The sequence below is a fragment of the Arminella tubonensis genome, assembly GCF_003240585.1.
Taxonomy (GTDB): Bacteria; Pseudomonadota; Alphaproteobacteria; order Rhizobiales; family Rhizobiaceae; genus Rhizobium; species Rhizobium tubonense.
Window position 1 is genome coordinate 1 of the sequence record NZ_PCDP01000036.1, and the last position, 56,799, is coordinate 56,799.

The following is a 56,799-nucleotide window of genomic DNA, read 5'->3' on the forward strand; positions in this document are numbered from 1 at the left end:
GATAATCCTTCCCTCCCTTCCTCGATTATCACCCCATCAATGGCATGAGAATGTTTTCCGCAGAGCCGGAAGGAGAAGAGTCATGGCCACGCTCCAGATCGTAGCAAACAGCAACCAGACGACCAAACCAGCAGCAGTGGCGGCCATCGCCAAACCGGCAATGAGCCCACTTCGCATGTGGAGTGCCGTGATCGGTTCCACGCTGGGTGCGTTCATGGCTGTGCTCAACATCCAGATCGTCAATGCCTCGCTTGCCGATATCCAGGGCGCGATCGGCGCAGGTACCGACGACGGCGGCTGGATCTCGACATCCTACCTGATCGCCGAGATCGTCGTCATTCCGCTCAGCGGCTGGCTCGCCCGGGTCTTTTCGGTCCGGACTTACCTGCTCGTCAACGCCATCCTCTTCCTGATCTTCTCGGTCGCCTGTGCGTTTGCAGTCAATCTGCAGCAGATGATCGTTCTGCGCGCCATCCAGGGCTTTTCCGGGGGCGTGTTGATCCCGATGGCCTTCACGATCATCATCACCTTGCTGCCCAAGTCGAAGCAGCCGATCGGACTTGCACTCTTCGCGCTCTCGGCCACCTTCGCGCCGGCCATCGGCCCGACCATCGGCGGTTACCTGACCGAGAATTTCGGCTGGCAATATATCTTCTACGTCAACCTCGTTCCGGGTTCGCTGATGATCGGCATGCTGTGGGCGTCGCTTGACCGTTCGCCGATGAACCTCGGTCTGCTCGCCAAGGGCGACTGGCCCGGCATCGCCACCATGTCGATCGGCCTTGCCGCATTGCAGACCGTACTCGAGGAGGGCAACAAGGACGATTGGTTCGGCTCGCCCTTCATCGTTCGCCTTTCGGTCACCGCCGCCGTGTCGCTGACGCTTTTCCTGATCATCGAGCTGAAGACGGCCCATCCCCTGCTCAACCTTCGCCTGCTGGTCCGTCGCAACTTCGGCTTTGGCATTGTCGCAAACTTCCTGCTCGGTGTTGCGCTCTACGGCTCTGTCTTCGTGCTTCCGATCTATCTGACCCGCATCCAGGGCTATAATTCGGAGCAGATCGGCATGGTGCTGGCCTGGACCGGCATCCCGCAGCTTCTGCTCATCCCGCTTGTCCCGCGTTTGATGAAGCGCTTCGATGTCCGGATTCTGATCGTCGTCGGCTTCGCGCTCTTTGCCGCCAGCAATTTCATGAATGTTCACATGAGCGGCGACTATGCCAGTGACCAGCTCTTCTGGCCGAACATCGTGCGCGCCATCGGCCAGGCTCTCGTCTTCACGCCACTGTCGGCGATCGCCGCCGCTGGTATCGAACAGGAAAATGCGGGGTCGGCATCCGCCCTCTTCAACATGATGCGCAACCTCGGTGGTGCGGTGGGCATCGCCTCGCTGCAGACATTCCTGTCGAAGCGCGAGCAGTTCCACTCGAACATCCTGACCAACTCCGTCTCCGTGTTCGAAGAGGCCACTCGCGACCGCGTTGCAAAGCTTGCCGCCTATTTCATGAGCCATGGCGTCAGCGACCAGGCGACGGCCACTCACAAGGCCGTGGTTGCGGTCGCTCTCAATCTGCGCAGGCAGGCAAATATCATGGCCTTCAGCGACACCTTCTTCCTGCTCGGCATGGGACTGGTGGTCGCCCTTCTCGCCTCTCTGCTCCTCAAGAAACCCGGTCAACTGTCCGGCGGCGGGGCTCACTGAACGCCATCTTGGATCCTCGAAAGGCAACGCCATGAACACCCTGCTCAAAGATCCGCTCTCCCGCAGTCAAAGGGCGCCCGGAAGCCGCACTGTCGATCCGAACTCGATCCTGTCGGTGCTGGAATGGTTGTCTGGAGACGAATGCCATGCCATCGACGAAGCCGGCCTGATCTCCGGACTGGGCCGCCGCCTGCAGGCGATCGGCCTTCCGATCGACCGATTGACCCTGCACCTGATGACCCTTCACCCAGAGTTCCTCGGACGGACAATCGCCTGGGCGCCGGGCGAACCTGTCGAAATCCATGATCGAGAGCACGGCGCCAACCTTGCCTTCACCAACAGTCCGCTGCGCAAGGTCATGGATACCCGCGAGACGATGATCGTCGGGCCTGACGAGAGGAGATGGCCGTGGCAGCAGATCGACGTGTTTGCGGACCGCGGATTGCTGCAGCTCTTCGTTGCGCCGCTCTGCAACGTCGACGGCCCGGTCAGCGCGGCCGTCTTCGCGACGCGGCGGGCTGAAGGCTTCTCGCTGTCGGATGTCGGTGTCATCGAGCGAATACTTCCAGCGCTGCGCAACGCCTGCGAACTGCGGGCATTGCGCCAGGTGGAACTGAGCCTGCTCGACATCTACATCGGCCCGATGACCGCGCAGCGCATCCTCGCCGGCCACATCCGGCAGGGTGAAATCGAGACGATGGAGGCAGCGCTGATGCTCTGCGATCTCCGCGGCTTCACCGAGCTTTCGAATAGGCTGCCCGGAGCGCGCGTCCTGGAACTGCTGAATGCATATTTCGACATGGTGGTGCCCGCGATCACAAGGGAGGGTGGCGAGGTCCTGAAGTTCATGGGCGACGCCGTGCTTGCGTTCTTTCCCAGCTCCGACGCAGAGACGGCCAGCAGATCCGCCCTTGCCGCATCGGATGCAATCCTCGACGATCTCGACCGCTTCGAATTCGACGGGTTGACCATCAGGGCCAGCATCGCCCTTCACTACGGCGAGTTCAGCTACGGCAATATCGGATCGGGCCGCCGTCTCGACTTCACGGTGATCGGTTCCGACGTCAACCTGCTCAGTCGCATCCAGGGTGCGTGCGGCGTGCTCGACAAGTCGGTGCTGATGTCGGATGCGTTCCGCCAGAGAACAGGAGCCGAGAATATCCGGTCAACGAGCTTCCATCGGCTAAAGGGCTTCGAGGATCCCATAGAGCTGTTCACGATCGATGCGTGCGAAACGGCTGCGGGTCAATGATGTTGTCGAGGACGATTTGAACGATTTGATCATTGCCGACGTTATGTGGCTATCGATAAACAGCACACCGGTGAGCACGCGTGAAATTCAAAGGCCGGGCGGAATTCCTGACGCTTGAGGAATTCAGCCAGAGATTCATAGAGCGGATGGTGCGCCATCCCGACGCCGTCTACCTGCGCGATGGATTGCCTGTTCGTCGGTACGCCGAGAATGTAGCTCACGCCTATTGGATCGAGGCGCTTAAACAGAGTGTGTCTCCCGAGGATTGCGCCGACACCGATATGAGTGGGTGGGTAAAATAAGTCCTGGCAGGCAGATGAATGCAACGAACTATAATGGCGCCTACGGATTGCTCTTGAGTGTCGTCATTCCCGTCTTGTTCCAAGGGCTTGGCCCGTGAACAAGGCCTCCGTCTCCATCACTCGGGTAGTCCCGCGCGCCGCAGTCCGTCGGCGAACGCGGCAAAATCTTCCGGACGATGGATCGGAAGCCAATCTTTCAGGTTCGACACGCGCAAGGACGGATCAAGTTCGCGCATGCGCCGCATCGCGGCACGGGCCTCTTCCGGTCGCCCCGCGAGCGCATGGCTTGCTGCCGCTAGACTGACCGCGATCAGGAAGCTCGGCAAATTCCGCGTCGCTTTCTCCGCCCATGACGAGGCGGTATCTAAGCGTCCCGCGAAGAAATGTGCGAGCGCTGTTCCTGCTTGCATCCGAAACATTTCGGGATCCAGCGGGCTCAAGCGAACGGCGCGCGCGAAGTGTTCGATTGCGCCTTCCGTTTCACCGTGGAAGGCCCGGAGGAACCCGCCCAGAAACCAGGCGGGCGCGAGATTTGGATTGAGCAACACTGCCCTGTCGAGTAGCGCGATGCCGCCATCGAGTTCGCAGGCGAGATGGGCGAGCGCATGTCCACCGCGGGTGAGGGCGACGGCATCGTCCCTCCCCAGTTCAACCGCCAGGCGCGCCAGACGGATACCCTCGGTGATTTCTCCAGGACGATCCGTCATCCAGCCGTTGGCCTTGCGCCAGAAATAACACCAGGCAGCCATGCCATAAGCGGAAGCGAATTCCGGATCGAGCTCGACCGCCTTGTAGAACAAGGGCAGCGCCGCCTCGATGGCCTCCCTGGTTCCATTGTGCAGTTTCGCCATTCCGCGCAGATAGTAGTCGTACGCATCGAGACTATCGGTCGGCTTCCGCTTGGCCCGTTCGATCTCGGCTCGCTCAAGCTGAGGCGCGATCGCGCCGACGACGCTCTCGGTGATCTGATCCTGCAGTTCGAAAATGTCATCGAGAGCGCCTTCGAAGCGCTCTGCCCAAAGGTTCGTCCCGCTGGTCGCGTCAACGAGCTGTCCCGTCATGCGCACTCTGCTACCCGCCTTGCGGACGCTGCCCTCCAGCACGTAGCGGACGCCCAGCTCGCGGCCGACTTCCTTCACGTCGACGGCTCTCCCCTTGTAGGTGAAGCTGGAATTGCGCGCGACCACGAACAGCCAGCGAATGCGCGACAGCGCCGCGATGATATCTTCCACGACACCATCGGCGAAATATTCCTGTTCTGTATCGTCGCTCAGATTGTGGAACGGCAGCACGGCGATGGACGGCTTTTCGGGGAGTGCAAGGTCTGGTGCGAGCGGATTATTTGGTTCGACATGCACGGCGTTCGGGGATGACGCTTCTTGCGAGGGGAACGCTTCGCTGATTTCGCCGATGAACCGAAAGCCCTTTCGGGCAATTGTCTTCACCAGCCGCTGTTCGTCGCCGTTGTCGCAGATTGCCTTGCGAACCGCATTGATATGGCTTGTCATCGTCGATTCTGAGACGATCCGTCCGCCCCAGACCGCCTGGAGCAGTTCATCCTTGCTCACCACGCGGTTGCGGTTCCGTACCAGATGAAGCAGCAGGTCGAAGACCTGCGGTCCGACCGAAACGACGTCGGACTGCCGGCTGAGTTCCCTGCGCTCCGGGTCGAGCGCGTAATCTTCAAATATGAATTGCACGTCGCCATCCCTATACCAAACGCCTTCGGCTGGGTGCCGAGGCAAACGGACTTCTGCTCGATCCCATCCATCGCATTTGGACCAACAATGAAGGTGCACTCAAGGGAAATTCAAGGTCGGCGCAAGGACTTCCAGCCCGCTTGAACGCAATATCCATCACATCAACCGCAGCGGTTGCGGTCATGGGAACGGAGAAAGATCATGAAAATCGTCGTCATCGGAGGCAGCGGCCTCATTGGTACCAAGCTCGTGACGCGCCTTCGCGAGAGCGGGCATGAGGTCTTCGCAGCGTCGCCGAGCTCAGGGGTGAATACCATCACCCGCGAAGGACTTGCGGAAGCGCTCGACGGGGCTGATGTCGTTGTCGATGTGGCCAATGCACCTGTGTGGGAAGACAAGGCAGTCCTCGATTTCTTCGAAACCTCGGGCCGCAACCTGCTGGCCGCAGAAACCGCCGCCGGTGTTCGCCATCACGTCGCACTGTCGGTTGTCGGCACGGAACGACTACTCGAAAGTGGCTACTTCCGGGCAAAATTGGCCCAAGAGACGCTCATCGTGGAGTCCGGCATTCCATACAGCATCGTTCGCGCTACGCAGTTCTTCGAATTTGTCGGCGGCATCGCGCAGTCGGCCACGTCAGGCGAGGAAATACGCCTCTCGCCCGCGCTGATACAGCCGATATCGTCCGATGACGTGGCTGCAGCGCTGGCCGACGTCGCGGTCGCCAAACCGGTCAACGGAATGGTCGAAATCGCCGGCCCGGAAGCAATGCCCCTCGATGAACTTGTAAGACGTTTTCTGAAGATCACCGCCGATCCGAGAAAGGTCGTTCCTGATGTTCACGCGCGTTATTTTGGTGTTTCCCTGAACGATCAATCGCTGACGCCCGGCAAGAGCCCACGCGTCGGTGCGGTTCATTTCGAGGCTTGGCTCAAACAGTCAACAGCTCGGTAGGCAGCCGAATATACTCAATGCAGTGCGAACTGCGCTACCTCGATAGCGCAGTTCGCGGTTTGGCTTCGAATGACGAGCGCGTCCCCGGGTGGATAGGCTATCGGCCCCAATAGCTCATATCGCTGTCGGCGCATTCCTCCGGTGACAATCCCTCCGGGTGCAGCTCTTCCCAATATGTCAGTGCAATGTCCTCCGCATATTTGCGAAGGGACCGGCCTTCATGCAGCGGTTCGAAGTCGGGGTGGCGGAGCATATGTCCGACAAAGCGCTGACTGAACTCTTCCAGGGCCATCGTTGCGGCGGTCTTTTCCTCTGGAACCGGGTTCTCGAGCTTTTCAGAGTTCATCTTGCTTCATCCAGCTGCGGGTGTCTGAGGCAATAGTAATATAAATGTTCAAAAACCAAAGCCGGCTTTTCAAAATTCGGGCGGGAATGATGACGGCCATATGGCTATCCTGCCATCCAAATGGGCGTAGACGAATTGCAGGCTCTTCATTTCCTTGATCTGGTTACACAATAGGCGATCAATTCGAGCCATGTTCTCCGCAAGCTTGCGGGACTTGCGCTTGAGACTTGGGTTGTGCTTGAGACTCGGAATGGAGAGACAGAGATGACGGAAACTCGTCCCTTATCGGAAGACGCGCCCAATACGAGTGTCAATCAGAACGTTCTCTCCGGTTCGTCCGCCGGGCATCTGGCCCTGGTTCCCACATGGCTTCCGTTGGATGTCGCGCCCGATGCGGGCCATAATTCGGCCGGAAGCGGTGGCGACGGAATGGCTGTCGGCCTTATAAGCAGCACTCCCACGGCCGTCTTCATGCCGTCCAATGCTGCTATCGCCGGCCCCTATTCCGAAGCTGACGCGCACCAGGGCAACGATGCCTTGATCAATCAGCATGTCACGGAAATGGCCGGCATCGGTGGCAACGGCGGCAGCGGCAATCTAGCGCTTGGCTTTGGAGGTAATGCCGTCAATCACGCCGGAACCGGCGGCAACGGCATTTTCTACGGTGGCATCGTCAGTTCCGATGTCGCGGTATTCGCCCCCGTGAATACCGCCGTGGCTGCGGGTCCGGGCTCCATCGCCCATGCTGATCAGACGAACAATGCGGCGTTCCTGCAAGGCGGGACCCAGATCGGCGGTGTCGGCGGCTCGGGCGGCGATCACAATATTGCGGGCGGCGGCGCAGCTGCAAGCCCGGGAACTGCGATCACCTTCACTGGCGACAACTATGCAGGACACGGTGGCGACGGCCACTTCATCGGCAGCATGGTCGACGTGAATGTGGCTATCTTCTCGCCCATCAACATAGCCGTCGGGGCCGCCGGCGGCTCCGCGGAGGCCCATCAGACTAACAACGCCATCTTCAGCCAGGGTGGCATGCAGATCGCCGGAATCGGCGGCAATGGCGGCGGCTTCAACATGTCTTCAGACACGATTTTCACTGGAAGCCATGCGGCGGGGGGCGGGGGCGACGGGTCTTCGACCGGCAGCATGGTCGACGTCAATCTCGGATATTTCCACCCCATCAATATCGCCGTTCCCGCCGGTGGCACGGCCGATGCCACGCAGATCGACCATGTTCTGACCGACCAGCATACGCTGCAGATGGCCGGCGTCGGCGGACTTGGCGGGGAGGGCAATCTTTCGGATGCTCATTCGGCACTCGTCGACGACATCCTCCATTCCCTGCATACCTAAAGCGGCGTCGGATACGTTCCACGCTTGCGGGCGAAACGCTGGCAACAAGCCGGTGACCACTGTTGCATCCATCCATTTCGAGAGCCGAAATATCGACCGCGGGAGCCTTGCGCCGTCGAGGCCAACGGGCGGCGCCCGGATGTATTCTTTTGGTCGTTCGCACAATACATCCTACCCCCATGCATACCCCAGCCAAAGGAACGTCCCCAAATATCTAGCTAGTTCGCGGCTGACGTTACGAGCACTATTCCAAGGCGGTTATCTTGCCTGGCCATGAGATGCTGGGTACCCGGCCGTCGGAGAAACACGGACTGAACTAGGTAGGGGAGTAATGTTATGCCTATTCCGCAAATATCTGACACGATCCATCTCAGCAACCCGACTGCGGGCGACGCCAATGCGGGCAACGGCGGAGATGGCTACAGCTACGGAGATATCCACTACAATCCGGTCGCCTATGTCGCCGACACGCAGGTCGTGGCCGGCGCAACGACCGACATCCACAACGGTGATCATGTTTGGCAGACGGCTGATTGGGACGCCGGCAATGCTGGAAGTGGTGGGTTTGCCCAGGCTCAAAACGGCCTTCTGGCAGCCGTTACGAACACTGGATCGGGCGGTGCTGGTGGAGATTCCACTTCCAACGGCAGCCAGGGCTCGTCAAGCGGCGGCGACACGGCAGCCGTTTCGGCACCCACGACGGCCACCCAATATACGCAGCTCCTGGCCGATCAACATGCCACCATCCTCGCCGGGGTCGGCGGCAATGGCGGCAACGGCAACTATGCCCAGGGCGGCGATATCTCGTCGGCAGTGGTCCACACGGACCCCTCAACCGTCAACACGTCGGTTTCCAATGCCCTCGACCATTTCTCGGTCGATTTCGGCCATATCGATCTGAGCCATATCGGCTCGTGAACACAGGCCCCGAGGATCGCCGGCTCCGGTCGGCGATCCTCTTATTTCGCACGGTCTGACCCTGCGTTTCCCTTGTCAGTATCGAGAGCACCGGGATCTGATAATGACAACAAGTCTCATCCAATCCCCAACACAACCGACGCACCTGGTTGCAGCCCTTCGCGCCTGTGGCTGTGCCTTTGGTCTGGTTTTCCTCTATAGCTGCGGCTACAACCTCTTTCTGCTCGCGCCCTCCATCTATCTCCTGCAGATCTACGATCGGGTCCTGTCGAGCCGGAGTGCCGACACCCTGCTGATGCTGACGCTCATAGTTGCTGCCGCAGTGGTGGTCGGCTCCATGCTGGATATCGTGCGCAGAGCGGCCCTATCGCGCATTGGCAGCTGGCTGGATCATCGGTTGCGCCCGGTCGTGCTCACCGCATCGTTCGAATATGCCTCCCGCGCCGACCGGGGCGTGGCGGCCGAATGCTACCGCGACCTGGCCGCGCTGCGTCAGTTTCTGGATTCGCCGGCGAGCGCGCTCCTCTTCGACGTTCCGTGGGCGCCGGCATTCCTGCTGCTGCTCTTCCTGGTTCACCCATTGCTCGGAGTGATCGGGCTTCTAAGTGCAGTCGCGCTGCTAGCGCTAGCGCTCCTGACGGAAATGGCGACGCGGCAGCCGCTTGCGCACGCAAACCTTGCTCTTTCAAGAAGCTACCTGCGGTTTGGAACAGCCCTTAAATATATTCAGGTGATCCGCGCGATGGGGATGCAGGATGGCGCCGCGCAGATCGTCTATCGCGACGCGGAGGTGGCCAGGAAGGCGCAGGACATCGCAATGCATCGAACGGAGATCATCCTCGGGTTTTCGAAATCCGTCCGGACATTGACGCAGATTCTGATGATGGGGGCCGCCACCTGGCTGGTGCTCGATGACAATAGCAGCCCCGGCATTATTTTTGTCGCCAGCCTGCTGCTCGGTCGTGGGCTGGCGCCGGTCGAAGGCGCCATAGGCGCGTGGCGCTCCTTTGCCTATACACGCAACGCCTTCAATCGTCTCAACAAGATGCTTATCGCCGTCGAATCCGATGGCGAGGCCAGAATGGTACCGATTCCAGAGCGCAGCGGCCTCATTCTCGACAATGTCGGATATGCGTTGCCGTTCGCCGATCGGCAGATATTGAGAGGTGTAACGCTGCGCCTGGCCCCGGGCGATTGCGTGGCGCTCATCGGCCCGTCAGGGTCCGGCAAGTCGACGCTCGGTCGGATCATTGCGGGAGTTCTGCAAGCGACGAGCGGGTGCGCGCTTCTTGGCGGCGTCGATATAACGGCCTTGCGTCTCTGCGGGGGCACGCGCCATGTCGGATATTTGCCGCAGGATATCGAACTATTCGGCGGCGCCATCAAGGACGTCATCGGGCGGCTGGATGGCGCCGACCCCGGAAAGGCGATCGAGGCGGCCAAGCTCGTCGGATTGCACGAGGCCATCATGCGGCTACCGCAGGGCTACGAGACCGATATCGGCGAGGGCGGAAGCTTGCTGCTGCGTTCCCAGCGCCAGCAACTCGGCCTGGCAAGAGCGGCCTACGGGAACCCATCCCTGATCGTGCTCGACGACCCGAATTCGAGTTTGGACTATGACGGCGAATGCATGTTGTTCAAGGCAATCGAACGAATGAAATCCCGGGGGATGACTGTCGTCATCATCACCCACCGTATGGGAATTCTGCCAGTCACCAACAAGATTGCCATCGTGCGCAATGGGACCGTCTCTGCCTTTGGAGATAGCGAACGGATCTACGAGACTTATCTTCGACCACCGTCGCAAACCGGAACGTAGGAGGCAGAGACCGCGCCATGACCCTTGTTCCTCTGGTTCCCCTTATTCCTCTCGTCACTATGCCAGCCAAACTCGCCAAGCCCTTCGGCGTGGCCCGCTGGTTTGCGCAAGGGTCAGGGGCGGCGAAAAGATTTCTCACCTATTGGCCGGTGGACGAAACGGCTCGCGCCGGACTGGCGACGGCCTCGCCGATGCCGAGACTTCGTTCCGTCGCATGGACCGGCAACCTGTTGATCGCCATCTTCATCGGCGGTTTCGGCATCTGGTCGATCTTCGCTCCGCTGAAAAGCGCCGCGGTTGCATCTGGTATCGTCGAGCCGGAGTCCGGCCGCAAGACCATTCAGCATCTGGAAGGCGGAATCGTCCAGCAGATTCGTGTCAAGAACGGCGATAAGGTCACTTCCGGGCAGGTTCTGATCGCACTCGACGACACCAAATCGCGCTCGGAGCGCGACAGCATTCAAGGGCAGCTCTGGGACGCCGAGGCAAGGCAGGCGCGCATGATTGCGGAGCAGGAGCGGAGCGACGAGATCAACTATCCGCAAGATCTCAAGGCATTGATACACAGCAATTCTTCGATCAGGTCCATCATGATCGGTCAGCAGAGGATCTTCCAGACCCGCCGTCAGGTCATGCAGGCCGAGGTTGAAGTTTCGCAACAGAAAATATCAGAGGTCGAACAGGAAATCATCGGGCTGACCGCACAGAAGACGGCATTGGCTGCCAGAGCTGAAATCTCCCGCCAGCAGCTGGAATCGTCCTCGGCTCTCGCCGCAAAAGGGGCGGAAAGAAAGACCAGGCTATTCGACCTTGGACGGGAGAAAGCAGATCTTGATGGCCAGATCGGCGAGACCCAGGCGCAGATTGCCCGCGCTTACCAGGTGATAAACGAGACGCAGGCCGCACTTGTGAAGCTTCAAAGCGATCGAATGAACGAAGTTGCCGAGGGTTTGCGGGACACTGAGAGCCAGGTCCTGCAGTTGGGCGAGCGATTGCGGGCGATCGACGACCAGCTTGCCCGGACGGAAATTCGCGCGCCCGAAGACGGCGTCATCATGGATTTGCGCATCCACACGATAGGAGGCGTGATCGGTGCAGGTGAACCGCTCGTCGATCTGGTGCCACGCGAAGGCCGCCTTGTCGTATCTGCGCATGTCCGGCCGGAAGATATCCACCTCGTGCACGCGGGACTCGAGGCGCAGGTTCATCTTCTCCCCTACAATCAACGGCGGGTACCGCTTCTGAGAGGCGAGGTAGAATACGTCTCTGCGGATCGGCTCGTCGATAAGCAAAACGGCCAACCCTATTATCAGGCGACGATCCGCGTGACGGACGAGCGGTTGGCAAAAATGACCGATGTCGAGCTGGTTCCAGGTATGCCGGCTCAGGCATTGATCGAGACAGGTAAAAGTAGTGTGGCGTTCTATGCAGTCAGGCCCCTCCTCGACAGCTTCCACAGAGCGTTCCGCGAGGACTAGAGCGACGTTCCCGAACATGTGCACGGTTTCGGGAAAGGCGCCTTGAAATTCATGATGTTACCGTGTCCTGGCGCGTCTCTATGGACGAGCGCCGTGGTAACAGCAAAATGGGAGCCAACTGCCCGGCGCGCGATGCGATGATGGATTGACGTTCGATTCCTTCCTGGTGTTCACGAATTCCAGGTTCGGATCCGTCGAAGGGACGCGGTGATGGGCAAGAGAAAATTCAATGACGATGAAATCACGGGCATTCTGAAGGAGCATCAGGGTGGAGTGACGGTAGCGGATGTTTGCCATCGGCACGGGATCAGCGAACCGACGTTCTACCGGTGGCAATCCCTGCAATTCAGCAATGTCGGTCTGGATGCCAAGAGGCTCCGGGCCCTGGAGCAGGAGAACCAGAAGCTGAAGAAGCTATTGGCCGCAGCCATGCTGGCCGCGGCTACGCTCAGCGAGATGCTTGAAAAGACCTCCAACGGTCGTGCGTAATGGAGAGCCAGTTCCGATTTCATACCATCAGATCGAGGGCTCGATCCCTCTGTCTCGTCGCATCTTGTAGCGAGAAACCGGGGTCCACTTTCTCGGAAAATGTTTCAGGATGCGCCCATATCGTGGCCGCTGCCGTTGGACGCATTGTAACCCAACCGGGCAACTACTTCTGTTCGGTTCTGGACCTGCAACTTGCGCATGATGTGCTGCAGATGCATTTTCACGGTGTGGCCCGACAGATTGAGTTTCCCGGCAATGACCTTGTTCGAGCAGCCGCACTGGAGTTCGGCCAGCACATCCGCCTCGCGAGGCGTAAAGTCGGCAATTGACAGGTAATTTGTTCGACCGTCCACGATCTTCTGAACATGATCTTCGCCATTGGCGTGCTCGACCGGGCCCAGCGGGCGCGTGCCCATCGGATGGGGGTAGAATACCCCGCCGGCGAGAACAAGGCGCAGGCCCGCAAGGGCGATTTCTATAGGCAGGGAGATGGTGAAGAAGCCGCGAATGCCCATTGTCAGCGCTTGAGACGCTATCAAGACATCGTCCGTATTGGACAACAGTGCGATCGGCACCTCGGAAAAGCGTTCCGTGATCGCTGCGAGATCATCGAGGAGGCTGATGCTCTTTACATTTCTGCCCCCCAAATCGATGGTGATCAAACGCACGTCCATTCCGAGAGCTCTATCGAGACTCTCGATTGACACCATATCGATGAAATTCCAACCAATGAGTTCGTGCTCGAGGAGCTTTACGATGGCTGTGCGTGCTAGCGTATGAGGCTCTACAACGATCACAGTCGGTGCATTGCGTCCCGCACGGCGCTTGGTCGCTAAGGTGATAGACACGTCCAGTCCCCCCTAGGATTTTTGCAATCCATTCGGGAGCGCATATTATTACTATTCTTGTTTCATGTCATGATAAATTGGGGATTAATCCCACCCATACGTTGCATGCGCCGACGCGGGATTCTCAAGAATCAAGTTTTCTTGTTGTTGAAAATATTAAGTTTTTCTGAGTATATGCCTAAATGTTAACCACAACCACAGCGAACGAAGAGAGGCCGATTTCGGGCTCCGCGTCATGTCAACGCCGTTCGGATTGATTGGTTGTGAAAGCCTATCGAGAGGTTCCGTCGACCGACAGTCGGCATCAGGGACGCGAGGGCCGTTTCCCCATGCCGATTGTCGCGCCCATATGGAACCGGTTTCCCGGCGGGGCGTTCATATAGCTGGTGTCGGGCACTACTGGCATTCCGCCAGCATTCCCGGCTGGGAGAGAAGTCATGAGAACGTTGTTTGTAGCGATGGGCCTGCTCGCCGCCACTGCCTTGTCGGCTGCGGCAGCCGAGCCGGCCAAAATGGTCGAAACGAAGATGGGCAAGGTTTGGGCCACCGAGAAGGGCATGACCCTCTACACGTTCGACAAGGATGCCAAGGACAAATCGAATTGCGACAAGGACTGCCTGAAGAAGTGGCCGGCCTTCCACGCCGCTGAAAAAGCCAAGGCGGAAGGCGAGTGGTCGTTGGTCAAGGCCGCCGATGGCAAGGAAATGTGGGCCTACGAAGGTAAGCCGCTTTATACATTTGCCGAAGACAAGAAAGCCGGCGACATGAAAGGCGACGGTGTCGGCGGCGTTTGGCACATGGCCAAGTAGATCGATCGGCTTACGAAAGAATGCAGAAGGCCCGCCCGAGCTTCAACTCAGGCGGGCCTTGTCTGTCGCAGAGAACTTAATCGTCGTATCTGTCGCGACGGTAATAACGGTCGTGGCCCCAGCCTCGGCGATCGTCACCGCGCCAGCCATGCCTCGGGCCGTCCCAGTCGCCACGCGAGCGGCGATCGTCCCAGTGGGCCCGCTGAGGACCCCAGCCATTTGGGCGGCAATGGCCCCATGGCGTGACGTGGAAACCTCTTCCGCATGCATAATCTACCTGGACGACGCCAGGCGCCGATGTCGCTGCCGGTTGGGCTATCGACGTGGCGGGCATCGCGCCCGCTGCTGTTGCGATCAAGCCGCCGAACAAGATTGCCGAGGCGAAAACTATCTTTTTCATCTGTCTCTCTCCGTATCAGATGACTAATCTAGCCACCAACGGAGTGAATGGGCGATGAACCAACCTTGACCTTTTGCAGGCTAAATCAAGGCTTTATACGGAAGCGGCTGCGAAGATGCCAAATAGGGATGGGCTCGCTTGCGTCAGGAATCCAGCTTCAGTGAAAGCTGCTCACCGCGCTTTACCTGATAGGCTTCCAAAGTTCTGCCGACCTGGATTCGCGAAAAGACCTCTTTCCGTCTTTGCTCGTCTCTCTCCCTGGAGGCTCTTGATTTCGCCACGACGGCAAGGGCTCTCTCGATTACTACCTCTGCGTTGGTCATGCTACATCTCCGTTTGTTCTCTTTATGTTCTCATTTTGAGATGTAGAAGTCAAGCGGATGGAACAGGTATGCCAAGCCGGTGCAGATCGAGTGCGTTCGTCTTCGGTGAATGTCGGGTGGGATGGGTGATTGAGAGAACGGCCACGTGATCTCGTGGCGGCGTGAGGAGACGTCAATCAACTCGCCCGACCCCGTCCTAAAGTTGACGGCGGTCGCGTCCTCAGGCGCTTGTGGCAGAAATTATCGAAGTTTGCGACGATTTTTTCGACTGGCGCCGAATTTTGGCGAGGAGCGTTGATGCCAATGTTCAACCGCTGCAGGAACGGAGCTGGCTTCTGTAGAGGGACGTCATGCCGGAGACGCGCTGGGCAGAGCGCTGAATATCCGCATTGGAACGCCACGCTCCCTGCGCGTAGCCATCGTGCCCGAAATAATAGGCGAGATAGAGATTGTAGGAATCGGTGAGCGCTATGCCGTTCTGGACGTGGCTTTGCGCGTGGTACCAGCCGACGAAATCGATGGCGTCCGCGAAGTTGGTGCGGCTTGCGCCCCAATGGCCGGTTTCGCCTTGGTATCTCGACCACGTGCCGTTGAGTGCCTGGGAATAGCCGTAAGCGCTGGAAGGACGGGTCCAAGGGATGAAGCCGAACAGCTTGGTACGCGGCGGACGTGCATAGGGATTGAAACCGGATTCGGCGTAGATAGTGGCCATAAGGATCGGCACCGGAACGCCGTATTCGCGCTCGGTGCGCTCCGCCGCGCGGCGCCAATTATTGAACAGGCCGTCGCGTTGTTCGAATATCGCGCATGTATTTCTGATTTCGTGCGGCGCCGAAGCGCAACCAGCCAACAGGACAAGGGGGGCGACAAACGCAATACGCATCGCAGAATCTCTCTTTTGGAGAGATTACTAACTGGTAAACGTTAAAAACGGGTTTTTAGGCAATCCCAAATAGTGCCATCACACCCACCCAGGAGGGGTGTTTTCAAATAAACAAAGATACCTGCGAACGCGCCTGGAAGATCTGCTATCTTCCCGCGAGATCGTCAGTGCTTGTGGCTTCCGCCTTCCATGAGGCTGAAAACGAGTACCGCGCCCAGCACGACAACCAGGGCGTAGTCGAACGGGGTCATAAGATGCAGAATTGCCATGATGGTCTCCTCCTTGAGGAGAAACGCGCAAAGTTTGCAGTCGTTCCGTGCATTATGAAATTATAATATGCTGCAGTGCACCCATAGGTTAAATCTCTGGGTCGAAAACCCACCTCCATTGTCAACTAAATTCATAGAGGATATTGATCCGTATCGGGTTTTCGAGGGTGCCCTGTTGGTTGGGCGGATGGGATGAGAATGGAATCGGGAGGCGAAATGGCGACGCGGAAGCACCAAAAGCCTGTAGTCGCCATCATCGGCGGCGGCGTTTCTGGCGCAGGCGTGGCCTTTCATCTGGCGCAATCCGGGATGCTTGGCCCGAACCAGCTTTTCGTTTTCGAACCGCGCGAAAGGCTCGGACCGGGGCTTGCCTACGACACGCTCGATCCCGCTCATCGCATCAATGTGCCTGCGTCGCGCATGAGCCTTATGCCTGATGATATGGAGCAGTTTCAGCGCTGGATCGTTGCGAACAACGCGGTTTCCGGCGACGACGACGCGATGGCCTCGGATGGCAATCTCTTTCCGCGCCGCAGTCTTTTCGGCACCTATGTCAATGCCATGGTGCAGCCGTTCGTCGATAGTGGCGAGGTCGTCCATGTTATGGAAAGGGTGGCCGACGTCAGGCGGCGAAGCGGCCGCTGGTTGCTCTCCGGCGAAAGCGGTCGACAGATCGAAGCGGATATTCTTGTCGTTGCCACGAGCCACCCGTCGCCAAGCGCGCCAAAGGCGCTGGTAGACGTTTTGAAGGACCACCCGCGGTTCGTTGCCGATCCAACCGACCCGGATGCTCTGGACGCTATCCGATCGTCCGACCGGGTGCTGATCGTCGGCAACGGTCTGACCTCTTCGGACATCATCGCTTCATTGGCGCTTCGGGGCCACCATGGGGCGATCACCGCAATCTCGCGGCGGGGCCTCAGATCACGCGGCCATGCCCGCATGGCACAAGACCTCTACGGCGATTTCGTCAGCGTGCCGGCCCGCACGGCGCTGGCGCTGCTGCAGCGGATACGTCAGGCCATCCTGAGTGCAGAGGGCGAAGGCCGCAGCTGGCATGCGGTGATCGACCAGGTGCGCTTTCAGGGCGGAGAAGTCTGGCGGGCGCTGCCCCTTGCGGAGCGGCGGCGCGTCGTCAGGCATTTGCGGCCATTCTGGGACGTGCACCGGTTCAGGATCGCGCCGCAGGTCGAGGACGCCAGCGAGCAGGCGTTGAGGGCAGGGCGGCTCACCGTTCTGGCGGCTTCGGTCGAGGCGGTTCGCAGTGACGGTGTCGAGATCGAATGCAGGCTGCGCCTCAGTCGTTCGGGGGAGCGCATCGAACGTCGTTTCGAGGCCGTCGTGGTGACCACCGGACCAAGTCACGGTGGAATTATCGACAGCCAGCCCTGGATCCGGCAACTTGCAGATGCCGGCTATTTATCCCTCGACGGCACCGGGCTCGGACTTTCCTGCGACAACGCATCGCGTGCACTTGGCAGTTCAGGTGAGATCGCACCGTCGCTTTATATCTCCGGGCCGCTGGCACGGGGCACCTTTGGCGAGCTGATGGGATTGCCGCAGGTATCCGAGCATGCGGTCCTTGTTGCCGCTGAGATCGGCGACGCGTTGGGTGTGGACCAGTCCGGCCCGCTTAGCGTCAGCGTCGCGTGACATTGCCTGTCGGCGTCGCAATCGTTGCGCCGGCGATACAGCTGCAGTATTTTACGAACATAAACTATACAATTTGTGAGTTATTGCCTTGTTTGCGGCCGATTCGAGCGCTAGTTCCTGATATTAGACATTCAATCTGCTGCATACGCCGTTGTTAACAAACGTGCAGATGACGTGCCGGATTTTTGGCAACTGAATTTTCAGTAAAGCGAAGAACAATGCTTACGAAAAAAGGCAAATATGGACTGAAGGCGCTGGTCGATCTGGCTCGCCTTGCCCCGGGCGAGACGGCATTCATCAACGATATTGCCTCGCGCAACAATATCCCGAAGAAATTCCTTGATACCATTCTGTTGGAACTGAGGAACTCGGGCGTCCTGCGCTCGAAGAAGGGGCCGGGCGGCGGCTATTCGCTCTCGCGGCCGGCGGCGGACATTCGCATCGGCCACGTCATTCGAACGCTCGACGGTCCGCTGGCGCCTATCCGCTGTGCAAGCCGCACGGCGTATGAAGCCTGCGACGACTGTTCGGATCCGGAGCGCTGTCAGGTGCGTCGCTCGATGACGGAAGTGCGCGACGCGATCGCTTCCATCCTCGACAACATGACGCTCGAGCAGTTTGTCGCCACCGGCGGTCGCGGCATCGAGGCGGAGGAAGAGGATTACCGCGCGTCGAACGCCAGTTGATCCGGTTAAACTTTCGGACCTTGCTCTCTCACGCCGGCCCTGTGCCGGCGTTCTGCTTTTTACGACGCAGCATTCTTCGGCGGCGTGATGCCGTTCAGATGGTAGTTTCCAACGGCGTGATGTTTCTGGGAAGCCGGATCCGTCGCGGTGTGGGTCCGGGCGTTGCGCCAATGGCGATCGAGGTTGAGGCCGATCCCCGTCGACGAGGTGCCGGCAAGCTCGAATAACGCAGTCGAAGCTTCTACCGCGACCTCCGCCGTCAGCGCGCTTGCGCCCGCAACCGAAAGCATCGCGTCGACGACATGTTCTTCGGTCGTATTGATCTGGGCGATATCGACCTTTCCTCCGGCGCGTTCGACCATGGCAGCCGCCGCCTCGATGCGGATCGCGATCTGGCCAATCCTTGCAATCGTCAGCGGGTCGTCGGCGGCGCGCGCCACGCCGCTATCCGTCCGGGGACGGGCATTGTTCCTGACGAAATCCACCGTTGCGGCGAAGGCCGCGCGGGCAATGCCGAGATCGACACCGGCGCGGGTAATGCGTTCGACCGCCCCGATCGTCGTCGGTCGCTTGAGGTCCTTGTCGACCGGGATGATCGCGTCGGCGCCGACGTGCACATTGTGGAGGATGGTGGTTCCGCTGCCGGTCGTGCGTTGGCCGAACCCATCCCAGTCGTCGATGATCTGAATGCCTTCGGTCCCTCGGGGCAGGAGCGACAGGACTTTTCGATCTGCCTGATCGAGCGCGAAGACTGCGATCCAGTCGGCGAACAGGACGCCCGTCGAATGAGCCTGGCGGCCGCTCAGCCGGTATCCTGCGCCGTCGGAAAAGAGGCGGGTCTCCTGGCCGATCGTGTCGGCGGCGGAGGATGCGCCGGCCAGGCGATCACCGGCCAGTGCCCTGGCAAAGAAGAATTTCTGCTGTTCTTCACCGCCGGCCACACGCAAGGTTTCCAGCACATGGAAATGGCTCTGCGATATCTGGGCGATAGAGGGATCGCTCTGCGCAAGTATGGCGATGATTTCTGCGAGTATGGCGTTGGAAATGTCGAGCCCCTCGTGCTCAGAGGGTACTGAGACGCCAAGCAGGCCGGATTGCGAGAGAGTTTCCAATTCCTCTTCAGGCAAAACACGGTTGATGTCGCGGTCGCTGGCCAGTCTTGCAAACTCTTCAGCGAGCGTACGCGCAATTTCGAGCGCTTCTTCGTCGCTTTGGATACGCCGTGCGACGGGTCTGGCGTGCTCATGCAACTGCGATACGGTTCCCATCCATCACTCCATCAGCCGCACGGTAGTTGTGACCCAGTCAAACAGGATCGATAAGCCCGTCTATTCTACGCTGACGGCGCACATTAGTTTTTCTTTTCTTACGCGGTCGTCATCCGCCTGAATAATAGGTTCGGTTCCGACAAAATATCCGCCGGCCATCTGGGAATATTGGCGGTTCCGGGGACGAACTTCCGGCGGTGTGGAGCCTTGAGAGTAGATCGTCTTTCCCGCAGATTTCAAGAAAGCGCTTGCTACAGGCCGATTTTCGCGCTTTCTTATACGACTAAACGTGTAGACTATTAACCGGGACGTGGCTCGACTTTTGATGTCGGGCGCCTTTGTTCCGGGGCAGAGGGACTGGCATTCGAACGTATGCCGGAACCTCGTTAGCGGCCAGGCGTTCATCTGGCCGCAACCGCCAAAAGAGTGCGGATGGGCAGGTAAGCGCGTATCAGAGTGCCTAGAAAACCATGATCGACCACCTCCAACGCAGGAGTTGATATGACGGTTCGGGGACTTTTTTCTTCCAGGGTAGCGGCTTCGGCTCAACCTTCCGCCATGCCGCGCATCGCCGTCATCGGACGCGGCTTTTCCGGCATGATGACAGCAATCGCCTTGATGAAGACCGTGCGGACACCGTTTCATCTGCAACTCTTCGACCCAAACTCCACGGTCAGCGGCGGTCAGGCGCTGGCTTCGGGACATTCCAGCGAAATTCTGAACAGTCGCGTTCGGGACCTTTCGGTATCGTCGGGAGATGCCGACGATTTCAATGACTGGCTATGTGCCAATGCCGCGTTCCGCACCGCCGTGCCCGCCGCCATACCGGGATTCCAGCAGATATTCGTGCCGAAGAGCATCTTCAGCGACTACGTCTACGAGCGCTTTTCCGAGGCGCTTGCCGCTCGCCGCGACATCACAGTGCAGGTCAGCAACGAACCTGTTCTCGGCGTCCGGCGGAGCCATGGCAGCCGCTTCCTCGTGGAAAGTGCCAGTGCGTCCAATCCATTGTTCGATACGGTCATACTTGCGACCGGATACGGTATCGGCAATCCGCAGCTGCAAGCGACCGGCCCCGCTGATCTGTCCTCCCCGGTTCGCGCGCGGCGATTGGTCGCGCGCCCGCACACGGTTCTTCTCGGCAGCGGCTTGCGCGTCGTCGACCGTCTGCTGCAAATGCGGGAAAGCGGCTACAACGGCCAGATCACCATCATCTCCAAGCACGGCTTCCTTCCGCAGAGCCATACGCGCAACAACGCCGACCCTGTTTTTCCGGCAGACGAGATGCCGACGCGTTTGAGCGGGATCGTACGGTTCATCCGCCAAGCCTGTCGCGAGGCGGAAGCTGCCGGCCAGAACTGGCAATCGGTCATGAATGGCCTGCGCAAGCACGCCCGCTCGCTTTGGCGCGCGTTGCCGGCGCGGGAGAAGCAGCAGTTCAACCGGCATCTGAGGGCAATCTACGACAGCCACCGCAACCGTCTGCCCGAGGCCCTGCATGTCCGGTTGCGACGAGAGCTTTCGGAGGGGAATACCCTTCTTCGCAGAGGGCAGGTCGTTCGGGTGACGCCGACCGGCATCGTGATGAAGCCGGTGGGGCGGACGGATGAGGAACCGGTCTATGCGGGTCAAATCATCGATTGCCGCTGCCAGGCGCCGGATCTCGATACGCCATTGATGCGCAGTTTGATCGACTCACGGCTTGCGATGCCGGACGAACTGCATCTTGGACTTGCCGTCAGTGCAACGGGAGAGCTTGTCGTTGACGATCGCGCAACGGAAGGGCTTTTTGCGATCGGTCCGCTCGGCCTCGGGAGCCTGCCGGATATCGATCTCGTGCCCGAGATCGTTACCCAGGCATACGCGACGGCGGAGGGGATTTCTGCCCGGTTCTACCCGCAATGTCAGGCAGTCTGATTTCGCTTGAGTTTTTCTTGTCGCTAATGGAACCATGTATTACCCCGTGCGTTTAGGGGCGGGATTTGTGGGGGCGCCACGGATCACCGAGAAAGTCTGTCATCAATCAAACCCAGTCGGACGGTGGTCTTGCTGGGCCTTCTTGTTGTGATCATGGTCCGTTTTCACTATTCGCTGTTCAAATCGGTACCGATGATCCTGACGGTCGGTGCAGTCGTTCTCTTGGGCGTGGTGCTGGGAGCACTCTACTTCTCTCAGCGCGCGGCGGATGAATCCGACAGTGCGGTCAATGCCGGTCGCCTGAACATCCGTGTCCTTAGGCTCCTGAGTTCGGCACAGGATGCCGAAATCGGCCAGCGCGGCTACCTTTTGACCGGCGACGAGCGCTATCTCGAACCTTTCACGAAGTCTTCTGTGTCCATTCCAGCGGAGATCACTGCGCTGACGCCGGCTCTGCGCGATATCGGCATACCGCAGGCAGCGATCGATGAATTGAGAGGCATGTTTACGCAGAAGCTGGCCGAGATGCAGAAAACCATCGATCTGAAGACATCGGGAGATGCGGCCGGAGCGCTTGCGCTCGTTAAGTCGGATGTCGGCATAAACCTGATGGACGCAATCAGGGACAGAATTGCAGCCATCCAGCAGAACGGCGCCACCAATGCGGCACTCCACATAAGCGCATTGCGGGCGTCCACCACGTCGCTGTCGACAATTATTGCGGTCAGTGCCGGCCTGCTGGTTCTTCTTGCGGGTGGCGCGATGAGGCTCACCTACAATCATACCCGCCAGATCGAAGCTGCGCAGGATCAGCTTTCGCTCGCGAATGAGACACTTGAGGAAACGGTCGTTGCCCGAACGCAAAGCCTGCAACGAGCGAACAACGAATTGCAGACCTATGCCTATATCGTCAGTCATGATTTGCGTGCGCCGCTCGTCAATATCATGGGCTTCACCGAGGAGCTCGACAGGGCAAGCCGCGTCTTCCGAAAATATCTTGAAAGGACGCATGCCGATCCCAATGATCACGATGGCAAGGCTGCCATCGAAGCCGTTGAAACCGACATACCCGAGGCGCTGGGATTCATCCGGTCATCCATGAAGCGGATGGACAATCTCATCAATCAGATCCTCGTCATGGCGCGAGCAGGGAACCGGGAACTACACCGGGACAGGGTCAGGCTTGGGGATATTGTCGCGGAAACCCTGTCGACGCTGCGGCATCGACTTGATGAGGGTGAGACAACGGTGGAGGTCGTAGGCGTGCTGCCGGAGGTACAGTCGGATAGGCTCGCCATTCAGCAGATCGTCAGCAACCTCCTCGACAATGCGATCAAATATGTGGACCCCTCACGCGCGGGGCGCATCACTGTTCGCGGAAGGCGCCATGGCCTATTGGCAACATTAGAGATAAGCGATAATGGCAGGGGAATAGCCGAGGGAGACCAGGAGCGGATTTTCGAATTGTTCCGACGGTCTGGCAGGCAGGATCGACCGGGTGACGGCGTCGGATTGGCGCATGTGCGGGCGCTGGCGCGGCGGCTCGGGGGTGATGTAAAAGTCCGATCGACGCTGGGGGAAGGAACGACGTTCGAAGTTGCGATCGCCGCCGACCTCGCACGAGCGAAGAAAGAAGAAACGGCATGATGAATACACCGAGCGCCGTCAAAATTGTGATGATCGAGGATGACGAGGGCCATGCACGGTTGATCGAGAAGAACATCCGTCGTGCCGGCGTGACCAACGAGATCGTTCCTTTCGTCACCGGTGGCGAAGCGCTCGAGTACCTTATGGGCAAAAACGGCAGCGGTGAATCATGGAAAGGGCAGCCGATCCTTATACTGCTCGACCTTAACCTGCCTGATATGAGCGGGCTGGATATTCTCGAGAAGGTCAAGGCCAACCCCCATACGCGTCGCGCCATGGTCATCGTACTGACCACGACCGACGACCCGCGCGAAATTGCCCGCTGCTATGACCTCGGCGCCAATGTCTACGTCAGCAAGCCGATGCAATACGACAAATTCGTTCACGCTATTCAGCAACTCGGCATGTTCGTCGCCGTCATGAAAATACCGGAGGCGGAATGAGCGAGCCGGAGGGCGGGGCCGACACTGCCGTACATATCCTCTACATCGACGACGATGAGGGGTTGGGCGTGCTTACGAGCCGGAATTTGGCGCGGCGTGGCTACGTCATTCATGTGGCGGTCGACGGCGCATCCGGCCTTGCGCGGCTTGCCGAAGGCGGCATCGACGCAATCGTGCTGGATCATTTCCTGAACGGCGAGACCGGCCTTGATATTCTGCCCTCCATCATCGCGATGCCGGATCATCCGCCTGTCATTTATGCCACGAGCTCCGGCGATACCGGCGTCGCGGTCGCCGCGCTGAAGGCCGGCGCCGACGACTACGTGCTCAAAGGCGTATCGACCGACTATTTCGACCTTCTGGCGGCCGCACTCGACCAGGGGCTTGAGCGGGCGCGCTTCCGACGCGAAACGATGCACACGCAGGAGGTCATCCGCCAGGAGCGGGATCGCGCGGAGCTGCTGCTAGCTGAGGTCAATCACCGCGTGGCCAATAGCCTGGGGCTGGTCGGCGCGCTGATCCGCATGCAGGCGTCCGTGACCAAGGACCAGGGGACCATCGATGCGCTGCAGGAAACGCAGATGCGCATCAATGCGATCGCCAGCGTCCATCGCCGGCTCTATACCAGCCACGAGGTCGGTACGGTCCGGCTTGACGAATATCTCGACAGCCTGTTGCAGGAGCTGGAGGCCTCGATGCGGGACGACAAGCGTCCGCATGGGGTGGCGCTCGCCTGCGAAGGCCTCAGCCTGACGACGGACAAGGTGATAACGCTCGGCCTTATCATCAGCGAACTCGTCACCAACGCCTTCAAATATGCCTATCCGGAAGGAGAGACCGGCCAGATCCGCGTCGTAGTCAAACGGAACGGCCCGGACGAACTCCGCGTCCATGTCGAAGACGACGGCGGCGGCTTCGATCTCAGCGCCCCGCCAAAAGGGACGGGACTGGGCACCAAGCTGCTGGGGGCGATGGCATCGAGCCTGAAATCCGAAATCGCCTATGATCCAGACCATCCCGGCACCCGCGCTGTTCTGGTTTTTCCAATCGATTGACGCGTCGCCCATTCGCCCCGCTGAATTTTGTCGTTGCCAAATGTTATGATATAACATATCGCTTCGAGCGAAGCAGATCTATCGGCTGGCGGCGTTTCCGAACAGAAGGGGACAAGCGGAAGATCTCCAAGATTGCAGTTGTCGGGATGATCATTCCGTGAGACGGATGAGATCGATGGTGCTGCCACCGGGATTATCCGGAGGGCGGCTGAAAAGGGAACACGGTGAGGATTACCCATCAGGGGCCAAAACCGTGGCTGCCCCCGCAACTGTAAGCGGAGAGTGCGTTCGCGACATGCCACTGGCTTTTCAAAGGCCGGGAAGGTGCGAACGGGCTGTGACCCGCGAGCCAGGAGACCTGCCATCGTTGATGTCAACCGTAACGGACGGGGTGTTCCGATGGAAAATGCGTGGTTGGGTGAGGGCGCAGCTGTGCCTGAAAGTCCTATCGTGGCATTGCCTCCGGCGAGATCTCCGGGAGGCTACTCATGGGCAATGCGAAGGACAAGGCGAATTGGATCACCTCAAGTGCCGACTGCCGGCAAACTAGAGCCCCACGCGTCCGCATAGATGCACTAAACGCGACCTATCACTTTGAAATGTTGCATGATTTTGCCTCAAGTCGAATGCGGCTTAAGGGGCTATGCAATGGCGCGTCACGCCCATCCCGCCCGTTGCCGCTGAGGCGGCTGCAGACGACGAGCGCCAAGGTGGCGGTTGGGCAACCGTATGGTTTCCGCGTCCAGGTCCAAGGCAGCTCGCGCCTCGCAGCCAGTCGGCGCGTCGGCAACGGCGGAGATGCCTTATGACGACGCTGCCGATATGTGCGCGGCTGGAGGCGGAAAACCTGTGCTGGGGTCCGAGGCCGGGGCATCACATCATCGCCAATGTCAGCCTTTCAGTTGAGGCGGGTGAACGGCTTGCGATTATCGGCGCGAATGGTGCGGGGAAATCCACGCTGCTTCGCTGCCTGTATCGCGGCGTGCGGCCTATGCAGGGTTCCGTGCGTCTCGACGGAGTGGATCTCTGGTCGATCAGGCCGCGCGAAGTTGCAAAGCGCATAGCGGTCGTCCTCCAGGAGACCCCGGCCGATTTTCCGTTCAGCGTCAGGGACGTTGTGATGATGGGTCGCATTCCGCATCGCAAGGGGCTGGCCCGCTGGGGTGACCGCGACCGCGACATCACGGCACAAGCGCTGGAAAATCTCGAGCTGCGGCATCTCTCGTCGAGGCAATTTTCCTCTCTCTCGGGCGGCGAGAAGCAGCGGGTGCTTATTGCCCGGGCGCTGGCGCAGGAGCCGGAGATCGTTATTCTCGACGAGCCGACCAATCATCTCGATATCCGTCATCAGCTTGAGATTCTTGCGCTTTTGAAGGATCTCGGTCCGACGATCATCGCGACGTTGCACGATATCAATCTGGCGGCGGATTTTGCGACCAAGGTCGCCGTCATCCGTTCGGGACGCATCACCGGCCATGGTGTGCCCGGCGAGGTGCTTACCGCCCAGCGCATTTCGACCGCCTTCGGCGTCGCTGCCAGTGCACATCGCGCTGTCGACACATCGCTGAACCGTTTTACTTTTTCCCTTAGCTAGCAGGAGTTTACATATGCGTATTCGTCGCAGCCTACTGACAGGTTTGTTCCTATTCTCAGCGCTGCTTGCGGCCACTGCCGAGGCGGAGCAAGTGACCGTGCGAAGCTGCAATCGCGATGTCACCTTCGACAACGTGCCGGAACGGGCGGTCGCCAACGACGTCAACCTGATCGAAATGATGCTGGCACTGAAGCTGCAGGACCGAATGGTCGGCTATACCGGCGTATCCGGCTGGAAGACGCTCGACGAGAGGCTTCGCGACGGCGTCAAGGAACTACCGGAGCTCTCGCCGAAATATCCGACCAAGGAGGTGCTGCTCAATGCCGATGCGGACTTCTATTTCGCCGGTTGGAACTACGGGATGAAGGTTGGCGGGGAGGTGACGCCCGACACCCTGGCTCCCTTCGGCATCAAGGTCTACGAACTGACGGAATCCTGCATCTTCGTGATGGAGAAGAACAAGCCGACCATGGACGACATGTACGTCGATATTCTGAACCTCGGCAAGATATTCCATGTCACCGATAGGGCCGCGGCTCTGGTCGCCGAATATCGCCGGCGGGTGGGAGAGATCGAGGCGAAGGTGGGCCATGCCGATCGGCCGGTGCGCGCGTTCGTCTATGATTCCGGCGAGGAGAAGCCGTTCACCTCGGGTCGCTACGGCATTCCGACTGCGCTGATCGAGGCGGCCGGTGGCGTCAATATCATGGATGACGTCGAGAAGAGCTGGGCGGAGGTGCCATGGGAGCCGGTGATCGACAAGAACCCAGAGGTGATCGTCATCGTCGACTACGGCGAGGTGACCGCCGCGCAGAAGATCGCCTTCCTCAAGAACAATCCGGCTTTCAAGAATATCGATGCCGTCAAGAACGACCGCTTCGTCGTATTGCCCTACGTCGAGGCGACACCCGGACCACGCAACATCGACGCCATCGCCGCTCTCGCCAAGGCGTTTCATTCCGAAGCGATGTAATGCCCTTTGCGTCGACCCCCGGGCACCGGATCATGCTTGGTCCGGTGCTCGACCCACATCATGGAAATCCACATGCGCGTCGGCCTGTTGCTCGTCTTCATCGTTCTTTTCTTTCTCCTTGTCTTATCCCTGACAGCAGGCGTTTCCTTAGGTGCGGTGCCGATCTCGTTCCGCACCGTCTGGTCGATCGTCGGCAACAAGATGTGGCCGGGGACGTTCGACGTCGTCTGGTCGCGCGGGCAGGAGAGCATCGTCTGGGATGTGCGCTTTCCGCGCGTCGTCCTCGCGGCGCTTGTCGGTGCGGGCCTTGCGGTTAGCGGCGCAACGCTGCAGGCGTTGACGCGCAATCCGCTGGCGGATCCGCATCTTCTGGGTGTTTCCTCAGGTGCTGCATTCGGCGCGATCCTGGCGCTGTTGCATACGGGCATGATTGTCGGCTTGCTGACCGTGCCGCTCTTTTCCTTCGCCGGTGCATTGCTTGCCACTGCAGCCGTGGCGCTGGTCGCGCATCTTACCCGGTCGCACACGGCTGACCGCATGGTGCTTGCCGGCGTCGCGGTCGCGTTCGTTTTTACTGCGCTTGGCAATTTGCTGATCTTTCTCGGTGATCCGCGTGCCACGAATACCGTGGTGTTCTGGATGCTCGGTGGGCTCGGTCTGGCGCAATGGTCCCATCTTGCCTATCCCGCTGTCGTGCTGGCCGGCTGCATGATCGTGCTGACGTTGAAGGCTCGGGAGCTCAATGCGCTGGCCATGGGTGACGAGACTGCCGCGACGCTTGGCATATCGGTTACCCGCCTTCGGTTCCTACTGTTCGTCGTTACGGCTCTCGTGACTGGGGCGATGGTGGCCTTTTCGGGCGTGATCGGCTTTGTCGGGCTAATGGTTCCCCATTTCGTTCGCCTGATCGGCGGCGGAGACAATGTGCGGGTGATCCCGCTAAGTGCGGCCGTCGGCGCGTTGACGCCGATCTGGGCCGATATCGTCGCGCGGATGATCATGGCGCCAGAGGACATGCCGATCGGCATCGTCACCGGCCTTGCCGGCGGCGTTGCCTTTATCCTTATCCTGCGGAAAAGCTGACTGTGTACGTTTCACCGTTGCCTTCCTGCCAGAGCGGCTTAGATGTTCACGAGTTACCGCAGAAGGAGAGGTCATGGACAAAAGTCACGCGATCTGCACGCCGGAGGAGGTGTTGGATTTCTGGTTCGAGGAGTGCGGGCGCGAGGATTGGTTCAAGGTCTCGGCTGCGCTTGACGAGGAGATACGCCGGCGGTTCCGCGATACGCATCTGGCGCTTGCCGGCGGGGTCCTCGGCGTCTGGCGAGCGACGCCGGAAAACCAGCTCGCGACGGTGATCGTCCTCGATCAATTTCCGCGCAATATCTATCGCGGTACTGCCCTTGCCTTTGCCACTGACGGCCTTGCACTGCAGGAAGCAAAGATTGCGCTGAATGCCGGTGCCGACCAGAAGGTCGCGCGTGAACGCCGGTGCTTCTTATACTTGCCCTTCGAGCATGCCGAGAACCTGATCGAGCAGGAAAAGGCGGTCGAGTTTTTCCAGGCGCTTGGCGAGGAGGAATATATCGATTTCGCCATTCGTCATCGGGCGGTGATTGCAGCCTACGGGCGATTTCCTCATCGAAATGCCGCGCTCGGCCGCGTGTCGACGGAGGCCGAACGCGACTATCTTGCCCAGCCGGACGCTGGTTTCTAGGGATTTGAGGCGAGGCAGCCGCCTTTCTGCCGCCTTTCTTTGCCTACAAGGCAACAGATCAATTCGGCGGTGCCGCCAATCCGGTGTATCTTGCCGCCGCCGATATTGCCGATGACGTTGTGACGAGGAGCCTTGCTTGCCCCTGCCAAAGAAATTTGTTCGCTATCTGGTTCTGCTGGTCCTGGCTGTCGAGATTTTCGATCCTTCGGCCGCAAGGATTGCATTTGCGCAGGAACAGCAGCCGGCCGTCCAGACGCAATCGCAGCCGCAGCCGCAATCGCAGCCGCAAGCGGGGCAGGCGCAACAGCCGTCGCAGGCGCCCCAGCTCGCCAATGGCGTGCTCGATCGCGCTGCAGTCGATCTTGAAAAGGCGCGCAAGCAGCTGGCGTCGCTGCAAGACAGCGCCAAGCAGAGCGCCAGCGACGACGAGGCGTTGGTGGTGCTCTCCGGCAAGGCCGATGAGCTCAACCGAACCATCGCCGCCGTCTCGGCCAGCCTGAAGCCACGGTTCGACGAAATCAACAATCGCCTGACCCAGATCGGCCCGCCTCCCAAGGAAGGCCAACCGCCGGAAGTGCCGCTCGTTGCTCAGGAAAGAGACCGGCTGACGGCAGAGCGCTCCCAGATCACTGTCGTGACCGGCGACGCGGATAGCGCATTGGCAGCCGCAAGCCGCTTTGCCACTGATGTCACCGCGATGCGACGGGAGCTTTTTGCCGAGACGCTGCTGCGACGCACAGAGCTATCGGGCACGACATTCGGCGATGCCGGGTCGGCGTTTGTCCAGGAGGCCACGGACTTTGGCGCCGCGCTGGCTAGTTGGGGAACGTTCGTCTGGAAATTCAAGCGAATACCGCTCTTCACTTCCGTCTTTCTGTCGCTTGCCACGGCGCTGGTGTTGTTGTCGGGGGCATATCGGCTGTTCGGCCGCTATTTCCAGCGCGACGATACGATCGAGGCGCCTCCCTATATCAGCCGTCTCTCCATCGCCTTCTGGTCGACTATGGTCGACACGCTTGCTGTCGCGGCGCTGCTCGTCATCTCCTATTTCTTTCTGTCGACATTCAATGTGCTCAGGCCCGACATCGCGCCGGTGATTTCGGCAGTCTTCGGCTTTACCGGTCTCGTCTACTTCGTCGGCCGGGTGACCAACGCCGTATTTGCGCCTTCGGAGCCGCGTTGGCGCCTTGTTAGGCTATCGAACAAGGGCGCGCGGTCGTTGAGCTGGTGCCTGCAGGCGATGGCGATCGTCAACGGCCTCGATTTCGTATTCAATCGCATCAGCGAAGTGATGGGCGCTCCTGTCGTCGTCACTGTTGCGAAGAGCTTTGTCGCCGCGCTGATCGTCGGTGTGATTCTCATTGCGGTCTCTTTCGGCAAGCCGATGCTGGCAAAGAACGGCGATCCGGAAGCCCCCGGTCGCCATTGGCCGCACGGCATGGCGATCATACTGCGCGTCATGGGTGGCGGGCTGATCTTTACGGCGTTGGTCGGCTATGTAGGCCTGTCCCGCTTCATAGCCTCGCAATTGATCGTCACCAGCGCTGTCCTCGTGACGATGTACCTCGGCATATTGCTCGGCAAGGCCGTGTCAAGCCAGGAGACGTTTCCCGAAACGATCGCCGGACGCTTCCTGCAGCAGCGCTTCAAGCTCGGGGAAGTCGCACTGGACCAGGCGGCGCTCGTCGCGGGACTCGGGATCTATTTCATCGCGCTGTTTACCGGCATTCCGCTGATCCTGATGTCCTGGGGCTTCCACATCCAGGATCTGGAGCTCTTCGCCTACCAGTTGTTCACCGAGATCCGGCTTGGCAATATCCACATATCGCTGGTCGGCATCGGTGTCGGCGTGCTGCTGTTTGCCGGCGGTTATCTCATGACCCGGTGGTTTCAGCGCTGGCTCGACACCAATATCATGGCTCGCAGCCAGGTGGACACCGGCGTTCGCAACTCGGTCAAGACAGGCATCGGTTATCTCGGCGTCACCGTTGCCGCCGTCATCGCGATCTCGGCTGCCGGTATCGACCTTTCCAGCTTCGCGCTGGTCGCCAGCGCGCTCTCGGTCGGCATCGGTTTCGGCCTGCAGAACATCGTGTCGAATTTTGTCTCGGGTCTGATCCTCCTGGTCGAGCGGCCGTTCAAGGTGGGAGACTGGATCGTCTCTGGAACGTCCGAAGGCATCGTCAAGCGGATTTCGGTACGGGCTACCGAGATCGAGACGTTCCGAAAGCAATCGATCATCGTGCCGAATTCGGAGCTGATCAACGCGTCGGTCGGCAACTGGACGCACCGCAACCGTCTGGCCCGTTCGGAAATCCCGATCTCCGTCGGCTACGATGCCGACCCGCAGAAGGTCATGGATGTGCTGCTCGATCTGGTGCAGAAAATCCCGAAGGTCCTTCGGAATCCGGAACCGCACGTGGAGTTCCTCCGCTTCGGGCCGTCATCGCTCGATTTCGAGATGCGGTTCTATCTCGCCGATCTCTCAGATGGCATGCCGATCCGCAATAATCTGCGGATCGCCATTCTCGAGCGTTTCCGCCAGGAAGGGATCGTCATTCCCTTTCCGACGCAGGAACTGCAGATCCGCCGAGACCCGATGCGCACAAGACCGGCTGAGGTGGTGGGCGAAGCGCGCACGGTGATCGAGGCGATCGAGCCGGCGCCAAGCGAAGATGCGGTGCCGACGGAATCGAAGCCGCCGCAGGAACTGCGCAGCGGCACCGCCCGTCGGCGAGGCGAGGGGTGACCGCTCGCCTGATCGCGACAGCGGTGAGCTTCGTCACGGCGCCTCGCGATGTCCCGATCCGGCTCTTCTGCGATGAAAAGCGCTGAAAAACAGATTTCGCGCTTGTCTATTCACACATCGTCGCGGCAAGCTTTCCCCATGTCGTAATCAGGCATTTGGCGGACGAACCGGAATTGCATAGTCCGCGACATCGTCATCTCTCCCGGATCAAAATGCCGGGCCGCTCAGTTTCGAAGAGGTAGTCTTTCCATGAAAACACATGCACGGGCCGTCGTGATCGGTGGTGGTGTCGTCGGCGTCTCGACGCTTTACCACCTTGCCAAGAAGGGCTGGGACGACGTCGTCCTCATCGAGCGGAAGGAACTGACCTCCGGCTCGACCTGGCATGCGGCGGGCCTGCTGCCGCTGTTCAACATGAGCTATTCCGTCGGCCAGATCCACAAATACTCGGTGAAGTTCTATCAGGAGCTTCAGGCGGAAACCGGCATGAATGTCGGTTTCAGCAAAGTTTCCAACATCCGTCTCGCTCTTACCAAGGATCGCTGGGACGAGTACATGTATTATGCCGGCATCGCCGAGACGATTGGTGTCAACGTCAAGCTCTTGACGCCGGAACAGGTCAAGGAAATCTGGCCGCTCTGTGAGACCGAAGGCCTGCTCGGCGCCATCCAGCATCCCGACGACGGATACATCCAGCCGGCCGACCTGACGCAGGCACTGGCCAAGGGTGCCCGCGATCTAGGCGCTACGATCTATCGCCACACCGCAGTCACTGCGATCGAGCAACTGCCGGACGGTCTCTGGAAGGTGACGACCGACAAGGGCGAGATTACCGCGGAACACGTCATCAGCTGTACCGGCAATTTCGCGCGCAAGACCGGCGAGATGGTGGGGATCAATATTCCCGTTATCCCGGTCGAGCATCAGTATATCGTGACGGAACCACACCCGGCCATCCTTGAGCGCAAGGCCAAGGGCCTGCCGGAAATGGGCGTGCTTCGCGAATCCGACAGCGCCTGGTACATGCGCGAGGAAAACGGCGGACTGCTGCTCGGCCCATACGAGCACGGCGCGCCTGCCTGCTATGTCAACGGTCCGTCCGACGACAGCGAGTACGAACTTTTCCAGGAAGACCTCGACCGGCTTATGCCGCATATCGAGACGGCGATCGTCCGCGTTCCGGCGTTTGGCGAAGTCGGCATCAAGAAGGTCTACAACGGCGCCATTGCCTACACACCCGACGGCAACCCGATCATCGGCCCGGCTCCAGGTCTCAAGAACTTCTGGCTGAACGAGGGCCATTCCTTCGGCATCACCGCAGCGGGCGGGGCAGGCTGGCAGCTTGCGGAATGGATCGTCGATGGCGAGCCGACCGTCGACATGATGGGCGTGGATCCACGTCGCTACGGCCCCTATGCCAACGAAGGCTATCTCATCGAGAAGAACGAGGAGGCCTACGCCAACGTCTTCACCATGCACTATCCGGACGAGGAGCGTTCCGGCGCCCGTCCCTTGAAGACCACGCCGATCTACGATCGCCTCAAGGCGCTCGGCGCCGTGTTCGGCTCCGTCTACGGCTGGGAGCGCGCCAACTGGTTTGCGCCGGAAGGCTATTCAGTTGCCAAGGAGGAGTTGGATCTCGGGGCAGACGTGCTGACCAACCACAACTATGCGCCGCCGACAGAAGACGGCCGCATCGTCGAAAAGTGGTCGTTCCGCCGCTCGAACTACTTCGATCATGTCGGCAACGAGGTCATGAACGTCAACAAGAATGTCGGCGTGCTCGACATGTCGGCGTTCGCCAAGATGGAAGTTTCCGGTCCCGGTGCGCGCGCATGGCTGGACTCGATCTTCGCCAACGCCATTCCAAAGAAGCGCGGCCGCATCGCGCTCTGCCACATGCTGACGGAACAGGGCGGCGTTCGTGCCGAATTCACGGTCTACGAATGGGCGCCGGGCCGCTTCTACCTTGTCTCGGCCGGTGCCTACGAAGCGCATGACCACGACTACCTGCGCAAGCTGCTACCAAGTGACGGATCGGTCCGCCTGCAGCAGATCACCCAGCGTCTGGGCGTGCTCGTTCTTGCCGGGCCAAAGTCGCGCGATGTCCTGAAGAAGCTCACGCGCACCAGCCTCGAAAACAAGGATTTCCCCTGGCTTTCGGGCAAAGAGATTTCCGTCGGCGCGGCGTCCGCGCACGCCCTTCGCGTCAACTTCGTCGGCGAACTCGGCTGGGAGCTTCACCATCCGATCGAAATGCAGACCTACATCTTCGACAAGCTGATGGCGGCGGGTGCCGAATTCGGGATCAAGCCTTTCGGCATACGCGCCATGCTGGCGATGTCGGTCGAAAAGTCCTACCGCCTGATCCCGCGCGAGATGTCGATCGAATACAATGCCTACGAATCCGCGCTTGACCGTTTCATCAAGCCGGAGAAGGAATTCCTCGGCCGCGACGGGCTGCTTGCCTATAAGGAAAAGGGCTTGCAGTGGAATTTTGCGACGCTGATCGTCGAGACAGGCAACGACGTCGATGCACGCGGATCGGAAGCGATCTACAACGAGGCCGGCGAACTTGTCGGTCGCGCCACCAACGGGACTTATGGCTTCCGCATCGGCAAGTCGATGGCGCTGGCAATGCTGAAACCCGGCTATGCTGCCGAAGGCACCAAGTTGAAGATCAAGATACTTGGTACGATCTATACGGCAACTGTCGTCGGCGAGAGCCCGTTCGACCCTGACAACGCGGTTCTGCGCGCCTGATCAGTCTAGAATCCGTAAACATCGTGGAATGTTAGGGCGGCCAAGTGCCGCCCTTCTCATTTGGTGGCGTTTGGTTGAATTAACAAATACTCAAATGCTTTGTTGTATCGATCTGATAGTCGAACGAAATATTTATCCAAAGGTTGGTCATGTCATTTTTAGGCATTTCTGGAATGCAGTACTCAGGCGGCTCGTTTGCTGGTGCACGTATTATTCTTGCTGAAGATTCCAATGTTTTTACATCGATGGTTCGTACGAGACTGAAAGAGCTTTTCGATCTCGACATCGAGATCTGCCGGAGTTTCGAGGAGTTGCAGCTTGCCTACGACAAGTCCTCGGAGCCGATCCGGCTGGCCATCTCCAACATCAATCTACCCGGGGCAGAAAACGGAGAGGCGCTGGAGTATCTGGTCGATCTCAGTATCCCGACTATCGTCTTCACCGGCACGTTCCAGGAAGGCATGCGCGACGCGCTGATGGCCAAGGATATCGTCGACTATATTCTCAAGGACAATATCTTCGCCGTTGACCTGCTTGCAGAGTCGATCTGCCGGTTCCTCACAAATCATCGCCATCATGTGCTGATCGTCGACGATAGCGCGACCGCGCGGGCGCTGCTCTCGAGCCGCCTGAAGCGCTACAATTTCCGTGTCGACGTCGCGGAAAACGGAGCGAAGGCACTGGAGATCCTGAAGGCGCATCGCGATATCGGCCTGATGATCACCGACTACAACATGCCCGATATCGACGGTTTCGAATTGACGCGGCGCATCCGCGCCAGCATCGGTTCGCATGAACTGCGCATCATCGGTGTCTCGTCCTCGACCAACCGGCTGCTTTCGGCACGGTTCCTCAAGGCAGGTGGCAATGACTTTATCCTTCGCCCGTTCATCGACGAGGAATTCTACTGCCGCGTCAACCAGAACCTCGACACGCTCTTGCAGATACAGTCGATGCGCCAGATGCGCGCGAGCGCCTAGCCGAGGAGATTGATAACAAAGGAGGAAATGCCGGAAAGACGAGAGGCTCCTGGATTTGCGTGGAAACGCAGCGACGCGGGATACGTGTCGGCAAGGTCGTTGCAATTTAGGATGTGTATGTTCTATGAACACCCTTCACGATAATCGTGTGGGGCGTTATTTCGTTGAGCGGATAAGTTGCATCTGAATCAAGCGAGCGGGAGGGGCAAGGAGGGGCATGAGCGGAATGGCATTTCAGGCAGATATCATGCGCGACGGACCCATCTCGCGCCGCAATAGCCAAAGAATGCTTTTGGTCGAAGACTCGCGCATGTTCGCTTCCATCCTCACGCACCGATTCCGTACCGAACTTGGCCTCGACGTGACGCATTGTGCCTCGCTGAAAGCCCTCAACGAAGCTTTGAGCAGGGATGACCACGGCTTCACCATTGCCGTCGTCGACCTTAACCTGCCAGATTCGCCGCGTGGCGAGGCGTTGGACGCCACGATCGCCCACAATGTGCCGGTCATTGTATTCACGGGCTATTTCGATGTCAGCGTGCGCGACCGCATCATGGAGCGCAATGTTGTCGACTATGTCCTGAAAGATAACGAATTCGCGCTCGACAACCTGGTTTCATCGGTTCGTCGGGCAATCTCCAACCGCAAGACACGGGTGCTGGTCGTCGACGACCTTCCATCAGCGCGTCAGGTTCTGGTCGATCTCTTGGCAGCTCAGCAGTTCATGATTGCCGAGGCTTGTTCCGGTATCGAGGCGCTGGCGGCACTCAGCAGGCATAGCGACATCGAACTTGTGATAACCGATCATCACATGCCCGACATGGACGGCTACCAGCTGACGCGGCGCATTCGCAAACAATATGGTTCGGACCGGATGCGGGTGATCGGCATCTCCTCCTCAAGTGACCGTTTGCTGTCGGCGACGTTCCTGAAGGCTGGCGCCAATGATTTTGTCTACCGGCCGTTCGTGCCTGAAGAGTTGCAGTGCCGGATCGCGCATAACATCGAGACGCTGATGCAGATGAAGCATCTGCGCATTGCGGCCGCCAGCGATTATCTGACAGGGCTCTACAACAGGCGCTATTTTTATGACCAGGGCCCGCTGCTCGTCAACGAATGCCTGCGCCGGTCGCAGCCAGCGGCGGTTGCGATCCTCGATATCGACAATTTCAAGCGGCTGAACGATACCTATGGTCACGAAATCGGCGATCAGGTCCTTAAGGCGGTCGCCGACCGCCTGCAGGCGCTGTTCGAAGGAAGTGACAATCTTCTGTCGCGGCTCGGTGGCGAGGAGTTCGCAATCCTGTTCACGGAAATGGATTCACAAGCGGCGACCGAGCTTTGCGACAAGGTGCGGACCAGTCTATCCGGTCTGAAAATCCCCGCCGATGATGAAGAGCTGTCGGTGACGGTCTCGATCGGTGTGGCCGAAATCGCCGGCTACGAGACATTCGAGAACTATCTCAACGCCGCCGACCAGTTTCTCTACATGGCCAAGCACAAGGGTCGAAACCAGGTCTATTCGGATGCGCGCATGACCCTCGAAGCGGCGCAATAATCATCGCGCCGCCCGTTCGGCAATGTATGTTCAGATGACGACGCCGGTTCGGGCTGTCGACATGCTCAGCTTGCGCTCGGCGCGCTCCTGCTGGGGAGAGCGATTGTAAAGTTCGCGATAACACTTGGAAAAGTGCGAAGCGGAAACGAAGCCGCAGGCAACCGCCACCTCGACAACCGGCATCGAAGACTGCACGAGAAGATGGCGGGCTCGGTCCAGGCGGATTTCGAGGTAGTAGCGGGCAGGGGAACGGCCCATCTCCTGGCGGAACAGGCGCTCGATCTGCCGGCGCGAGAGGCCGGCATCATCGGCGATCTCCAGCAGCGACAGTGGTTCGGCCAGATTGCTTTCCATCAGTTCGATAATCGACAGTACCTTGGAATTCTGGACACCGAGGCGGGCGCGCAGCGGCAGGCGCTGGCGGTCGTGCGGGCTTCGAACTCTATCGGTCAGCGCCTGCTCGCAGACGCGGTTGACGAGATTTTCGCCGAAATCCTGGCCGATGAGATTGAGCATCATGTCGAGCGAGGCGGTGCCGCCGGCGCAGGTATAGATGTTGCTGTCGACCTCGTAGAGATCGGCATAGACTTCGGCCTGAGGGAACGCTTCGGCAAAGCCCGGCAGGTTTTCCCAGTGGATGGCGCAGCGCTTGCCGTTGAGGAGACCTGCCTGGGCCAGCACATGCGCGCCCGTACAGAGGCTGCCCACCGCGACGCCGCGATTATAGGATTCGCGTAGCCAGGCATTGACCGACTTGTTGTGAAATTCCTCGACGTAAATCCCAGAGGAGACCAACACCATGTTCGGACGATTTTCACCGCCGAGGTAGCGTCGCTCGTCGGCGAGCGACGAATTGACCTCGATGCCGATGCCGCTGGACGAATAGACCTTTTCACCGTCGGTGGATGCGAGGCGCCAGACGTAGGCCGGATAGCCGAGCATCCGGTTTGCAATTCGCAGCGTTTCAATCGCGGCGGAAAACGGAAGCATGGTGAAATGCGGAACGAGGAAGAAAACTAGCGAACGCTTCTTTACCTGTGCTTTGCTCATCTGAGAGGATCCATGCTCCGCTGCCATGCCACATTCCTCGCGTCATTTGCGCCGGTCTGATAGTCTGAAAGCGACAGTGTCATGGATAAAAACGGCCGCAAAGTGTTATTTGCGCGACATGGCTAAAATTGTCACCCGATTGGGGGTGCCTAGCATGGCGGGGCGGCGTGCTGAAGGCGAGCTTTATATATGTCTATGAAAATCAACATTATTTGGCAGAGGCGAATAAAGGCGAGAGCGGCGCCTCTTGAAGTTGCGTCGCTCTCATATTTTACCGGATGTCGCATTCGCTACATTCATTTGCGGCCTCGTGTGATGTCGGCGGCAGGCCAGCCGAGGTCCTTGCGCATGTCGATCGGCATGGATTCGATTGCGCGGGCTGCTTGCCACTGCTCCAGGCGTTCGGCAAGCTTGAGCGAATAGGTCGAAAGCGCTGTGAATAGACCAATGCCGAAAGACGGCGAATAATGGCTCTTTTCGGTGGTCCTATAGGTAATGCTGGTCATGTCGGTTTCCTTTCGGGTTGAGGGCGGCTTCCACCCTCGAGTACTGATATGTGCCTGCGACGGGCATCAATCAAACGAATAGATCTTATGGCTACCATAAGCATTCTTGAAGTATCTCCGTTTGGCGCGAGTGCCGGTGATCGGCGGCAGCAACCGATCCGATGGCAGGCCGCGCGCGTTCACATCGTCGATCAGATGCCCGGGCAGACGGGCCATCTCCTGGAGCGTGCGTTGCGTCGTGTGGCGCAGCATTCTTGCCCTGACGTGGGTAAACAGGTTGAAGATGTCTCGAATTGTCTCGGCAACCATGTGGAACTCCTTCTCGGCTGTCCGTTCTGGTCTCTATGCCTGTTAATATGGGGTGCGTTGACAATCAGACAAACGAAATGATATGGTGCTAAAGATCAGAAAAATTGAAAGATGAGACGATGACCGTTCCTTTGCGCCGTCCCATACCGCTGCTCGACAACGACGTGCTGCGAACTTTCGTGGCTATCGCCGAGACGGGCAATTTCTCGACAGCCGCCGATGCCGTATATCGTACGCCGTCGGCCGTCTCGATGCAGATCAAGAAGCTTGAAGAGCAGCTCGGCGTTACGCTGTTCCTGCGCGACGCCCGCTCCGTCAGCCTGACGCATCATGGCGAAATGCTTTTGTCCTATGCTCGCAATATGCTGGCGCTTTCCAACGAGGCCGTCTCCCGGTTCATAATGCCGGAACTCAGCGGCGTCGTGCGTCTCGGGGCGCCCGACGATATCGGCGAGCGCCTGCTCCCGAGCGTCCTCAAGAGCTTCGCGGCGACCTATCCCGGTATCATGGTCGATGTGACCGTCGACATGAGTATCGGCCTGAAGAAGCGCATCGAGGAACAGCGGCTGGATCTGGCGCTGATCAATTGCGCGACGCGACCGTTCCCGACCGACGGTGAGATCATTTATACCGAGAGGGTTGTGTGGGCCGGTGCGAAATGCGGCACGGCGCATCGCCGTGACCCGCTGCCCATCTCAATCTGGGAGGAGGGCTGCATCTGGCGCTCGGATGCTCTTGCGCAGCTTCAGAACAACAAGCGCAACTATCGTGTGGCCTTCCTCAGCGCTCATACGATGGCGCAGCGCGCCGCTGTCGTTTCCGATCTGGCTGTCGCGCCGTTCCCGCGCTCCTACGTTACCGAGGACATGACGATCCTCGGCCCGAACGAGGGTCTGCCTGAGCTCAATACCTTCGATATCAGGCTCCTGACCTCATCGCAGATGACCGGGCCGATGGCCGCTGTGGCCGATAGCATTCGCTATGCTTTCGGCGAGCTGGCGCGCGCTGCCTGAGTTCTATGCTATTCGCGATTGCGGCGCCGGCGTCTTCCGCCGCCTTCGCCGCCGTCATCGCTCGTTGCCTTGCGCTCGGGTAGCGTGACGACCTTTGCCAGTTCCGGAAAGGTGTCGACCTTGTTCGGCAGCGCCATCGCAAAGACGAAATGCTCCTGAAACTTTGATTCAAGCGCCGTCTCTATCTTCTCGATTTTGCTGACTGTTTCCTCGATCTCGCGACGGTAGCCGCGGTTGAGCAGCGCCATGCGGGCGCCGGTGCCGGCGGCGTTGCCGACCGCCTTGACCTTGTCGAGCGGGCAATCCGGAATGAGGCCAAGCACCATCGCGTACATCGGATCGATGAAGGTGCCGAAAGCGCCTGCAAGGCCGATGCGATCGACGTGGTCGATACCCTGCTTGTCCATCAGCAGCTTGACGCCGGCATAGAGTGCGGCTTTTGCCAGCTGGATGGCCCGCACGTCGTTCTGCGTCACCGTGATGCGCGGCTCGCCATCCTGCAGCAGGTAGGAGAATGTGCGACCCGTCTGCAATGTGCGCGGCGAGCGGGCGGCCAGCGTCCCGTCGACAACGCCATCTTCCGAGATAATGCCGGCCAGAAACATTTCAGCGACGACCTCGATGATGCCGGAGCCGCAGATTCCGGTGACGCGAATGTCGGCCGCAGCCTCGGCAAATCCCGGTTCATCCGACCAGGGCTCGATGCCGATGACGCGGTAGCGCGGCTCGAGCGTGACGGGGTCGATGCGGACGCGTTCGATGGCGCCCGGTGCGGCGCGCTGGCCAGAGGAGATTTCCGCGCCCTCGAAGGCAGGACCAGTCGGAGAAGAGGCTGCAACGACGCGCCGGCGGTTGCCGAGTACGATTTCGGCATTGGTGCCGATATCGACGAGCAGCATCATTTCGTCCTGACGGTGTGGACCTTCTGTCAGCGTTGCGGCAGCGGCATCGGCGCCGACGTGACCGGCGATGCAGGGCAGCATGTAGACGCGGGTGCCGGCGTTCATCGGCAGGCCTACCTCGGAGGATTTCAGATGCACGGCACCGGAAACTGCAAGCGCAAACGGTGCGCCGCCAAGCTCCGTCGGGTCGATGCCGAGAAACAGGTGATGCATGATCGGATTGCCGACGAAGACGGCATCGAGGATATCCTGGCGCGAGATGCCGCCATCGGCGCAGACCTTGTCGATCAGCCCGTTCAGCGCCTCGCGCACGGCATTGGTCATGCCTTCGCGGCCGTCGGGGTTCATCATCACGTAGGAAACGCGGCTCATCAAATCTTCGCCGAAGCGGATCTGCGGGTTTGACGTGCCGGCGGAGGCGACTGTGCGGCCGGAAAGCAGCGAAGATAGATGCATTGCGATCGTCGTCGAGCCGATGTCGCAGGCGATGCCGTAGGCCTCGTTCTTCAGGCCGGGGTAAAGCGCGATGATGCGGGGCCGGTCACCGTTTTCCTCATCCTTGTAGATTGCGGCCGTGACCTTCCATTCGCCCTTGCGCAGGATCGATTGCACTTGAGAGATCAGATGGAAATCGACATCGAGATTTTCGTATTTCCAGTCGTTGGTAATCGCCGTCTTCAGGCGATCGAGGTCGCCGAGCGGCTTGTGCATATCAGGCTCCTCGACCTCGACGTAGCACATATGGACCGCCGCATTGCGCTCGATCACCCGGCCATCGCTGTCCTTGCGCACCACCTGCGCGTTGATGACCGTATCCTGCGGCACGTCGATGACGAGGTCGCCGAGGATCTGCGCCGAGCAGGAAAGACGGCGGCCGTCAGGCAGATCACGCACCTCGGCGTAGCGTTGCTCCTTGGGGCCGATGGGAGAGAGGTGGTCGTTGGCCGACACGATCTTGTGCTTGGCGAAATTACCCTCCTGCACGGAGACCTGGCAGCGCCCGCAGGTGGCGCGTCCGCCGCAGACGCTCTCGACATAGACGCCGAGCTGGCGAGCAGCTTCGAGCACCGGCATGCCGACAGGAAAACGGCCACGCTTCCCGGAGGGCATGAAGAGAACGAGGGCGTCTTTATCGGTCATTATGGTGCTTTCAGGCGATGTATTCGTTTGAGTTCACCCTCCCCTTGAGGGGGAGGGTCGGCACGAAGTGCCGGGGTGGGGTGACTTCGTGTGACATCCAATGATCACCCCCACCCGCAGCTTCGCTGCGACCTCCCCCATCAAGGGGGAGGTGGATGCTATTCTGTGGCCGCACCCGCTCCAGCACGCGCCGCTCGGCCGCCTCGACGGCCGCTGCTGGCGCCGGGGGCGGTGGTGGATGCGGCAGCTCCCGCTTCGGCCGGCTTGTAGTCGCGATAGGTCATGATCCAGTTGCCGCAGTTCGCGTCAGTGCCGTTGAGGACGTTGGCGGCACGGACGGCTTCCATTTCCTGCGGGCGGCACGGGTTCATGATCGCCGAGGTCATGCCGGCGCCGATCACCATCGGGATGAAGCCGGCGTTGATGCCGTGGCGGTGCGGCAGGCCGAAAGAGATGTTGGAGAGGCCGCAGGTGGTGTTGACCTTAAGCTCGTTACGCAGGCGATGCAGCAGCGCGAAGACCTGGCGGCCGGCATCACCGAGAGCACCGATCGGCATGACCAGCGGATCGACGATGATGTCGTGCGGCTTGATGCCGTAGTCCATCGCGCGCTGGACGATCTTCTTCGCGACGGCAAAGCGGACGTCCGGGTCCATCGAGATACCGGTTTCGTCATTGGAGATGGCGACGACCGGGACGTCGTATTTCTTGATCAGCGGCAGGATTGCTTCCAGCTTCTCTTCCTCGCCGGTGACGGAATTGACCAGCGGGCGGCCCTTGGCAACTCTCAGCGCCGCCTCGATTGCCGCGGTGACCGAACTGTCGATCGATAGCGGAACGTCGACAAGGCCCTGGACGATCTCGAGCGTTTGCACCAACAGGCCCGGTTCGGTCTCGTTGGGATTGACCGAGGTGACGCCGGCATTGACGTCTAGCATGGTCGCGCCCGCGGCCACCTGTTCGAGCGCGTCGCGGATAACGGTGTCGAAGTTGCCGACGATCATTTCCGCGGCGAGCTTCTTGCGCCCCGTCGGGTTGATGCGTTCGCCGATCACGCAGAACGGCTGGTCAAAGCCGATGATGATTTCGCGAGTGGCGGAAGCAACGATGGTGCGCGTCATGTCTGATCCTCTGGTCAGGGGCCCGATAGAGCTGGTCTAGCGTGCCGCGATGGGTGTTACAAGCAGGCCCGCTCCTCCGCCGGACTGCCCCGAATTTCAGTTTGCTGGCGTATAGTGCGGTGGATGATGGGCGGCAAGTTCTGCCAGCTCCTGCTGGTTCTCGGCCTGGCCTTCGCGAATGTGCTCCCTGCGTTCGGCAACGATCGCGTCGTCGCGGGATGCCTCCCGTTGCCAGGGGCGACGACCCTTGAGCACGCCGCTGTCATGCACCATCTCGGCAACATATTCCTCCTGCCGGTACGCCATGACGTGGATGCCGGAGACACCAGCGATTTCCTTCACTTCATTGATGATGTCGATGCAGAGCTGCTTGCCTTCCTTCTTCTGGTCGGCAGCCCCTTCGATACGCTCGATGATGGCATCCGGGATATGGACGCCGGGCACGTTCGAGCGCATCCAGCGCGCAGTTCTGGCCGATGCCAGCGGGCCGACGCCGACGAGGATGAAGCATTTCTCGTCAAGGCCGAGATCGCGGACCTTCTTCATGTATTCGCGGAACATCGGCACGTCGTAGCAATACTGGCTCTGGACGAACTGGGCGCCGGCCTCGATCTTCTTCGCCAGCCGGTAGGGTCGGAAATCGTAAGGCGGAGCAAAGGGATTGATCGCTGCCCCGAGGAAAACCTGCGGCGGCTTTGTCAGCTTGCGGCCGGAGAGGAATTTTGCGTTGTCGCGCATGATCCGCACTGTTTCGAGAAGCGACATGCAGTCGAGGTCGAAGACCGGCTTGGCGCCCGGCTGGTCGCCGGCCTGGACGCCATCACCTGTTAGGCACATCATGTTGGCGACGCCCATGGCCGCAGCGCCGAGCACGTCGCCCTGGATTGCGATGCGGTTCTTGTCGCGGCAGGCGATCTGCATGATCGGGGCGTAGCCGATGCGCGTCAGCAGCGCGCAGATGCCGACAGACGACATGTGGCAATTAGCGCCTGAAGCATCGACGGCGTTGATGCCATCGACCCAGCCGTTGAAGATCGAGGCGCGTTCGTAGACATCCTCCGGATCGGCGCTGTCAGGCGGATTCAGCTCGGCGGTAACGGCGAATTCGCCGCGACGGAGCACGCGCTCGAGCCGCCCGAGGGAGGAGTGGCCGGGCAGGGGATCGAGCGGCAGGTGTGGGCCAAGCGGGTTCTCGTCGATATGCGCCATAGTGTCAGTTTTCCTTGGCCGGGACTGCCCGTGCGGCTGCCGCCTCCGCCGTGACGCGCAGCCATGAAGAAGTCTCGCGGAGCGACTGGTTCACCGGCTTCTGGATGTTCATGATCCTGTCGCCTCCCGTCATGTTGCGGGATCCATTCCAAGCTTGGACCCAGACGCAAGGCATATCCGGTTCGACTTCGCAGTTGCCATTGGCCCGTACGCCGCCGCAGGGGCCGTTGCGCAACTGCTTCGGACAGTTCATCGGACAGGACATCCCGGTCGACGAGAGTGCGCATTGGCCGCACATCCGGCAATCGAACAGGAATCCTTTCACATGCCGCTCGACAAAGGTGATTGGCCGTTCGACGCGTTCATAGCCGATCGCTTTCCAAAGCGGATGCAGCAGCAGGAAGGTGTCGGCGAAGCGGTGGTAGAACCATTCGAGGAAGCGCGAATGGCGGACGGCCCAGAGGCGGACGGTGTATTTATGGCGCGAACGACGGCTGGGCGAAACGCCCGCTGGCGTAAAGGCGCCGCTGGCGGCCTTGGAGGCGGGCGCTGCGTTTCCGGATCGCTGTTTGTCGTCAGCCATTGTCGCGGCCTCCTGACTTGACCAGTGCGATCAGGCGCTCGCGGTCGAAGGTCTCTTCCAGCTCTGCCGCTGCCTTGTCGGCCTCGGCTTCCAGATCGTCGGAGACTGGTACAGGATCGGCCTTGCGCCATTCCGCCAGGTAGTCGTCGGTTTCCGAAGCACCGGTGCGCATCGCACACATATCGATCGCCTCGGTGAAACGCAGCGAGAGCTCGCGCTTGGCGGTCTTGCGGCCCTGCTTGATAATGACCTGCGCCGGAATATCGCGCCAATAAACCACAATGCGATCTGCCATGCGAAGTCTCTCCTCTTTAGCGCAGCATGCACGTGCCCGCCGCTGCGGACTGCGCTCGCCACGACGCTACACATGCCGAAATACGACGCGCATGTCGCGTCCGCGCCGATTTCGTCATTTCAGATGAGCAGCGGCCGAAAGCAATGGGTGCGGCAGATTTCGTTTGGCAGAAATGCGCCAAAAACTCTTCGGCTCTTGTTCGATTTGAAGGATGCAAGGACGCTAGTGCTGCAGCTCCGCCAATGCGCTTTTCAGCGGCGCCTCGGATATCTGGATCGGGCCTGAGAAAGGCACATCCATGTCGATGATCAGGTAGAGCGACGTCGAGATCAGCAGTGACGCCATTATGAAGGTCGTCACCACCACGGCATTTTTGGGTGCCCTGTACCCGAAGCTTGCGAAGATGAGAACGAGCCAGGCGACCAGCATCGCGATCAGCGGCACCGGGATGGTGCCATCAGTGTGTTCGATGATTGTCCAGCGCTGCTCGACGAGGTTCCGGAGCTGTTGTTTCGCCGACGCAAGTAGCGCCGTCTCATCATCATTCGATGGCGTCAGTGTCGAAAGGCTGTCGCCGACATCGTCGAGCATGCGCTCCGATGTTCGGTCACCCTCCACAAGCGGGTCATCTTTCGGTGAGACGGCGGTCGCAGCAGCCCTTTCCATGTATGCGATGAGTTTTTGGCGGGTGGGATCGGCATCGGCGCCATAGTCGCGCAATGTGCGATCGAGGACGATGATGTCTGTCGCGAAGATATGCAGATCATGATCGATTGCCTCGAAAGTATTCTTGGCGGAATTGATCATCAGGCCCAGCACCAGAGATGTCATGACGACGAAAATATTGGCGACCAGCCTCACGACGCCATTGGTGGCTTCCTCGCGATGGGTCGGCGGCAGCCATTCATAAGTCATCAGGGTGCCGAGCGAGGCGGTAATCAGAATGACGAATACCCCCACGGCGAAGACTATTTCGTACATGCCGTCTTCCCTGTTTTAAAGAAAAGGTCAGGGGAGCCTATTTCGAAATCAGATAGCAAGCAATTCGCGGGCTAAGTCGCCATAGCTGGTGAAGCGATATTCGTATTTCAGTCCAAGATAGTCAGCGGCATCTTTTGCTTTTTTCTGAAGGGCTTCGTCTTCTTCCTGCGACAAATAGATCAACTTCTCGTAATTGCCGAAATACATTTCCTTCAGCTCCGGATGCCGGTCGAGGCCAAGCGGCTGGATGACGAAAGCCTCGAACTGGCGAGCAAGAAAATCGGTCAAAAAGAATGCGGTAAAATCCTGATCGGCGCGCGCGGCAAATTCCTCGTTGCCGGCAAAGAACGAGTAACAGTGCGGCCCGGACAGACGCTCGATGCCCTCTCGCGCGCAGATCTTGTCGATATCTCCGCCGGTGCCGCAATCGGCATAGCCTATGAAGATCTTTTCGAAGCCCTTTTCGCGAGCCTCCACTATCGCCAGTTCCAGTGCAGGCGCGATCTTTTGCGGGTATGAATGATAGATCGCGGGAAGACAGTGAAGATCGATGTGGTCGAGCCCGTTGATCCGGCTGATCGCCAATATCTCGCGCGCAATTGCGCCGCACGCAATTACATGAACTTTTTGCAATGTCGTGCGTTTATCGGTCGGAAGGTTCACTTCTGCCTTATTTTCAGCAAAACCCATATCACGAAGGATCCCCGACCATGTCAGCATCGACCATCGCAAAAGTAAGCGCCGCCTGCGTCGCTCTCATGCTACTCGCTTCCTGCGCCAACACAATCAAAGGCATGGGCAAGGATACGGCCAATACAGTGAACGCAACCCAATCTGCCGGCCATACCGTCAAGAAGGCAGCTCAATAGCCAATTTATGAAATCGGCTGCGACTTTTAAAGGTCGCAGCCGATTTGTTTTCGAGGCGAGATCAGGCGCCGGCAGCGAGGCTGTTGTGTTTGCGCTTCATGAAGTCCTTCGCGGTTTCGACCGCAACGGCGGCGTCGCGGCAGTAGGCATCTGCGCCGACAGCCTTGCCGAATTCCTCGTTTAGCGGAGCGCCGCCGACGAGAACGACGTAATCGTCGCGCATGCCCTTTTCCTTCAGCGTATCGATGACGACCTTCATGTATGGCATCGTCGTGGTGAGAAGCGCCGACATCCCGAGAATGTCAGGCTTTTCGCGCTCGATAGCGTCGAGATAGTTCTCGACCGGATTGTTGATGCCGAGATCGATGACGTCGAAGCCGGCGCCCTCCATCATCATGCCGACGAGGTTCTTGCCGATATCGTGGATGTCGCCCTTTACCGTTCCGATGACCATCTTGCCCTGCTTGGGAGCCCCGGTTGCCGCCAGAAGCGGACGCAGGATATGCATCCCGGCCTTCATGGCGTTGGCGGAGAGCAGGACTTCCGGAACAAACAGGATGCCGTCGCGAAAGTCGATGCCGACAATGCGCATGCCTTCGACCAGCGCCTGGGTCAGGACATCGTAAGGCACCCAACCGCGTTCGATCAGGATGTTGGTGCCTTCCTCGACCTCTTCCTTCATGCCGTCGTAAAGATCGTCGTGCATCTGCTGCACGAGTTCTTCGTCAGAAAGTTCCGAGAGAATGATGTCGTCGTCAGCCATGATCTCCATCCCATTTTGGTGCGCCGCATCAGCGCCTTGCAGACATTCGTGCGTCGGCCGCTTTGTGAAACACTGCCTGATTAAGAGTTAAACCTCAACCATGACAAAACTCTTTTCGAATGCGACGCCATCCGGGTAAATAACGACGATTGTGTCCAGCCCGATTTTAGCCTTGGCGATGTCTGTCCTATGCTAATGGCTGGCGCATTGAGGAATGTTCGTGCGATGAATTAGGATAGCATGCATGCGATGATGGACGCATACATGTGCAGGGAGGAAGCATCATGGACGATACGATCGACGAATCGGCTGCCGCGGTTGAAGCGCCAGGACGGCGTTCGCGCAGCGAGGGCCGAGGTGCCGCAGGCCGCCGCGCGTCGCGAAGCGGCGGCGGGCCGGCTACGTCTCTGCCCTATATCACCCGCAAGATCGCCGTCTACGAGGTCCTCGACGAAGAGGGTCTCCAGATCATTGAGCGCAATGCCGATACTATCCTCGAGGAAATCGGCATCGAATTTCGCGACGACGCGGAAGCTCTGGCTCTCTGGAAAGAAGCCGGTGCCGAAATCAAAGGCGAGCGCGTTTACTTTCCGAAGGGGCTTTGCCGTGAGTTGCTGAAGACGGCGCCCCGGGAATTCACCTGGCATTCGCGCAACCCGGAGCGCAACGTCCAGATTGGCGGTAAGGCGACAGTGTTTGCGCCGGTCTATGGCCCTCCCTTCGTGCGCGATCTGGAAGGCGTTCGCCGCTATGCCACGATCGAGGATTTCCGCAATTTCGTGAAGCTCGCCTATATGGCGCCGTCGATCCATTCGTCGGGAGGCACCGTTTGCGAACCGGTCGATATCCCGGTGAACAAGCGCCACCTCGACATGATCTACAGTCACATCAAATATTCCGACAAGCCATTCATGGGGTCGGTGACGGCGCCGGAACGGGCTGAAGACACTGTCGCGATGGCCAAGCTGGTGTTCGGCGACGACTTCGTCGAGAACAACTGCGTCACACTCAACCTGATCAATGCCAATTCGCCGATGGTGTTCGACGAGACGATGTTGGGCGCGCTGAAGGTCTATGCGCGCCACAACCAGGCGTCGGTCGTTTCGCCGTTCATCCTGTCGGGTGCGATGAGCCCGGTGACGGTCGCCGGAACGCTGTCGCAGATCCTAGCTGAGGTGCTGGCCGGCGCGTCGTTCACGCAGCTTATCCGCAAAGGCTCACCGGTGCTGTTCGGCACGTTCGCCGCGTCGATCTCGATGCAGTCGGGCGCCCCGACATTCGGTACGCCGGAGCCGGCGCTGGTGTCGTATGGCGCGGCTCAGCTTGCCCGCCGTCTCGGCATTCCGTTCCGTACCGGCGGTTCGCTTTGCGCTTCCAAGGTTCCGGACGCACAGGCAGCGCATGAATCGTCCAATACGCTCAATATGACGCTGCTGGCCGGCACCAATTTTGTGCTGCATGCTGCCGGGTGGCTGGAAGGCGGTCTCGTCAGTTCGTACGAGAAGTTCATGATCGACCAGGATCAGCTTGGCATGATGCAGAAGATGGCTGCGGGCATCGACCTCAGTGAAAACGGCCAGGCGCTTGATGCCATCCGGGAAGTCGGACCCGGCAGCCACTATCTTGGCTGCGCCCACACGCTCGCGAACTTCCAAAGCGCATTCTATAGCTCGGCGCTTGCGGACAACAATTCCTACGAACAATGGGAAGTCGAGGGCGAAAAGCGCATCGAACAGCGCGCCAACGCGCTTTGCCGCTCGTGGCTCGATCAGTATGAGGCGCCGTCGCTCGATCCCGCCATCGACACAGCGCTGCTTGATTACATCCAGAAGCGCAAGGATTCGATGCCTGACGCTTTCACCTGAAGAGAGCCCGATGCCGCCAGGGAGCAAGGCGGGGCTATTCGCGTCGCCGATCTTATCCAGAAAGAGGTCTGGCGGCCGCACTACCAGTATAAAGGGCCGCGTTGAGCGCCGCGGCCAATATAGTCTCGAACATCCGTGCGGCACTCGAGCCGCACGGAATTTTCATGCGCGGGACGGTCGGGTTCGCTGATGGCGAGACTGCACCGGCCTTGGCGTCAGGCGCACGGGCGGAAAGCATCGTGCTTCTCGGCAATATCGGTGGATCGATCTGGGAGCCGTTTTCGCAATGGCATGCGGTGCCAGGCAATTCCAAGCGCCACGATCCGCTCGACGACTGGTCGAAAGCGATCATCCGGCCATTGGCTGAAACGCTCGGCGCAACCGCCTATTTTCCGTCGGATACGCCCTGGCAGCCGTTTCAGCGGTGGGCCATGAAAGCCGAGGAGCTGAAGCCGTCACCGCTCGGCATCCTGATCCATCCCGAATACGGCTTGTGGCACGGCTATCGCGGCGCGCTGGGATTTGCCTTCCGGCTCGAGCGGCAACCGGCGCCGACAAGCACATCGCATCCTTGCGACGCTTGCCGCGACAAGCCCTGCCTGACGCGCTGTCCGGTCGGCGCCGTCACGCCCGCCGTGTTCGATCTTGAAACATGCCGCTCGCATCTGAGAACGGCGATAGGTCAGGCGGGCTGCATGAGCGGTGGCTGTCTTGCGCGGAATGCCTGTCCGGTCGGCGCAGCCCATCGCTATTCGGGTGAACAGCTTGCCTTCCACATGGCGGCGCTCAATCTCTAAAATGCCAATTTCTGTTGTTCTGCCGCAATTCGCGTGCGATCTCACGAGGTGAATGGTGAATGGAGTTCCACCTTGATTCGATTGATTGCGGCAATGGCGATGCTTCTCTGGGCAAGCGCCTGTCTTGCGGAGGAGGCATGCCGCCAGGTACATCATCTTGGCGACGGGTATACCGTCTGTACGTTCGATCCGGCCAAGGATGACATCCGGCTTTACCAGAATGATCGAAGCGGGAAGCCGTATGGCTCTTTTCGTGCGCTCAGAAACGATCTGTGGGAGGATCGGACCTATCTCCGGTTTGCCATGAACGGCGGGATGTACGAGGAAGACCAGACACCTGTGGGGCTCTTCATTCAAGCGGGGCGTAAACTGAAGTCGCTCGACACCGGGAGCGGCTGGGGCAATTTCCGGTTATTGCCCAACGGGGTTTTCTATATCGAGCAGGGCCGGGTCGGGGTCATGGAGACCAAGGCTTTTGCGGCGTCGGACAAGAAACCGATTTATGCGACGCAATCCGGCCCGATGCTGGTGATCGACGGCGCTCTGCATCCGGCTTTTCTGATCGACAGCACCAGCTTGAAGGGCCGCAACGGCGTCGGGGTATCGGCGGACGGCAAGGCGGTGTTTGCGGTGTCCGACGGGCCTGTCAGGTTCCATGATTTCGCGACGCTGTTTCGCGATGCGCTCGGCTGCCGCAATGCCCTGTTTCTAGACGGCAGCATCTCCAGCCTCTACGTGCCGGAATGGCAACGCCGGGACAGCCTGTTTCCGCTTGGACCAATCATCGCCGTCACGGAAATGCTTCCCGGCTGAGCGGTGCCGTCAGATTTTCGGATAGGCCCGATCGAGGCCGCCGGAGCGCGTAAGCCCGGTTTTCAAGGCCGCATAAGCCGGATGCTGGCTCGCTTTCGCCGCTTCCATCAGCCGGATTTGCAGGCGGGTCGGCGCCGAATTTCCAAGCCACTCGCCGATCTTTTCCAGTTTCAGAGCGTTGAGGAAGCTGGCCTTGGCCGATCGATCGAGATGCCGGTGCAGTCCGTCGATCAGACTTTCGTCCTGCAGCGCATTTTCCATCAGAAGTTTGATGAAGGCTTTGTCGCCCTCTGCAAAGGCGGCGAACTTATCCGCGACCGCATCCTGGTTGGGGAAAGTCGTTGCTGCGTTCATGGTCATAGGCTCGCTTATCGAATGGCATCTTTAGTGTCTTTTCGTAGTGGTCGTCGCTTTCCCGAGGCTTGCTCAACCCGGAAGTTCAGATTGCCATGCGCAAGGCTGGAACCAGCCTAGATTGCCAATATCGTGTAATCGGGCGGCGTCATGCGTTCGAACCCGGCAGGCGCGATCACGAGGAATAGAAATGTACGCTGAGGCACAGACCACATTCGATGCCATTTCGGGCAGCCGCAGCGCGCTCAGTGCCTTTCCCGGAGGATGGGACTACCATCGGAACCGCCATTGCATCTGGGTGGTGTCGCCGATCGGTTATGTTCACAGCCGTGCATTCGAAGAGGTTGCGCTCGGGCTTCACTATGCCTTCGACGAACTTGGTGGGCGGGCACCGCTGATATCAGAGCCTTCCAACTGGAATGGCAGGATTCCCATCGTTTTCGGTGCCAACCTGCTGCCTGCGGAAGCTGCCGGCTGGCTTCCAAAGGGCACGATCCTCGTCAACCTCGAGCAGGTCTCGAAGGAGAGCAGCTGGATCAGCGGTGCCTATGTCGGGCTGCTCCGGCAATTTCCGGTTCTGGACTATAGTGCTCGCAACAGGGACGAACTTTACCGGCTCGGGATAACCCATGCCGGGCTGCTGCGCGTTGGCTACAACAGCGGGCTCACCCGGATCGCGCATGCGCCTGTCAAGGATATCGACGTGCTGTTTTACGGCTCGCTGAACGAGCGGCGGCGGGATTTGCTGCGGGCCTTGCAAAATGCCGGCTTGAACGTCGCCAACCTGTTCGGAGTCTATGGCGCGGAGCGGGATGCGATCATCGCGCGCTCCAAGATCGTCATCAATATTCACCACTTCGATGCCCAGGTGTTCGAGATCGTGCGCGTCTCGTATCTGCTCGCCAATCGCGTCTGCGTCCTGACCGAGGGATATGCCGACGATCCAGACATGGCTCCCTATGTCGAGGGGCTCGCCTTTGCTCCCTATGGCGACCTCGTCGAGCGCTGCCTGTCGCTTATCGAAAATCAGGGCGAGCGCGATCTATTGGCGGAGCGAGGCTTTGAGATCATGAGCGGAATTTCTCAGAGCGCGATCCTGCGAGAGGCAATCGGGCGATAATCGTCGCGAAATCTATCCTGAGCAGAATTATCCCGGAGCAAGTCGTCTTGCTCCGGCTATCCGATTTTAGAATCTTATCTGAAAGCCACTTCGAGCTACGACAGCCCCTACCAGGACCTTGCCTGTCCGTCGCCGGAAAATTCGACGCATGTCGTGGCGTAGGGAAACGCATCGAGGCGCTTTGCGGCGAAGGCGAATGCCGATTGCTGGAAGTCCTCGCCGAGCTCCCCGCCTGCTTCCGAATTATGGAAGCACGGAGCGTCGACGACGACGGCAACCTGATCAGCTTCCCAAGCGGCAAGGCACGATTCCGAGCCGTACATATGGAAGCCGAGGCTATCATCGATACCGACGATCGATCCGTTCTGGACCGGGAAGGCGAGAACCACTTCATCGAGGCTGATAGCAGATATCGGCAGCTGATGTCCCGTGACCAGCAGCGTGTTGCGGTCGACGATCGTTCCAACGCGCTCGAACGAGCCGGATTGCGACCGGGTAACACCGAAGACGCCGGCAACGCCCACTGGTCCGAATTTTCGCTCGGCTTCGGCGATGCCGGAGATCAGCCTGTCGTCCCAGCCGGTTGGAAGGTAGACGTCCTCATGGACCATGACGACCAGATTATTCTTGCGAGCGGACTGGCTCAACCCGGTGTGGAGGGCTTCAGCCGCACTTGAGGTGCCGACCACAGGAACGATCTCGTGCCGTGCATTTTGCAGGATTGGCGAAGACAGGAGATTGCTTTCGAGCTGGCGTGCGTTGGTGGCCGCGACGATGAAGGTAATTCCGCCTGTCGTGGCAGCAGCGTCCGGGGCAGGCGACGCGGCGCAGATGTATTGCGAGATCGTCGTCTTGTCGATGAAAGCGCTCGGATTGAGGCCCAGTTGTTCGATCAGCGGCATGAAGGCCATCGCAAGATCTTCCGGCATCTGCGTGCGGATAGCGTCGGTGAAGCCGGGAAGAAAACCGGCGTCGAGGAACAGCTTCTGGATATTGGCGGCGCCGAAGAAGCGCTTCTGGTTCGGCTCGAGCGGCCCCTGTAGCTGGTACTGGAAGTCGCCCGCCACGATCGACGCCAGCGCGTTGAAATGCTGGACGTTCGGCATCGAGCAGATCACGCGACCGCCGGGACGCAGCAGGCTCTTCATTCGGCGGAGAATTTCGACCGGTTGCTGGATCTGCTGCAGAATGGCGTCGAAGATGATGCAATCCAGGCTGGCCGGCGCGATCTGAGGCACATCGCCTTCGATGTCCAGTTCAAACACGGCATCCAGAACGCCTCGAGCCACGGCTGCGGCCTGCGGATTGCTTTCAATGCCGAGAACGATGCGGTCGTAGCGTTGGCGCTTGAGCGCCTGACCAAAACTCCCGTGTCCGCAGCCGACGTCCAGAACCACCCTGTCTTCAGGCCTCACCTGCCGCAGCAAGTGCTCGTTGATGTCCTCGGAGTGGCTCAGGACCGGGTTGTCGCCGTTGCTCAAGGAAGCTCTCCGTTTCCGTAATCGATGACAGAATGACCCGATCAATTCGGGGCACAGCTTTTGAGCAAGCTTAACCTCGATAAGCTTGCTCCAACCTGTTTTCGATCAACGGAACCACGAGTTCGCCGAAATGAGCATCAACCGCGACGGCGGCGTTCCCGTGCCGGCTGCGCGCCGCTTTCGTCTGCGGTCTTGTTGCGCAACGGGCCGATCTTCTCGACGATCATCTCGAGCGTCGGGCGAGGGCCGGGAGTGTGTTCGTCGAGCGCCTGGCGCATTGCGGCCAGGTGATCGCAGGAGGTGCCGCAGCAGCCGCCGATGATCCTGGCGCCTGCATCGCGGGCGAGCCTTGCGTAATCCGCCATCAGCGGCGGTGTGCCGGAATAGTGGATTTCCGCGCCGCGATATTCGGGGATGCCGCAATTGCCCTTGACGATTACCGTCGCTGACGGATCGGCGCCGGTCATGTCGAGCAGGCTGGATAGAATGTCGGAGGCGCCGACGCCGCAATTGGCGCCGACAGCAATCGGGCCTTCGCCAACGTCGCTGGAGACGCCATGAATGTCCCTCGGATGCAGGCCCATCATCGTCTTGCCGGCGGTGTCGAAGGAGCCGGTATAGGTGTAGGGCAGGCCCGTCTTGATCGCGGCTTCGGCCGCGGCACGGATTTCGTCCGGAGACGACATGGTCTCGATCCAGGCCACATCGGCGCCGCCCGCCTTCAGCCCCTCCATCTGTTCGGCAAAGGAAGCGACGGCCTCCTCGTAGGTCATCGCGCCGAGAGGGATCAGCAATTCGCCGGTCGGGCCGACCGAGCCGGCAACGATCACCTTGCGGCCGGCCTTGTCGGCGACGGCGCGGGCGATCTCTGCGGCGGTCTTGTTGAGCGAATGGACACGATCCTGCGCATGGTGCAGCTTCATACGGTGCCGCGTGCCACCAAAGGTGTTGGTGAGGATGATATCGGCGCCGGCATCGACGAAATCCTGATGCAGCTTGGTGATGCGCTCCGGGTAGGTCTCGTTCCAGAGTTCCGGCGCTTCGCCGGCCTCGAGGCCCATCGCGAAGAGGTTGGTGCCCGTAGCGCCGTCGGCCAGAAGGACGCCTTTTTCGGCAAGAAGATCGGCTAGCGGATTGGCGACAGCGGTCATGATATGTCCTCGGAAGATGATTTGAGATCTGAATATAAAGATATCTTTATATGACTTCAATGGAGGAGACCATCCTCATTGCGACATAGAGAAAGCGCCCCAGGAAGGGGCGCTTTGAATTTCCATCCGTGACTATCAGGCCGCAACCATCGATGCCGTGAGATGGCTTGTTGGTGTCACCATGGCCGTGATGATGCTGTGCAGGTCGAGCGAGCCGATCGGCTTGCCTGACTGGTCGACGACGACTGCGTTTGAAAGGCCCGCCTCGGTCATCTGCTTGGCGGCGATTTCGAGCGTCATTTCGCCGGGGATGCGCATCGACGACTGTTCGCCGGCGATGGGCTTCATGACCGTCTGCGCCTTGATGACGCGGCCGCGGTTGACCTCCTTGACGAAGGCGCTGATGTAATCGTCGGCGGGGTGAAGCACGATGTCCTGGCCGGTTCCCTGCTGGACGACCTTGCCGTCGCGCAGGATGGCGATCTGGTCGCCGAGCCGCAGCGCCTCGTCGAGATCGTGCGTGATGAAGACGACCGTCTTCTTCAACTCCTTCTGCAGGTCGAGCAGCACGCTTTGCATGTCGACGCGGATCAGCGGATCGAGCGCCGAATAGGCCTCGTCCATCAGGAGGATATCGGCATCGTTCGTCAAGGCTCGCGCCAGGCCGACGCGCTGCTGCATGCCGCCGGAGAGCTGGTTCGGATAGTGGTTCTCGAAGCCGTCGAGCCCGACGCGCGCGATCCAGTGGCGGCCCTTCTTCTCGCTCTCTTCGCGGGATACGCCCTGAATCTGCAGGCCGTAAATGGTATTTTCGATGACCGTGCGATGGGGCAGCAGGGCGAACTTCTGGAACACCATCGCCGTCCTGTGGCGGCGGAATGCGCGAAGCTCGCTCTCGCTCATCTTGCAGACGTCGACGCCGTCATAGAGCACTTCGCCCGCCGTCGGATCGATCAGCCGGTTGACGTGGCGGATCAGGGTCGATTTGCCGGAGCCGGAAAGTCCCATCACGACGGTGATCGCGCCGGCGGGCATATCGATGTTGATGTTCTGAAGGCCAAGGACGTGGCCGTGCTTGACGTTCAGGTCGGTCTTGCTCAGGCCGTTCCTGACCTGTTCGACATAGTCGCGGCCGCGCGGCCCGAAGATCTTGTAGAGATTCTTGATCTGAATTGCGTGACTAGCCATGCACGACCTCCGAGTGCTTCTGAAGCCGCTTGCCGTAGGCCTGGCTCGTACGATCGAAAATGATGGCGATTGCGACCAGCGCAAAGCCGTTGAGGAAGCCCACTGTGAAGAACTGGTTGTTGATCGCCTGGAGCGTGTTCTTGCCGAGGCCACCGACCCCGACCATCGAAGCGACGACAACCATTGCCAGCGACATCATGATCGTCTGGTTGATGCCGGCCATGATCGTCGGCAGCGCCAGCGGGATCTGGACGTTGAATAGCTTCTGGCTATGCGAGGAGCCGAAGGCGTCTGCGGCTTCGAGCACTTCCTTGTCGACGAGCCGGATGCCGAGATTGGTCAGGCGGATCATCGGTGGCACGGCGTAGATCACCACCGCGATCAGGCCGGGCACCTTGCCGATGCCGAAGATGACGACAACGGGGATCAGATAGACGA

Annotated in this window: 53 protein-coding genes and 1 riboswitch (1 of these 54 only partly in view); of the genes, 30 read left to right on the forward strand and 23 right to left on the reverse strand. The window is 59.7% G+C overall.

Annotated features, from left to right (window positions below):
• Positions 1-82: 82 nt before the first annotated feature.
• From CPY51_RS14850 to CPY51_RS14860, 3 genes are all read left to right on the forward strand, one after another.
• Positions 83-1,702, forward strand: coding sequence for an MDR family MFS transporter (locus tag CPY51_RS14850; RefSeq protein ID WP_111161020.1), 1,620 nt, complete (start codon positions 83-85; stop codon positions 1,700-1,702).
• A 31-nt stretch (positions 1,703-1,733) separates the two neighbouring features.
• The gene (locus CPY51_RS14855) at positions 1,734-2,954 is read left to right on the forward strand and encodes an adenylate/guanylate cyclase domain-containing protein (protein ID WP_111161021.1); all 1,221 of its coding nucleotides are present in this window, start codon (positions 1,734-1,736) and stop codon (positions 2,952-2,954) included.
• An 80-nt stretch (positions 2,955-3,034) separates the two neighbouring features.
• The gene (locus CPY51_RS14860; protein WP_111161022.1) at positions 3,035-3,256 is read left to right on the forward strand and encodes a hypothetical protein; all 222 of its coding nucleotides are present in this window, start codon (positions 3,035-3,037) and stop codon (positions 3,254-3,256) included.
• A gap of 116 nt (positions 3,257-3,372) precedes the next feature.
• On the opposite strand, the gene CPY51_RS14865 is transcribed toward CPY51_RS14860, so the two are convergent.
• Positions 3,373-4,956 (reverse strand): winged helix-turn-helix domain-containing tetratricopeptide repeat protein, encoded by a 1,584-nt coding sequence (locus CPY51_RS14865; RefSeq protein ID WP_111161023.1) that lies wholly within the window; start codon positions 4,954-4,956, stop codon positions 3,373-3,375.
• A 201-nt stretch (positions 4,957-5,157) separates the two neighbouring features.
• On the opposite strand from CPY51_RS14865, the gene CPY51_RS14870 reads away from it, so the two are divergent.
• Positions 5,158-5,910 (forward strand): SDR family oxidoreductase, encoded by a 753-nt coding sequence (locus CPY51_RS14870; protein ID WP_111161024.1) that lies wholly within the window; start codon positions 5,158-5,160, stop codon positions 5,908-5,910.
• Positions 5,911-6,007: 97 nt separating this feature from the next.
• Here CPY51_RS14870 and CPY51_RS14875 read toward each other — a convergent pair whose 3' ends face one another.
• A complete protein-coding gene (locus tag CPY51_RS14875; protein ID WP_111161025.1) occupies positions 6,008-6,256 on the reverse strand; it encodes a hypothetical protein in 249 nt (82 codons plus the stop codon).
• A gap of 264 nt (positions 6,257-6,520) precedes the next feature.
• Between CPY51_RS14875 and CPY51_RS14880 the strand changes: the two genes are divergently transcribed.
• The 5 genes from CPY51_RS14880 to CPY51_RS14900 all read left to right on the forward strand — a co-directional run bounded on the left by CPY51_RS14880 (position 6,521) and on the right by CPY51_RS14900 (position 12,316).
• The gene (locus tag CPY51_RS14880; RefSeq protein ID WP_111161026.1) at positions 6,521-7,612 is read left to right on the forward strand and encodes a hypothetical protein; all 1,092 of its coding nucleotides are present in this window, start codon (positions 6,521-6,523) and stop codon (positions 7,610-7,612) included.
• A gap of 336 nt (positions 7,613-7,948) precedes the next feature.
• Positions 7,949-8,530 carry a PE-PGRS family protein gene (locus CPY51_RS14885; RefSeq protein WP_111161027.1) on the forward strand — a complete coding sequence of 194 codons (582 nt, stop codon included), beginning with the start codon at positions 7,949-7,951 and terminating at the stop codon, positions 8,528-8,530.
• 103 nt (positions 8,531-8,633) lie between these two features.
• Positions 8,634-10,349 (forward strand): type I secretion system permease/ATPase, encoded by a 1,716-nt coding sequence (locus tag CPY51_RS14890; RefSeq protein ID WP_111161028.1) that lies wholly within the window; start codon positions 8,634-8,636, stop codon positions 10,347-10,349.
• Between the two features lie 59 nt (positions 10,350-10,408).
• Positions 10,409-11,827, forward strand: a complete 1,419-nt coding sequence (locus tag CPY51_RS14895) for an HlyD family type I secretion periplasmic adaptor subunit (protein WP_111161396.1) — start codon at positions 10,409-10,411, stop codon at positions 11,825-11,827.
• A gap of 210 nt (positions 11,828-12,037) precedes the next feature.
• A complete protein-coding gene (locus CPY51_RS14900; protein ID WP_111161029.1) occupies positions 12,038-12,316 on the forward strand; it encodes a transposase in 279 nt (92 codons plus the stop codon).
• Positions 12,317-12,420: 104 nt separating this feature from the next.
• Here CPY51_RS14900 and CPY51_RS14905 read toward each other — a convergent pair whose 3' ends face one another.
• Positions 12,421-13,164, reverse strand: coding sequence for a response regulator transcription factor (locus CPY51_RS14905; RefSeq protein ID WP_111161030.1), 744 nt, complete (start codon positions 13,162-13,164; stop codon positions 12,421-12,423).
• Positions 13,165-13,601: 437 nt separating this feature from the next.
• Here CPY51_RS14905 and CPY51_RS14910 point away from each other — a divergent pair, with 437 nt between their 5' ends.
• On the forward strand, positions 13,602-13,973 hold the full coding sequence (locus CPY51_RS14910) for a COG4315 family predicted lipoprotein (RefSeq protein ID WP_111161031.1): 372 nt from the start codon (positions 13,602-13,604) through the stop codon (positions 13,971-13,973).
• 76 nt (positions 13,974-14,049) lie between these two features.
• On the opposite strand, the gene CPY51_RS32295 is transcribed toward CPY51_RS14910, so the two are convergent.
• From CPY51_RS32295 to CPY51_RS14925, 3 genes are all read right to left on the reverse strand, one after another.
• Positions 14,050-14,373 (reverse strand): GCG_CRPN prefix-to-repeats domain-containing protein, encoded by a 324-nt coding sequence (locus tag CPY51_RS32295; RefSeq protein WP_146260130.1) that lies wholly within the window; start codon positions 14,371-14,373, stop codon positions 14,050-14,052.
• Positions 14,374-14,516: 143 nt separating this feature from the next.
• Positions 14,517-14,696 carry a hypothetical protein gene (locus tag CPY51_RS14920; RefSeq protein WP_111161033.1) on the reverse strand — a complete coding sequence of 60 codons (180 nt, stop codon included), beginning with the start codon at positions 14,694-14,696 and terminating at the stop codon, positions 14,517-14,519.
• Positions 14,697-15,003: 307 nt separating this feature from the next.
• Complete coding sequence (locus CPY51_RS14925) at positions 15,004-15,579, reverse strand: transglycosylase SLT domain-containing protein (protein WP_111161034.1); 576 nt, start codon at positions 15,577-15,579, stop codon at positions 15,004-15,006.
• A gap of 485 nt (positions 15,580-16,064) precedes the next feature.
• Here CPY51_RS14925 and CPY51_RS14930 point away from each other — a divergent pair, with 485 nt between their 5' ends.
• The gene (locus tag CPY51_RS14930; protein WP_111161397.1) at positions 16,065-17,501 is read left to right on the forward strand and encodes an FAD/NAD(P)-binding protein; all 1,437 of its coding nucleotides are present in this window, start codon (positions 16,065-16,067) and stop codon (positions 17,499-17,501) included.
• A gap of 218 nt (positions 17,502-17,719) precedes the next feature.
• A complete protein-coding gene (locus CPY51_RS14935) occupies positions 17,720-18,187 on the forward strand; it encodes an RrF2 family transcriptional regulator (protein WP_111161035.1) in 468 nt (155 codons plus the stop codon).
• A 59-nt stretch (positions 18,188-18,246) separates the two neighbouring features.
• Here CPY51_RS14935 and CPY51_RS14940 read toward each other — a convergent pair whose 3' ends face one another.
• Positions 18,247-19,455, reverse strand: coding sequence for an SfnB family sulfur acquisition oxidoreductase (locus CPY51_RS14940; RefSeq protein ID WP_111161036.1), 1,209 nt, complete (start codon positions 19,453-19,455; stop codon positions 18,247-18,249).
• A 501-nt stretch (positions 19,456-19,956) separates the two neighbouring features.
• Here CPY51_RS14940 and CPY51_RS14945 point away from each other — a divergent pair.
• The 12 genes from CPY51_RS14945 to CPY51_RS15000 all read left to right on the forward strand — a co-directional run bounded on the left by CPY51_RS14945 (position 19,957) and on the right by CPY51_RS15000 (position 36,851).
• Complete coding sequence (locus CPY51_RS14945; protein ID WP_111161037.1) at positions 19,957-21,372, forward strand: FAD/NAD(P)-binding protein; 1,416 nt, start codon at positions 19,957-19,959, stop codon at positions 21,370-21,372.
• A 129-nt stretch (positions 21,373-21,501) separates the two neighbouring features.
• A complete protein-coding gene (locus CPY51_RS14950; protein WP_146260131.1) occupies positions 21,502-23,019 on the forward strand; it encodes a sensor histidine kinase in 1,518 nt (505 codons plus the stop codon).
• Positions 23,016-23,462 (forward strand): response regulator, encoded by a 447-nt coding sequence (locus CPY51_RS14955; protein WP_275540475.1) that lies wholly within the window; start codon positions 23,016-23,018, stop codon positions 23,460-23,462. Before CPY51_RS14950 ends, CPY51_RS14955 begins: the two co-directional genes overlap by 4 nt.
• Entirely contained in the window at positions 23,459-24,517 is a 1,059-nt protein-coding gene (locus CPY51_RS14960; protein WP_111161039.1) for a sensor histidine kinase, read from the forward strand. The genes CPY51_RS14955 and CPY51_RS14960 overlap by 4 nt, the downstream gene beginning before the upstream one ends.
• Positions 24,518-24,676: 159 nt before the next feature.
• A riboswitch (cobalamin riboswitch) is annotated at positions 24,677-24,897 on the forward strand.
• Between the two features lie 425 nt (positions 24,898-25,322).
• Complete coding sequence (locus CPY51_RS14965) at positions 25,323-26,111, forward strand: ABC transporter ATP-binding protein (protein ID WP_111161040.1); 789 nt, start codon at positions 25,323-25,325, stop codon at positions 26,109-26,111.
• A 13-nt stretch (positions 26,112-26,124) separates the two neighbouring features.
• Entirely contained in the window at positions 26,125-27,084 is a 960-nt protein-coding gene (locus tag CPY51_RS14970) for an ABC transporter substrate-binding protein (RefSeq protein ID WP_111161041.1), read from the forward strand.
• Positions 27,085-27,156: 72 nt separating this feature from the next.
• Positions 27,157-28,167, forward strand: coding sequence for a FecCD family ABC transporter permease (locus CPY51_RS14975; RefSeq protein ID WP_111161042.1), 1,011 nt, complete (start codon positions 27,157-27,159; stop codon positions 28,165-28,167).
• Positions 28,168-28,240: 73 nt separating this feature from the next.
• A complete protein-coding gene (locus CPY51_RS14980) occupies positions 28,241-28,801 on the forward strand; it encodes a DUF924 family protein (RefSeq protein ID WP_111161043.1) in 561 nt (186 codons plus the stop codon).
• Positions 28,802-28,937: 136 nt separating this feature from the next.
• Positions 28,938-31,550: a mechanosensitive ion channel family protein gene (locus CPY51_RS14985; RefSeq protein WP_111161044.1), complete on the forward strand. Its 2,613-nt coding sequence runs from the start codon at positions 28,938-28,940 to the stop codon at positions 31,548-31,550.
• A gap of 249 nt (positions 31,551-31,799) precedes the next feature.
• Positions 31,800-34,313 carry a GcvT family protein gene (locus CPY51_RS14990; RefSeq protein ID WP_111161045.1) on the forward strand — a complete coding sequence of 838 codons (2,514 nt, stop codon included), beginning with the start codon at positions 31,800-31,802 and terminating at the stop codon, positions 34,311-34,313.
• A 149-nt stretch (positions 34,314-34,462) separates the two neighbouring features.
• Positions 34,463-35,293: a response regulator gene (locus tag CPY51_RS14995; protein WP_111161046.1), complete on the forward strand. Its 831-nt coding sequence runs from the start codon at positions 34,463-34,465 to the stop codon at positions 35,291-35,293.
• Between the two features lie 226 nt (positions 35,294-35,519).
• A complete protein-coding gene (locus CPY51_RS15000) occupies positions 35,520-36,851 on the forward strand; it encodes a diguanylate cyclase (protein ID WP_111161399.1) in 1,332 nt (443 codons plus the stop codon).
• 30 nt (positions 36,852-36,881) lie between these two features.
• Here the strand turns inward: CPY51_RS15000 and CPY51_RS15005 are convergent, their stop codons facing one another.
• The 3 genes from CPY51_RS15005 to CPY51_RS15015 form a co-directional block, all read right to left on the reverse strand.
• The gene (locus tag CPY51_RS15005; protein WP_111161400.1) at positions 36,882-37,901 is read right to left on the reverse strand and encodes a GlxA family transcriptional regulator; all 1,020 of its coding nucleotides are present in this window, start codon (positions 37,899-37,901) and stop codon (positions 36,882-36,884) included.
• A gap of 296 nt (positions 37,902-38,197) precedes the next feature.
• Positions 38,198-38,407, reverse strand: a complete 210-nt coding sequence (locus tag CPY51_RS15010) for a hypothetical protein (RefSeq protein WP_111161047.1) — start codon at positions 38,405-38,407, stop codon at positions 38,198-38,200.
• A gap of 66 nt (positions 38,408-38,473) precedes the next feature.
• The gene (locus tag CPY51_RS15015; RefSeq protein ID WP_111161048.1) at positions 38,474-38,716 is read right to left on the reverse strand and encodes a hypothetical protein; all 243 of its coding nucleotides are present in this window, start codon (positions 38,714-38,716) and stop codon (positions 38,474-38,476) included.
• A 119-nt stretch (positions 38,717-38,835) separates the two neighbouring features.
• Here CPY51_RS15015 and CPY51_RS15020 point away from each other — a divergent pair, with 119 nt between their 5' ends.
• A complete protein-coding gene (locus tag CPY51_RS15020; protein ID WP_111161049.1) occupies positions 38,836-39,729 on the forward strand; it encodes a LysR family transcriptional regulator in 894 nt (297 codons plus the stop codon).
• 8 nt (positions 39,730-39,737) lie between these two features.
• On the opposite strand, the gene CPY51_RS15025 is transcribed toward CPY51_RS15020, so the two are convergent.
• From CPY51_RS15025 to CPY51_RS15055, 7 genes are all read right to left on the reverse strand, one after another.
• Complete coding sequence (locus CPY51_RS15025; protein WP_111161050.1) at positions 39,738-41,771, reverse strand: ASKHA domain-containing protein; 2,034 nt, start codon at positions 41,769-41,771, stop codon at positions 39,738-39,740.
• A 158-nt stretch (positions 41,772-41,929) separates the two neighbouring features.
• Positions 41,930-42,892, reverse strand: a complete 963-nt coding sequence (locus CPY51_RS15030; protein WP_111161051.1) for a methyltetrahydrofolate cobalamin methyltransferase — start codon at positions 42,890-42,892, stop codon at positions 41,930-41,932.
• A 96-nt stretch (positions 42,893-42,988) separates the two neighbouring features.
• Complete coding sequence (locus CPY51_RS15035; protein WP_111161052.1) at positions 42,989-44,101, reverse strand: methylenetetrahydrofolate reductase; 1,113 nt, start codon at positions 44,099-44,101, stop codon at positions 42,989-42,991.
• A gap of 4 nt (positions 44,102-44,105) precedes the next feature.
• Entirely contained in the window at positions 44,106-44,684 is a 579-nt protein-coding gene (locus CPY51_RS15040) for a methylenetetrahydrofolate reductase C-terminal domain-containing protein (protein ID WP_111161053.1), read from the reverse strand.
• Positions 44,677-44,979, reverse strand: coding sequence for a virulence factor (locus tag CPY51_RS15045; protein WP_111161054.1), 303 nt, complete (start codon positions 44,977-44,979; stop codon positions 44,677-44,679). The genes CPY51_RS15040 and CPY51_RS15045 overlap by 8 nt, the downstream gene beginning before the upstream one ends.
• A 222-nt stretch (positions 44,980-45,201) precedes the next feature.
• On the reverse strand, positions 45,202-45,960 hold the full coding sequence (locus tag CPY51_RS15050) for a bestrophin-like domain (protein WP_111161055.1): 759 nt from the start codon (positions 45,958-45,960) through the stop codon (positions 45,202-45,204).
• A gap of 48 nt (positions 45,961-46,008) precedes the next feature.
• The gene (locus CPY51_RS15055) at positions 46,009-46,650 is read right to left on the reverse strand and encodes a DUF1638 domain-containing protein (protein WP_111161056.1); all 642 of its coding nucleotides are present in this window, start codon (positions 46,648-46,650) and stop codon (positions 46,009-46,011) included.
• Between the two features lie 20 nt (positions 46,651-46,670).
• On the opposite strand from CPY51_RS15055, the gene CPY51_RS15060 reads away from it, so the two are divergent.
• A complete protein-coding gene (locus tag CPY51_RS15060) occupies positions 46,671-46,829 on the forward strand; it encodes an entericidin domain-containing protein (protein ID WP_111161057.1) in 159 nt (52 codons plus the stop codon).
• Positions 46,830-46,890: 61 nt separating this feature from the next.
• On the opposite strand, the gene CPY51_RS15065 is transcribed toward CPY51_RS15060, so the two are convergent.
• A complete protein-coding gene (locus tag CPY51_RS15065; RefSeq protein WP_111161401.1) occupies positions 46,891-47,592 on the reverse strand; it encodes a corrinoid protein in 702 nt (233 codons plus the stop codon).
• Positions 47,593-47,876: 284 nt separating this feature from the next.
• Here CPY51_RS15065 and CPY51_RS15070 point away from each other — a divergent pair, with 284 nt between their 5' ends.
• The 3 genes from CPY51_RS15070 to CPY51_RS15080 all read left to right on the forward strand — a co-directional run bounded on the left by CPY51_RS15070 (position 47,877) and on the right by CPY51_RS15080 (position 51,067).
• A complete protein-coding gene (locus CPY51_RS15070; RefSeq protein WP_111161058.1) occupies positions 47,877-49,457 on the forward strand; it encodes a trimethylamine methyltransferase family protein in 1,581 nt (526 codons plus the stop codon).
• A gap of 164 nt (positions 49,458-49,621) precedes the next feature.
• Complete coding sequence (locus tag CPY51_RS15075) at positions 49,622-50,254, forward strand: 4Fe-4S dicluster domain-containing protein (RefSeq protein WP_244598682.1); 633 nt, start codon at positions 49,622-49,624, stop codon at positions 50,252-50,254.
• A 93-nt stretch (positions 50,255-50,347) separates the two neighbouring features.
• On the forward strand, positions 50,348-51,067 hold the full coding sequence (locus CPY51_RS15080; protein ID WP_195909553.1) for a phosphodiester glycosidase family protein: 720 nt from the start codon (positions 50,348-50,350) through the stop codon (positions 51,065-51,067).
• A gap of 9 nt (positions 51,068-51,076) precedes the next feature.
• On the opposite strand, the gene CPY51_RS15085 is transcribed toward CPY51_RS15080, so the two are convergent.
• Positions 51,077-51,421: a hypothetical protein gene (locus CPY51_RS15085; RefSeq protein WP_111161402.1), complete on the reverse strand. Its 345-nt coding sequence runs from the start codon at positions 51,419-51,421 to the stop codon at positions 51,077-51,079.
• Between the two features lie 190 nt (positions 51,422-51,611).
• Here CPY51_RS15085 and CPY51_RS15090 point away from each other — a divergent pair, with 190 nt between their 5' ends.
• On the forward strand, positions 51,612-52,541 hold the full coding sequence (locus CPY51_RS15090) for a CgeB family protein (protein ID WP_111161061.1): 930 nt from the start codon (positions 51,612-51,614) through the stop codon (positions 52,539-52,541).
• Between the two features lie 107 nt (positions 52,542-52,648).
• Here the strand turns inward: CPY51_RS15090 and CPY51_RS15095 are convergent, their stop codons facing one another.
• The 4 genes from CPY51_RS15095 to CPY51_RS15110 all read right to left on the reverse strand — a co-directional run.
• Positions 52,649-54,022 carry a class I SAM-dependent methyltransferase gene (locus tag CPY51_RS15095; protein ID WP_195909531.1) on the reverse strand — a complete coding sequence of 458 codons (1,374 nt, stop codon included), beginning with the start codon at positions 54,020-54,022 and terminating at the stop codon, positions 52,649-52,651.
• A gap of 137 nt (positions 54,023-54,159) precedes the next feature.
• Positions 54,160-55,173: a betaine--homocysteine S-methyltransferase gene (gene bmt, locus CPY51_RS15100; RefSeq protein ID WP_111161063.1), complete on the reverse strand. Its 1,014-nt coding sequence runs from the start codon at positions 55,171-55,173 to the stop codon at positions 54,160-54,162.
• Positions 55,174-55,308: 135 nt separating this feature from the next.
• Positions 55,309-56,361, reverse strand: coding sequence for a quaternary amine ABC transporter ATP-binding protein (locus CPY51_RS15105; RefSeq protein WP_111161064.1), 1,053 nt, complete (start codon positions 56,359-56,361; stop codon positions 55,309-55,311).
• Positions 56,354-56,799, reverse strand: the 3' end of a protein-coding gene (locus CPY51_RS15110) for an ABC transporter permease (RefSeq protein ID WP_111161065.1). The gene runs 466 nt beyond the window's last position; only the last 446 of its 912 coding nucleotides appear in the window; the start codon falls outside the window, past its right edge — the gene reads right to left on this strand; the stop codon is at positions 56,354-56,356. Before CPY51_RS15110 ends, CPY51_RS15105 begins: the two co-directional genes overlap by 8 nt.

Excerpts from the sequence above, each read along its gene's own strand:
- CPY51_RS14945 (WP_111161037.1), top strand. The coding sequence starts at position 19,957 with ATGACGGTTCGGGGACTTTTTTCTTCCAGGGTAGCGGCTTCGGCTCAA.
- CPY51_RS15080 (WP_195909553.1), top strand. The coding sequence starts at position 50,348 with ATGGCGATGCTTCTCTGGGCAAGCGCCTGTCTTGCGGAGGAGGCATGC.
- CPY51_RS14850 (WP_111161020.1), top strand. The coding sequence starts at position 83 with ATGGCCACGCTCCAGATCGTAGCAAACAGCAACCAGACGACCAAACCA.
- CPY51_RS15060 (WP_111161057.1), top strand. The coding sequence starts at position 46,671 with ATGTCAGCATCGACCATCGCAAAAGTAAGCGCCGCCTGCGTCGCTCTC.
- CPY51_RS15020 (WP_111161049.1), top strand. The coding sequence starts at position 38,836 with ATGACCGTTCCTTTGCGCCGTCCCATACCGCTGCTCGACAACGACGTG.
- CPY51_RS15085 (WP_111161402.1), bottom strand. The coding sequence starts at position 51,421 with ATGAACGCAGCAACGACTTTCCCCAACCAGGATGCGGTCGCGGATAAG.
- CPY51_RS14870 (WP_111161024.1), top strand. The coding sequence starts at position 5,158 with ATGAAAATCGTCGTCATCGGAGGCAGCGGCCTCATTGGTACCAAGCTC.
- CPY51_RS15000 (WP_111161399.1), top strand. The coding sequence starts at position 35,520 with ATGGCATTTCAGGCAGATATCATGCGCGACGGACCCATCTCGCGCCGC.
- CPY51_RS14970 (WP_111161041.1), top strand. The coding sequence starts at position 26,125 with ATGCGTATTCGTCGCAGCCTACTGACAGGTTTGTTCCTATTCTCAGCG.
- CPY51_RS14920 (WP_111161033.1), bottom strand. The coding sequence starts at position 14,696 with ATGACCAACGCAGAGGTAGTAATCGAGAGAGCCCTTGCCGTCGTGGCG.
- CPY51_RS14895 (WP_111161396.1), top strand. The coding sequence starts at position 10,409 with ATGCCAGCCAAACTCGCCAAGCCCTTCGGCGTGGCCCGCTGGTTTGCG.
- CPY51_RS15050 (WP_111161055.1), bottom strand. The coding sequence starts at position 45,960 with ATGTACGAAATAGTCTTCGCCGTGGGGGTATTCGTCATTCTGATTACC.
- CPY51_RS14875 (WP_111161025.1), bottom strand. The coding sequence starts at position 6,256 with ATGAACTCTGAAAAGCTCGAGAACCCGGTTCCAGAGGAAAAGACCGCC.
- CPY51_RS14990 (WP_111161045.1), top strand. The coding sequence starts at position 31,800 with ATGAAAACACATGCACGGGCCGTCGTGATCGGTGGTGGTGTCGTCGGC.
- CPY51_RS15040 (WP_111161053.1), bottom strand. The coding sequence starts at position 44,684 with ATGGCTGACGACAAACAGCGATCCGGAAACGCAGCGCCCGCCTCCAAG.
- CPY51_RS14940 (WP_111161036.1), bottom strand. The coding sequence starts at position 19,455 with ATGGGAACCGTATCGCAGTTGCATGAGCACGCCAGACCCGTCGCACGG.
- CPY51_RS14975 (WP_111161042.1), top strand. The coding sequence starts at position 27,157 with ATGCGCGTCGGCCTGTTGCTCGTCTTCATCGTTCTTTTCTTTCTCCTT.
- CPY51_RS14885 (WP_111161027.1), top strand. The coding sequence starts at position 7,949 with ATGCCTATTCCGCAAATATCTGACACGATCCATCTCAGCAACCCGACT.
- CPY51_RS14935 (WP_111161035.1), top strand. The coding sequence starts at position 17,720 with ATGCTTACGAAAAAAGGCAAATATGGACTGAAGGCGCTGGTCGATCTG.
- CPY51_RS14925 (WP_111161034.1), bottom strand. The coding sequence starts at position 15,579 with ATGCGTATTGCGTTTGTCGCCCCCCTTGTCCTGTTGGCTGGTTGCGCT.
- CPY51_RS15015 (WP_111161048.1), bottom strand. The coding sequence starts at position 38,716 with ATGGTTGCCGAGACAATTCGAGACATCTTCAACCTGTTTACCCACGTC.
- CPY51_RS15045 (WP_111161054.1), bottom strand. The coding sequence starts at position 44,979 with ATGGCAGATCGCATTGTGGTTTATTGGCGCGATATTCCGGCGCAGGTC.
- bmt (WP_111161063.1), bottom strand. The coding sequence starts at position 55,173 with ATGACCGCTGTCGCCAATCCGCTAGCCGATCTTCTTGCCGAAAAAGGC.
- CPY51_RS14995 (WP_111161046.1), top strand. The coding sequence starts at position 34,463 with ATGTCATTTTTAGGCATTTCTGGAATGCAGTACTCAGGCGGCTCGTTT.
- CPY51_RS15065 (WP_111161401.1), bottom strand. The coding sequence starts at position 47,592 with ATGGCTGACGACGACATCATTCTCTCGGAACTTTCTGACGAAGAACTC.
- CPY51_RS14930 (WP_111161397.1), top strand. The coding sequence starts at position 16,065 with ATGGCGACGCGGAAGCACCAAAAGCCTGTAGTCGCCATCATCGGCGGC.
- CPY51_RS14980 (WP_111161043.1), top strand. The coding sequence starts at position 28,241 with ATGGACAAAAGTCACGCGATCTGCACGCCGGAGGAGGTGTTGGATTTC.
- CPY51_RS15070 (WP_111161058.1), top strand. The coding sequence starts at position 47,877 with ATGGACGATACGATCGACGAATCGGCTGCCGCGGTTGAAGCGCCAGGA.
- CPY51_RS14910 (WP_111161031.1), top strand. The coding sequence starts at position 13,602 with ATGAGAACGTTGTTTGTAGCGATGGGCCTGCTCGCCGCCACTGCCTTG.
- CPY51_RS15105 (WP_111161064.1), bottom strand. The coding sequence starts at position 56,361 with ATGGCTAGTCACGCAATTCAGATCAAGAATCTCTACAAGATCTTCGGG.
- CPY51_RS14890 (WP_111161028.1), top strand. The coding sequence starts at position 8,634 with ATGACAACAAGTCTCATCCAATCCCCAACACAACCGACGCACCTGGTT.
- CPY51_RS15010 (WP_111161047.1), bottom strand. The coding sequence starts at position 38,407 with ATGACCAGCATTACCTATAGGACCACCGAAAAGAGCCATTATTCGCCG.
- CPY51_RS15090 (WP_111161061.1), top strand. The coding sequence starts at position 51,612 with ATGTACGCTGAGGCACAGACCACATTCGATGCCATTTCGGGCAGCCGC.
- CPY51_RS15005 (WP_111161400.1), bottom strand. The coding sequence starts at position 37,901 with ATGAGCAAAGCACAGGTAAAGAAGCGTTCGCTAGTTTTCTTCCTCGTT.
- CPY51_RS14880 (WP_111161026.1), top strand. The coding sequence starts at position 6,521 with ATGACGGAAACTCGTCCCTTATCGGAAGACGCGCCCAATACGAGTGTC.
- CPY51_RS15035 (WP_111161052.1), bottom strand. The coding sequence starts at position 44,101 with ATGGCGCATATCGACGAGAACCCGCTTGGCCCACACCTGCCGCTCGAT.
- CPY51_RS14965 (WP_111161040.1), top strand. The coding sequence starts at position 25,323 with ATGACGACGCTGCCGATATGTGCGCGGCTGGAGGCGGAAAACCTGTGC.
- CPY51_RS15055 (WP_111161056.1), bottom strand. The coding sequence starts at position 46,650 with ATGGGTTTTGCTGAAAATAAGGCAGAAGTGAACCTTCCGACCGATAAA.
- CPY51_RS14900 (WP_111161029.1), top strand. The coding sequence starts at position 12,038 with ATGGGCAAGAGAAAATTCAATGACGATGAAATCACGGGCATTCTGAAG.
- CPY51_RS14955 (WP_275540475.1), top strand. The coding sequence starts at position 23,016 with ATGATGAATACACCGAGCGCCGTCAAAATTGTGATGATCGAGGATGAC.
- CPY51_RS15030 (WP_111161051.1), bottom strand. The coding sequence starts at position 42,892 with ATGACGCGCACCATCGTTGCTTCCGCCACTCGCGAAATCATCATCGGC.
- CPY51_RS32295 (WP_146260130.1), bottom strand. The coding sequence starts at position 14,373 with ATGAAAAAGATAGTTTTCGCCTCGGCAATCTTGTTCGGCGGCTTGATC.
- CPY51_RS14855 (WP_111161021.1), top strand. The coding sequence starts at position 1,734 with ATGAACACCCTGCTCAAAGATCCGCTCTCCCGCAGTCAAAGGGCGCCC.
- CPY51_RS15075 (WP_244598682.1), top strand. The coding sequence starts at position 49,622 with ATGCGCGGGACGGTCGGGTTCGCTGATGGCGAGACTGCACCGGCCTTG.
- CPY51_RS14960 (WP_111161039.1), top strand. The coding sequence starts at position 23,459 with ATGAGCGAGCCGGAGGGCGGGGCCGACACTGCCGTACATATCCTCTAC.
- CPY51_RS15025 (WP_111161050.1), bottom strand. The coding sequence starts at position 41,771 with ATGACCGATAAAGACGCCCTCGTTCTCTTCATGCCCTCCGGGAAGCGT.